General features: G+C 72.2%; 48 protein-coding genes (1 of these 48 running past the window's edge). 24 read left to right on the top strand and 24 right to left on the bottom strand.

Annotated elements, in window-relative coordinates:
* On the top strand, positions 1-12 hold the final stretch of the coding sequence (locus ACGFI7_RS11835) for a DUF6297 family protein (RefSeq protein ID WP_393402514.1). Its footprint begins 1617 nt before the window's first position; only the last 12 of its 1629 coding nucleotides appear in the window; the start codon falls outside the window, past its left edge; its stop codon occupies positions 10-12.
* 46 nt (positions 13-58) lie between these two features.
* On the opposite strand, the gene lepA is transcribed toward ACGFI7_RS11835, so the two are convergent.
* Positions 59-1888: a translation elongation factor 4 gene (gene lepA, locus ACGFI7_RS11830; protein ID WP_393402511.1), complete on the bottom strand. Its 1830-nt coding sequence runs from the start codon at positions 1886-1888 to the stop codon at positions 59-61.
* Positions 1889-1946: 58 nt separating this feature from the next.
* On the opposite strand from lepA, the gene ACGFI7_RS11825 reads away from it, so the two are divergent.
* The 6 genes from ACGFI7_RS11825 (at position 1947) to ACGFI7_RS11800 (ending at position 10824) form a co-directional block, all read left to right on the top strand.
* On the top strand, positions 1947-2933 hold the full coding sequence (locus ACGFI7_RS11825) for a hypothetical protein (RefSeq protein ID WP_393402509.1): 987 nt from the start codon (positions 1947-1949) through the stop codon (positions 2931-2933).
* 122 nt (positions 2934-3055) lie between these two features.
* Complete coding sequence (rpsT, locus tag ACGFI7_RS11820; protein WP_393402506.1) at positions 3056-3328, top strand: 30S ribosomal protein S20; 273 nt, start codon at positions 3056-3058, stop codon at positions 3326-3328.
* 207 nt (positions 3329-3535) lie between these two features.
* Positions 3536-6625, top strand: coding sequence for an ABC transporter permease (locus ACGFI7_RS11815; RefSeq protein WP_393402503.1), 3090 nt, complete (start codon positions 3536-3538; stop codon positions 6623-6625).
* On the top strand, positions 6622-9213 hold the full coding sequence (locus ACGFI7_RS11810; RefSeq protein WP_393402500.1) for an FtsX-like permease family protein: 2592 nt from the start codon (positions 6622-6624) through the stop codon (positions 9211-9213). The genes ACGFI7_RS11815 and ACGFI7_RS11810 overlap by 4 nt, the downstream gene beginning before the upstream one ends.
* The gene (locus ACGFI7_RS11805) at positions 9210-10136 is read left to right on the top strand and encodes an ABC transporter ATP-binding protein (protein ID WP_393402497.1); all 927 of its coding nucleotides are present in this window, start codon (positions 9210-9212) and stop codon (positions 10134-10136) included. Before ACGFI7_RS11810 ends, ACGFI7_RS11805 begins: the two co-directional genes overlap by 4 nt.
* Entirely contained in the window at positions 10126-10824 is a 699-nt protein-coding gene (locus ACGFI7_RS11800; RefSeq protein WP_393402495.1) for an ABC transporter ATP-binding protein, read from the top strand. Before ACGFI7_RS11805 ends, ACGFI7_RS11800 begins: the two co-directional genes overlap by 11 nt.
* A gap of 365 nt (positions 10825-11189) precedes the next feature.
* Here the strand turns inward: ACGFI7_RS11800 and holA are convergent, their stop codons facing one another.
* From holA to ACGFI7_RS11765, 7 genes are all read right to left on the bottom strand, one after another.
* Positions 11190-12173, bottom strand: coding sequence for a DNA polymerase III subunit delta (gene holA / locus ACGFI7_RS11795; protein ID WP_393402494.1), 984 nt, complete (start codon positions 12171-12173; stop codon positions 11190-11192).
* A gap of 671 nt (positions 12174-12844) precedes the next feature.
* On the bottom strand, positions 12845-15532 hold the full coding sequence (locus tag ACGFI7_RS11790) for a ComEC/Rec2 family competence protein (RefSeq protein ID WP_393402491.1): 2688 nt from the start codon (positions 15530-15532) through the stop codon (positions 12845-12847).
* A gap of 437 nt (positions 15533-15969) precedes the next feature.
* Positions 15970-16674 carry a helix-hairpin-helix domain-containing protein gene (locus ACGFI7_RS11785; RefSeq protein WP_393402488.1) on the bottom strand — a complete coding sequence of 235 codons (705 nt, stop codon included), beginning with the start codon at positions 16672-16674 and terminating at the stop codon, positions 15970-15972.
* A gap of 437 nt (positions 16675-17111) precedes the next feature.
* Entirely contained in the window at positions 17112-18062 is a 951-nt protein-coding gene (locus ACGFI7_RS11780; protein WP_393403905.1) for a DegV family protein, read from the bottom strand.
* Between the two features lie 133 nt (positions 18063-18195).
* Positions 18196-19404 (bottom strand): imidazolonepropionase, encoded by a 1209-nt coding sequence (gene hutI / locus ACGFI7_RS11775; protein WP_393402486.1) that lies wholly within the window; start codon positions 19402-19404, stop codon positions 18196-18198.
* Positions 19405-19816: 412 nt separating this feature from the next.
* A complete protein-coding gene (hflX, locus tag ACGFI7_RS11770; RefSeq protein ID WP_393402484.1) occupies positions 19817-21229 on the bottom strand; it encodes a GTPase HflX in 1413 nt (470 codons plus the stop codon).
* A gap of 83 nt (positions 21230-21312) precedes the next feature.
* Positions 21313-22002: a DUF4097 family beta strand repeat-containing protein gene (locus ACGFI7_RS11765; protein WP_393402482.1), complete on the bottom strand. Its 690-nt coding sequence runs from the start codon at positions 22000-22002 to the stop codon at positions 21313-21315.
* Positions 22003-22146: 144 nt separating this feature from the next.
* Here ACGFI7_RS11765 and aceB point away from each other — a divergent pair, with 144 nt between their 5' ends.
* Genes aceB through ACGFI7_RS11740 form a run of 5 tightly spaced genes read left to right on the top strand, consistent with a single transcriptional unit; the run spans position 22147 to position 28402 of the window.
* On the top strand, positions 22147-23724 hold the full coding sequence (gene aceB / locus ACGFI7_RS11760; RefSeq protein ID WP_393402479.1) for a malate synthase A: 1578 nt from the start codon (positions 22147-22149) through the stop codon (positions 23722-23724).
* A gap of 50 nt (positions 23725-23774) precedes the next feature.
* Positions 23775-25214 carry an FAD-linked oxidase C-terminal domain-containing protein gene (locus ACGFI7_RS11755; RefSeq protein ID WP_393402476.1) on the top strand — a complete coding sequence of 480 codons (1440 nt, stop codon included), beginning with the start codon at positions 23775-23777 and terminating at the stop codon, positions 25212-25214.
* Positions 25214-26440: an FAD-binding oxidoreductase gene (locus ACGFI7_RS11750; RefSeq protein WP_393402473.1), complete on the top strand. Its 1227-nt coding sequence runs from the start codon at positions 25214-25216 to the stop codon at positions 26438-26440. Before ACGFI7_RS11755 ends, ACGFI7_RS11750 begins: the two co-directional genes overlap by 1 nt.
* Position 26441: 1 nt before the next feature.
* Positions 26442-27656 (top strand): (Fe-S)-binding protein, encoded by a 1215-nt coding sequence (locus tag ACGFI7_RS11745; protein ID WP_393402471.1) that lies wholly within the window; start codon positions 26442-26444, stop codon positions 27654-27656.
* A 2-nt stretch (positions 27657-27658) separates the two neighbouring features.
* Positions 27659-28402 carry an IclR family transcriptional regulator gene (locus ACGFI7_RS11740; RefSeq protein ID WP_393403902.1) on the top strand — a complete coding sequence of 248 codons (744 nt, stop codon included), beginning with the start codon at positions 27659-27661 and terminating at the stop codon, positions 28400-28402.
* Here the strand turns inward: ACGFI7_RS11740 and ACGFI7_RS11735 are convergent.
* Positions 28380-29114, bottom strand: coding sequence for a VOC family protein (locus tag ACGFI7_RS11735; RefSeq protein ID WP_393402469.1), 735 nt, complete (start codon positions 29112-29114; stop codon positions 28380-28382). The two genes, ACGFI7_RS11740 and ACGFI7_RS11735, sit on opposite strands and share 23 nt — an antisense overlap.
* 45 nt (positions 29115-29159) lie before the next feature.
* Between ACGFI7_RS11735 and ACGFI7_RS11730 the strand changes: the two genes are divergently transcribed.
* Genes ACGFI7_RS11730 through ACGFI7_RS11720 form a run of 3 tightly spaced genes read left to right on the top strand, consistent with a single transcriptional unit; the run spans position 29160 to position 32085 of the window.
* Positions 29160-29897, top strand: coding sequence for an IclR family transcriptional regulator (locus tag ACGFI7_RS11730; protein WP_393402467.1), 738 nt, complete (start codon positions 29160-29162; stop codon positions 29895-29897).
* Positions 29898-29900: 3 nt separating this feature from the next.
* The gene (locus tag ACGFI7_RS11725) at positions 29901-30113 is read left to right on the top strand and encodes a DUF2277 domain-containing protein (protein ID WP_393402464.1); all 213 of its coding nucleotides are present in this window, start codon (positions 29901-29903) and stop codon (positions 30111-30113) included.
* Positions 30114-30171: 58 nt separating this feature from the next.
* Positions 30172-32085: a hypothetical protein gene (locus tag ACGFI7_RS11720; RefSeq protein ID WP_393402461.1), complete on the top strand. Its 1914-nt coding sequence runs from the start codon at positions 30172-30174 to the stop codon at positions 32083-32085.
* On the opposite strand, the gene ACGFI7_RS11715 is transcribed toward ACGFI7_RS11720, so the two are convergent.
* The gene (locus ACGFI7_RS11715; RefSeq protein WP_393402458.1) at positions 32069-32554 is read right to left on the bottom strand and encodes a hypothetical protein; all 486 of its coding nucleotides are present in this window, start codon (positions 32552-32554) and stop codon (positions 32069-32071) included. The genes ACGFI7_RS11720 and ACGFI7_RS11715 overlap by 17 nt on opposite strands.
* Before the next feature lie 94 nt (positions 32555-32648).
* Here ACGFI7_RS11715 and ACGFI7_RS11710 point away from each other — a divergent pair, with 94 nt between their 5' ends.
* Genes ACGFI7_RS11710 through ACGFI7_RS11700 form a run of 3 tightly spaced genes read left to right on the top strand, consistent with a single transcriptional unit; the run spans position 32649 to position 34969 of the window.
* The gene (locus tag ACGFI7_RS11710) at positions 32649-33326 is read left to right on the top strand and encodes a response regulator transcription factor (protein ID WP_393402455.1); all 678 of its coding nucleotides are present in this window, start codon (positions 32649-32651) and stop codon (positions 33324-33326) included.
* On the top strand, positions 33323-34555 hold the full coding sequence (locus ACGFI7_RS11705; RefSeq protein ID WP_393402452.1) for an ATP-binding protein: 1233 nt from the start codon (positions 33323-33325) through the stop codon (positions 34553-34555). Before ACGFI7_RS11710 ends, ACGFI7_RS11705 begins: the two co-directional genes overlap by 4 nt.
* A 36-nt stretch (positions 34556-34591) precedes the next feature.
* The gene (locus ACGFI7_RS11700; RefSeq protein WP_393402449.1) at positions 34592-34969 is read left to right on the top strand and encodes a PepSY domain-containing protein; all 378 of its coding nucleotides are present in this window, start codon (positions 34592-34594) and stop codon (positions 34967-34969) included.
* Positions 34970-34972: 3 nt separating this feature from the next.
* Here ACGFI7_RS11700 and ACGFI7_RS11695 read toward each other — a convergent pair whose 3' ends face one another.
* The 5 genes from ACGFI7_RS11695 to ACGFI7_RS11675 all read right to left on the bottom strand — a co-directional run bounded on the left by ACGFI7_RS11695 (position 34973) and on the right by ACGFI7_RS11675 (position 42707).
* A complete protein-coding gene (locus tag ACGFI7_RS11695; RefSeq protein ID WP_393402446.1) occupies positions 34973-35632 on the bottom strand; it encodes an HNH endonuclease family protein in 660 nt (219 codons plus the stop codon).
* A gap of 88 nt (positions 35633-35720) precedes the next feature.
* Positions 35721-38870 carry a 2Fe-2S iron-sulfur cluster-binding protein gene (locus tag ACGFI7_RS11690; protein WP_393402443.1) on the bottom strand — a complete coding sequence of 1050 codons (3150 nt, stop codon included), beginning with the start codon at positions 38868-38870 and terminating at the stop codon, positions 35721-35723.
* The gene (locus ACGFI7_RS11685) at positions 38867-39115 is read right to left on the bottom strand and encodes a sarcosine oxidase subunit delta (RefSeq protein ID WP_393402440.1); all 249 of its coding nucleotides are present in this window, start codon (positions 39113-39115) and stop codon (positions 38867-38869) included. Before ACGFI7_RS11685 ends, ACGFI7_RS11690 begins: the two co-directional genes overlap by 4 nt.
* Positions 39115-40317 (bottom strand): sarcosine oxidase subunit beta family protein, encoded by a 1203-nt coding sequence (locus ACGFI7_RS11680; protein WP_393402438.1) that lies wholly within the window; start codon positions 40315-40317, stop codon positions 39115-39117. Before ACGFI7_RS11680 ends, ACGFI7_RS11685 begins: the two co-directional genes overlap by 1 nt.
* Positions 40314-42707, bottom strand: coding sequence for an FAD-dependent oxidoreductase (locus ACGFI7_RS11675; RefSeq protein WP_393402435.1), 2394 nt, complete (start codon positions 42705-42707; stop codon positions 40314-40316). Before ACGFI7_RS11675 ends, ACGFI7_RS11680 begins: the two co-directional genes overlap by 4 nt.
* Positions 42708-42837: 130 nt before the next feature.
* Between ACGFI7_RS11675 and ACGFI7_RS11670 the strand changes: the two genes are divergently transcribed.
* Positions 42838-43437 carry a TetR/AcrR family transcriptional regulator gene (locus ACGFI7_RS11670; RefSeq protein ID WP_393402433.1) on the top strand — a complete coding sequence of 200 codons (600 nt, stop codon included), beginning with the start codon at positions 42838-42840 and terminating at the stop codon, positions 43435-43437.
* 192 nt (positions 43438-43629) lie between these two features.
* Here the strand turns inward: ACGFI7_RS11670 and ACGFI7_RS11665 are convergent, their stop codons facing one another.
* From ACGFI7_RS11665 to ACGFI7_RS11640, 6 genes are read right to left on the bottom strand one after another with little or no spacing between them, the layout of a single operon-like run.
* Entirely contained in the window at positions 43630-44388 is a 759-nt protein-coding gene (locus ACGFI7_RS11665; protein WP_393402430.1) for an SDR family NAD(P)-dependent oxidoreductase, read from the bottom strand.
* Between the two features lie 2 nt (positions 44389-44390).
* Complete coding sequence (locus ACGFI7_RS11660) at positions 44391-46667, bottom strand: tetratricopeptide repeat protein (protein ID WP_393402428.1); 2277 nt, start codon at positions 46665-46667, stop codon at positions 44391-44393.
* Positions 46668-46686: 19 nt separating this feature from the next.
* A complete protein-coding gene (locus tag ACGFI7_RS11655; protein ID WP_393402425.1) occupies positions 46687-47442 on the bottom strand; it encodes a hypothetical protein in 756 nt (251 codons plus the stop codon).
* A gap of 50 nt (positions 47443-47492) precedes the next feature.
* The gene (gene dapF / locus ACGFI7_RS11650; RefSeq protein ID WP_393402423.1) at positions 47493-48299 is read right to left on the bottom strand and encodes a diaminopimelate epimerase; all 807 of its coding nucleotides are present in this window, start codon (positions 48297-48299) and stop codon (positions 47493-47495) included.
* 9 nt (positions 48300-48308) lie between these two features.
* Positions 48309-49211 (bottom strand): tRNA (adenosine(37)-N6)-dimethylallyltransferase MiaA, encoded by a 903-nt coding sequence (gene miaA / locus ACGFI7_RS11645; protein WP_393402420.1) that lies wholly within the window; start codon positions 49209-49211, stop codon positions 48309-48311.
* A gap of 15 nt (positions 49212-49226) precedes the next feature.
* Positions 49227-49760, bottom strand: a complete 534-nt coding sequence (locus ACGFI7_RS11640) for a methylated-DNA--[protein]-cysteine S-methyltransferase (RefSeq protein WP_393402418.1) — start codon at positions 49758-49760, stop codon at positions 49227-49229.
* Between ACGFI7_RS11640 and ACGFI7_RS11635 the strand changes: the two genes are divergently transcribed.
* Positions 49738-50637: a ribonuclease Z gene (locus ACGFI7_RS11635; protein ID WP_393402415.1), complete on the top strand. Its 900-nt coding sequence runs from the start codon at positions 49738-49740 to the stop codon at positions 50635-50637. The two genes, ACGFI7_RS11640 and ACGFI7_RS11635, sit on opposite strands and share 23 nt — an antisense overlap.
* Positions 50638-50651: 14 nt before the next feature.
* On the top strand, positions 50652-51488 hold the full coding sequence (locus ACGFI7_RS11630; RefSeq protein ID WP_393402412.1) for a hypothetical protein: 837 nt from the start codon (positions 50652-50654) through the stop codon (positions 51486-51488).
* 10 nt (positions 51489-51498) lie between these two features.
* Here the strand turns inward: ACGFI7_RS11630 and ACGFI7_RS11625 are convergent, their stop codons facing one another.
* Together ACGFI7_RS11625 and ACGFI7_RS11620 are read right to left on the bottom strand one after the other, a co-directional pair.
* Positions 51499-52260, bottom strand: a complete 762-nt coding sequence (locus ACGFI7_RS11625; protein ID WP_393402409.1) for an isocitrate lyase/phosphoenolpyruvate mutase family protein — start codon at positions 52258-52260, stop codon at positions 51499-51501.
* A 184-nt stretch (positions 52261-52444) separates the two neighbouring features.
* A complete protein-coding gene (locus ACGFI7_RS11620) occupies positions 52445-53023 on the bottom strand; it encodes a hypothetical protein (protein ID WP_393402407.1) in 579 nt (192 codons plus the stop codon).
* Between the two features lie 627 nt (positions 53024-53650).
* Between ACGFI7_RS11620 and ACGFI7_RS11615 the strand changes: the two genes are divergently transcribed.
* A complete protein-coding gene (locus ACGFI7_RS11615; protein WP_393402405.1) occupies positions 53651-53833 on the top strand; it encodes a hypothetical protein in 183 nt (60 codons plus the stop codon).
* A 19-nt stretch (positions 53834-53852) separates the two neighbouring features.
* Here the strand turns inward: ACGFI7_RS11615 and miaB are convergent, their stop codons facing one another.
* Positions 53853-55346 carry a tRNA (N6-isopentenyl adenosine(37)-C2)-methylthiotransferase MiaB gene (miaB, locus tag ACGFI7_RS11610; protein WP_393402403.1) on the bottom strand — a complete coding sequence of 498 codons (1494 nt, stop codon included), beginning with the start codon at positions 55344-55346 and terminating at the stop codon, positions 53853-53855.
* A gap of 137 nt (positions 55347-55483) precedes the next feature.
* Between miaB and ACGFI7_RS11605 the strand changes: the two genes are divergently transcribed.
* A complete protein-coding gene (locus tag ACGFI7_RS11605) occupies positions 55484-56239 on the top strand; it encodes an amino acid ABC transporter ATP-binding protein (RefSeq protein ID WP_393402401.1) in 756 nt (251 codons plus the stop codon).
* Positions 56240-56257: 18 nt separating this feature from the next.
* Positions 56258-57145, top strand: coding sequence for a glutamate ABC transporter substrate-binding protein (locus ACGFI7_RS11600; RefSeq protein WP_393402398.1), 888 nt, complete (start codon positions 56258-56260; stop codon positions 57143-57145).
* Positions 57146-57260: the final 115 nt, after the last annotated feature.

The raw sequence follows: 57260 nt of genomic DNA, 5'->3' as shown, positions 1-57260 counted from the left end.
CAGAAGAAGTAGGGCCTCCTTCTTCGCGGTCTACCCGTACCGGCAGAAAGGTAGGAGCCTACTTCTTGGCCTTGTCGGAACCGGAATCGGTCGACAGCGCGGCCACGAACGCCTCCTGCGGCACCTCGACCCGGCCGACCATCTTCATCCGCTTCTTGCCTTCCTTCTGCTTCTCCAGCAGCTTGCGCTTACGGGAGATGTCGCCGCCGTAGCACTTGGCCAGGACGTCCTTGCGGATGGCGCGGATGTTCTCGCGGGCGATGACGCGGGCCCCGATCGCGGCCTGGATCGGCACCTCGAACTGCTGCCTGGGGATCAGCTCACGCAGCTTCTTGGCCATCTCGGTGCCGTACGTGTAGGCCTTGTCGCGGTGCACGATGGCGCTGAAGGCGTCGACCGGCTCGCCCTGCAGCAGGATGTCGACCTTGACCAGGTCGGCCTCCTGCTCGCCGGCCGGCTCGTAGTCGAGCGAGGCGTAGCCGCGGGTGCGCGACTTGAGCTGGTCGAAGAAGTCGAAGATGATCTCGCCGAGCGGCAGCGTGTAGCGGATCTCGACGCGGTCCTCCGACAGGTAGTCCATGCCGAGGAGCTGGCCGCGCCGCCCCTGGCAGATCTCCATGATCGCGCCGATGAACTCGGACGGGGCCAGGATCGTCGACTTGGTCACCGGCTCGAAGACCTGCGCGACCTTGCCCCCGGTGGGGAACTCCGACGGGTTGGTGACGGTCAGCTCGGTGCCGTCTTCCATGACCACGCGGTAGACGACGTTGGGCGCGGTGGAGATCAGCGACAGCCCGAACTCGCGCTCCAGCCGCTCGCGCACGATCTCCATGTGGAGCAGGCCGAGGAACCCGACGCGGAAGCCGAACCCGAGCGCCGCCGACGTCTCCGGCTCGTAGACCAGCGCGGCGTCGTTGAGCTGCAGCTTGTCGAGGGCCTCGCGCAGCTCGGGATACTCGTCGCCGTCGATCGGGTAGAGGCCGGAGAACACCATCGGCTTGGGGTGCTCGTAGCCGGCGAGCATCTCCTGGGCGGACTTGGCGGCGGAGGTGACGGTGTCGCCGACGCGCGACTGGCGGACGTCCTTGACCCCGGTGATCAGGTAGCCCACCTCGCCGACGCCGAGGCCCAGATCGGCCACGCGCGGTTCGGGCGAGATGACGCCGATCTCCAGCGTCTCGTGGGTGGCGGCGGTCGACATCATGAGGATGCGCTCGCGCTTGCCCAGGTGGCCGTCGAACACGCGCACGTAGGTGACCACGCCGCGGTAGGTGTCGTAGACCGAGTCGAAGATGAGCGCGCGGGCGGCCGCGTCGGCCGCGCCGGTCGGCGCCGGCACCTCCTGGACCACGTGGTCGAGCAGCTCGCGCACGCCCTCGCCGGTCTTGCCCGACACCCGCAGCACGTCGGACGGGTCGCAGCCGATCAGGCCGGCCAGCTCCTCGGCGAACTTCTCCGGCTGCGCCGCGGGCAGGTCGATCTTGTTGAGCACCGGGATGATGTGGAGGTCGGCGTTCATGGCCAGGTAGAGGTTGGCCAGCGTCTGCGCCTCGATGCCCTGGGCGGCGTCGACGAGCAGGATCGCGCCCTCGCACGCCTGCAGCGACCGCGACACCTCGTAGGTGAAGTCGACGTGGCCAGGCGTGTCGATCATGTTGAGCACGTGGCCGTCCCACGGCAGCCGGACCGCCTGCGACTTGATCGTGATGCCGCGTTCGCGCTCGATATCCATCCTGTCGAGATATTGAGCGCGCATGGAGCGGTCGTCGACCACGCCCGTGATCTGCAGCATCCGGTCGGCAAGCGTGGACTTGCCATGGTCGATATGCGCGATGATGCAGAAGTTGCGGATCAACGCGGGGTCTGTCTGGCCAGGCTGAGTGCGCACCGAAGTCCGTTCCGACAGGTTTGAGGTCAAGCGTCTTTCATGGTGACATGCCCGGGTGATGTCCCGAACCGTCATCCGCCGCGGCCTGCGCCTGATCGCGCTCGCCTTGGTCGTCGTGGTCGCGCTGATCGGCGTCCTAGCCGCCGCGTTCCGGCTCCAGTTTACCGGGGCTCCGGCGGGCTGGGCGATGAGCACCGGCAACGACGCCCTGTGGCTCGGTCACATGTGGGTCGACGGCCGCCGCGACGAGCAGGACGTGCGTGTCCTCGCCGAGCGCCTGCGGACCACCGGCGTCAAGGATCTGTACGTGCACTCCGGCCCCTTCGCGTTCGACGGGCGTCTCGACCCGGCCAAGCACGCCGAGGCGCCGCGGTTCGTGCAGTGGGTCAAACGGCACCTGCCCGGCGTGCGCGTCTCCGCCTGGCTGGGGCAGTCGGTCAAGAACGGCCTCGACCTGGACGACCCGGCCGCCCGGCGGAACGTCCTCGACGGCGTCGCGTCGGTGATGAAGGCCGGGTTCGACGGGGTGCACTACAACTTCGAGCCGCTGGGCGACGGCGACACGGACTTCCTCGTCCTGCTGCAGGAGACGAGGCGGCACGCGTCGCTGGTGTCCACGTCGGTGCCGCAGATCGAGCCGTACCCGTTGATGCGGACCCCCACGCGGGCCGTGATGGGCCACGACAAGTACTGGTCGCGCGGCTACTTCCAGGAGGTCGTGTCCCGGGTCGACCAGGTCGCGATCATGACGTACGACTCGGGGATGCCGCTGGAGTCGCTCTACGGCGGTTACGTGAGACGGCAGGCGGAGCTCGCGCTGGACCTGGTGCCCGAGTCGAAGACGCTGCTCATCGGCGCGCCCGCCTACCACGACCACGGCATCCCGTGGGGCGACGCGGCGGAGAGCGTCGCCGCGGCGGGGCAGGGCGCCAAGCTGGCGCTGTCGGCGCACGGCGCGCGCGAACGGTTCGGGCTGGCGCTGTACGTCGACTTCGCGGCCACGGAGGAAGACTGGCGGGAGTACGAGGACAATTGGTTATCCTGAAACCGGGCGTTGATTTGAGCGGCTGCCTGAGTTATTGGTAGCCTGACTAACTGCGTGTGGCGCGCCCTCTCTCGAGCCCGCGCGCTTCATCCACCACCTTCAGACTTCACCGAGGCTTCTTCGTGGCGAACATCAAGTCCCAGATCAAGCGCAACAAGCAGAACGAGAAGGCTCGCCTGCGCAACAAGGCGGTCAAGTCGTCTCTCAAGACCGCTGTCCGCAAGTTCCGCGAGGCCGCCGAGCAGGGCAACGTCGAGCAGGCCGTGGCGCTGCAGCAGGCGGCCGCCCGTCAGCTCGACAAGGCCGCGAGCAAGGGCGTCATCCACAAGAACCAGGCCGCCAACCGCAAGTCGGCGATCGCCAAGCAGGCCGCCGCGCTGGCTGCGAGCAAGTAGCTCCTGGTTCGGCTCCGGAAACGCCGCACCTCCTCACGGAGTGCGGCGTTTTCTGCTGTCCGCGTCCGGGCCTAGCCGCAATGTCACAGTTTCGATATCACGTGCACGTCGCCCCGCCGTATCTTCTCCGTCACCGTTGAGATCACGCCCTTGCTCTCGGCGGCGCGCTGCCGAATCCTCCTGGGGAACGAACTTTGGGGGGATCGGATGCGGGGGCCGTTGGTGGTCAAGCGCGCGTTCAGCGAGCCTCTCCTCCTGCTCGCCGCGTTCGGCTCGATCCTGCTGGCCACCACCACGCTCGTCGCGCTGACCATGTACGCCTCCTCCATCGCCGAGGCGGGCGTGCGCCGGACGATGGAGACCGCGCCGCTGCGTCAGGTGGCGCTGACCGTGACCGCCCCGGTGACGGACGAGACGTTCCCCCGGCTGGACGCCGCCGTCCGCGGCCAGGTGGCCGAGGCGCTCGGCGGCACGCCCGCCGCCTTCTCGACGAGCTTCCACTCCGACTCGTACACGATGCCGGGCCAGGAGCGCCGCGAGCGGCCCGAGCTGCTCAGGTTCGGCGCCTATGACGGCCTCGACGGGCACGCCCGGCTGGTCTCCGGCGCCTGGCCGGGCCCCGGGCGGGACGGCGTGGTCGAGGCGGCGATCCCGCTGCCGGCGGCGTCGGCGTCCGGGCTGGAGCAGGGCCGGGAGATCACCGTGCGCAGCCGCCTGGACGACGATCGGCACGTCAGGGTCCGCATCACCGGCGTCTTCCAGCTCGACGACCCGTACGGCGACCGCTGGGCGGGCGAACAGCTGCTCAGCCGCGGCATCGAGAACGGCGAGTTCACCACGTACGGGCCGCTGATGGTGCCGCGTGAGACGTTCCTCGCCCGCTTCGCCACGAACGTCAGCACGACCTGGACCGCCGTCCCCGACCTGCGCGCGCTCACCCCGGAGCGGCTGCGACCGCTGGCGGCCGACGTGGCCGGGCTGGCCGACTCGCTCAAGGAGAACGGCTGCCCGAACTGCACGGCCGGCACCCGCCTGCCCGGGATGCTGACCCAGCTCGACACCGCCTCGCTGGTGGCCCGCTCCACGATGCTGATCCCGGTGCTGCAGCTGCTGCTGCTCGCCGCGTACGCGCTCATGCTGACCGCCCGGCTGCTCGCCGACCACCGGCGGATGGAGGTGGCGCTGCTGCGTTCGCGCGGCGCCGGCACGGTGCGGCTGGCCGCGCTGGCGGGCGGCGAGGCGCTGCTGGTGGCGGTGCCGTGCGCGGTGGCGGCGCCGTTCCTCGGGCCGCCGCTGCTGGCCGGGGTGCACGCCCTGCCGTGGATCCAGGCCGCCGGGGTGCGTCTGGCGCCGTCGGTGGACGCGGGCACGTTCCTGATCTCGTTCGGCGTGGCCCTGGCGGCGGCCGTGCTGCTGACGCTGCCGGCCATGGCGGGCGCGCGCCGTACCTACGTCGAGGAGCAGGCCGCGCGCGGGCGCGGCGCGGGACGCGGCCTGATCGAGCGGGCGGGCGCGGACGTGGCGCTGCTCGCGGTGGCGGCGCTGGCGATCTGGCAGCTCCAGCACTACGGCGCCCCCGTCACCGGCACCGCCGGCGGCGGGCTGGGCATCGACCCGCTCATCGTCTCCGGGCCCGCGCTGGCGCTGCTCACCGGCGGCATGCTCGGCCTGCGGCTGGTGCCGCGCGTGTCCCGCCTGGCGGAGCGCGTCACAGCCGGTCGGCCGGGGCTCGCGCCCGCGCTCGGCGCCTGGCAGGTGAGCCGCCGCCCGCTCCGCTACGCGGGCCCCGCCCTGCTGCTCACGATGGCGATCGCGATCGGCATCATGTCCATGGCCACCGCCGCGACCTGGCGTGGCTCCCAGCTCGACCAGGCTCGCCACCAGGCGGGCGCCGACCTGCGGCTGTCCGGCGCGCCGGACTCGCCCGAGCTGGGGTCGTCCGGGCGCGGCAGCGCGTTCACCGCGCTGCCCGGCGTGACCGCCGCCTCACCCGCCTTCCGCGGCCAGGTCGAGGTGGGCGGCGAGAGCGCCGTCCTGCTCTCCCTCGACGCCGCCGAGCTGGCGGCGCTCTTCCCGCTCCGTCCCGACCTGTCCGAACAGCCCGTCGCCGGCATGAGCCGCGCGCTGGTAGCCGGACGGCCCGCGGACGGGGCTCTCGAACTGCCCGGCCGGCCCGCCGCGCTCGCCGTCGAGGCGCGCCTGGACCGCAGCCTGCCCCTGCGCGTGCGCGTCTCCGACTCTCTCGGCGTGTGGCGTGACCTGCCGCTGACCGCCGCCGGGGACGGACGGCTGAGCGCGGACCTCAAGGTGCTGGCCGGGCGCAGCGGTGAGATCGCCTACCCGCTGTCGGTGCGCGGCTTCGCCGCCGCCCCGCCGGAGCAGGGCGCGGCGAGCGTCACCCTGTCCGGCCTGAGCGCCGACGGCCGGCCGGTCGGCGCGCCCGAGGTGCGGATGGAGGTGACGAGCGAGGGGCCGGCCGTGGCCGCCTTCGCGCCGCTCCCCCAGCCGCGCCCGCTGCCGGTCGTGCTCACCGCCGACCTCGCCGCCGCGAACAAGCTGACGGCGGGCGCGACCGGCCGCATCAACCTGGACCGCCGGGTCATCGACGTCACCGTGGCAGGGATCGTCGAACGGATGCCCACCACCGAACCCGACCAGCCGGCCCTCCTCACCGACTGGGCGACCTTGCAGGCGCACGGCCTGGCCACCGGGCAGCAGCCCAGGCCCGCAACCGAGTGGTGGCTGGCCGTCGAGGACGGCGACACCGGGCCGGCCGCGCGGGAGCTGCGCGGCCACCCCGAATGGGACGTCACCGTGGTCGACCGGAGCGAGCTGGCCACCGGGCTGCGCGACGACCCGCTGGCCAGCGGGCTGCAGGGCGCGCTCATCCTCGGCTTCCTGGCCGCGCTGGTGTTCGCCGCGCTCGGCTTCCTGGTGAACGCGGCCGTGGCCGCCCGCGAGCGGATCTCCGAGTTCACGATCCTGCGCGCGCTCGGGGTCAGCTCCCGGCAGGTGTTCGGGCTGCTGGCGGTCGAGCAGGCGTTCGTCATCGTGCTCTCGCTGGTGGCCGGCACCGCGCTGGCCACGGTGGTGGGCCATCTGGTGGTGCCGCACATCGTGCTGACCGGGCAGGCGTCCGCCGTCACGCCGGAGGTGCTGCTCGACATCCCGTGGGGCGCGACCGCCGCGCTGCTGGCCGGGGTGGCGGCCGTGCTGTTCGCGATCGTGGGCGGTCTGGCGCGCAACCTGCGCCGCCGGGGGCTCGGCCGGGCGCTGCGCATCGGGGAGGACCAGTGAGGGTGCTGCGGCTGGCCGGGGCGCACCGGGGCACGGTGGCCGTCCTGGCGCTGCTCGCGCTGAGCGCGTGCGTGCTCGTCGCGGGGCTGCCGCGTACGCTGCAGGCCGCGTACGACGGGGCGCTGCGCGCGTCGCTGGCCGCCGCGCCCGACTACCAGCGGGACGTGACCACCTCGCTGACCTCGTACGGGGGCGAGGGCGACCTGCGCGAGCGGGCCCAGCTCACCTCGTACGGCGAGCGGTTCACGGAGCTGGTGCCGCAGCCGCTGAAGGGCCTGCTCGGCGGCGCCGGGCACGCCAGCGCCCAGACGTACATCACGCCCGTCCACGGCTCGGGCGGGAGCAGGTACGTCAACCTCGGCTGGCTGTCCGACAGCGAGCGGCGGGTGGAGTGGGTCGAGGGCCGGGCTCCCGCGAGCGTGTCCACCACGCGGTTCGAGGGGCAGCGGCTGACGCTGTACGAGGTGGGCGTGTCGGCCGAGGCAAGCGAGCTGATGGGGCTCGAGATCGGCGACGAGCGGATCATCGGTCAGGGCTACCTCGCCGCCGTGCGGGTGGTGGGCGTCTTCCGCGCCCGCGACGCCGGCGACGGCTACTGGTCGCACCACGGCGAGATCCTGCACGTCACCCGGGTGCGGCCGCCGGGCAGGCTCGACGAGGAGTTCCACACCACCGCGCTGGTCGGCGACGCCGCGCTGGCCGAGATCAGCGGTGCCGACCGCAACCTGTCCTACCGCTGGGTCCTGCCGGTCGATCCGGACCGGCCCGGCGCGGGCCAGGTGGACGAGCTGAGCGAGGCTCTGGCCGAGTACGAGAGGGTGCTGAAGGTCCAGCCCGGCCTGCTGTCCGGCACCGTGGTCTCCACCGGGCTGCCCGGCCTGCTCGGCAGTTTCCGCGCCGCGCTGACCACCGCCCAGACCGTGATGTTCCTGGTGCTCGGCGGGCTGCTGGTGGTGGCGCTCGGGGTGATCCTGCTCGCCGTGCGGCTCCTGACCGACCGGCTGGACCAGGCGCTGTCGCTGATGCGCGCCCGCGGCGGGTCGCTGGGGCAGCTCATGGGGACCGGCGCGGGGCTGGTCGCGGCCGTGGTGGGTCCGGCCGCCATCCTCGGGTACGCGCTCTCGTACCTCTTCCCTGGACCGGTGCTGCCGCTCGTGCACGCCGGGCCCGCGGCCGTGGCGGTGGCCGCGGTGGGGTTCGCCGCCGCCCGGATCGCCGTCACCCACCGGACGCCGCTGCACGAGCGGCGCGACGACGTGACGGCCGCCCGGCCGTCGGCCCGCCGCGTCACGCTGGAACTGCTCGTCGTCGGCCTCGCCCTGGCGGGCGCCTACCTGCTGCGCACCCGGGGCACCGCCACCGCCGGGCTAGACCCGTTCCTGCTGCTGGTACCGCTCGCCCTCACGGTCGCCGCCGCGCTGATCACCATGCGCTGCTACCCGTACCCGCTGCGCCTGCTGGTACGGGCCGCGGGCAGGTCCCGGCCGGCCGTGGCCTTCCTCGGGCTGACCCGGGCGGCCAGGGCGGGCTCGGCCAGCATGTTGCCGGTGCTCATCCTGCTGCCCGCGCTGGGCGTGTCGGTGTTCGCGTCGGTGATCGCCGGCAGCGTTGCGGACACGCAGGGGCTCGCCGCTTGGCAGGCCGTCGGCGCGCCCATCAAGATCACAGCGGATCGGGAGCTCACCGCCGAGGAGGTCGAGCGGGTGCGGCAGGTGCCCGGCGTGACGCGGACGGTGCCCGCGCAGGTCGCCGAGGTGCAGGTCGGCCACACGGCCGAGCGGGCCCGGGTGATCGCCGTCGACCTGGCCGCGTGGCGGGAGCTGATGGCGGGCGCGCCGGTCACCCTGCCCGCGCCGCCGCCCACGGCCGGCCCGGGGCTTCCGGCGCTGGTGTCGCACGAGATGCGCGGGCGCGGCACGTTCGAGGTCGGCTGGCACTCACGGCTTGCGATCACCACCGCGGCCGTGGTGCCCTCCGTGCCGGGGTTCTTCACCGAGGGCAAGTTCATCGTGCTGCCGTACGACGTGGGCCAGCGGCCGGTCGTGAACACGCTGCTCCTGTCCGGCTCGGCGGACCGGGCCGCGCTGGAGCGGGCCGTGCCGGACGCCCGGGTGGAGACGCGGGCCGCGACGCTCGCCGCCATCCAGGACGACCCGATGACGAGCACGGTCAGCAGCACGCTGCTCGTGGTGACAGCCGCGCTCGGCGGCTACGCGCTGGTCGCGGTCCTCATCACGCTGGTCATCGGAGCCGCCGACCGGGCCCGGGCACTGTCGCTGCTGCGCACCCTGGGCCTGCCCGACCGGCAGGCGCGGCGGCTCACCGTGCTGGAGATCCTGCCGATGGTCCTGGTCACCGCGCTGGCCGGTCTCGGCCTCGGGCTGGGCCTGCCCGTCGCGCTCGGCCCCGGCATCGACCTGTCCGCCTACGCCGGCGGGCTGGCCGTCGGCGGCTACGATCTCAACCTGACCACCCCGGCCGCGCTGGCCGCCGGGCTCGCCGCCGTAGCCGTGCTCGGTGCGTACGCGCACGCCGCCATCAGCCGCCGGCGCGATCCGAGCGCCGTCCTGAGAGTGGGGGATCTGTGACGAACCCGACGTTGTCCGAGCTGGAGGCGGAGGCCGGCCGCGAGCGGGCCGCCTTCGGCGGCGACGCGCACATCGTGTGCGACAACCTCGTCCGCATCTACAAGACCGAAGGCGTCGAGGTGGTCGCCCTGCAGGGCCTCGACCTGCTCGTACAGAAAGGCGAACTGCTCGCCATCGTCGGCGCGTCCGGGTCCGGCAAGTCGACGCTGCTGAACGTGCTGTCCGGGCTGGACGTCCCCACCGCCGGCGTGGCCCGGGTGGGCGGCATGGACCTGCTCGCGATGACGGCCAAGGACCGGCTCCGCTACCGGCGCGAGGTGGTCGGGTTCATCTGGCAGCAGACCGCGCGCAACCTGCTGCCGTACCTGTCGGCGCGGGAGAACGTCGAGCTGCCGATGAAACTGGCCGGCAAGGCGCGCCGCGGCCGGGCCGCCGAACTGCTGGACCTTCTCGGCGTCGGCTACTGCGCCGACCGCAAGACGCCCCAGATGTCCGGCGGCGAACAGCAGCGGGTCGCCATCGCGGTCGCCCTGGCCAACGCGCCCCAGCTCATCCTCGCCGACGAACCCACCGGCGAACTCGACAGCGAGACCTCTGAGCAGGTCTTCGAGGCCCTGCGCACCGCCAACAGGGAGCTCGGCGTCACCGTGGTCGTGGTGACCCACGACCCGCTCGTGTCCGAGCAGGTCGACCGTACGATCGGCATCCGCGACGGGCGCACCAGCAGCGAGACGCTGCGCCGCGAGGGCGCCGAAGGGCAGATCGTCGCCGAGGAGTACGCCGTCCTCGACCGGGTCGGCCGGCTGCAACTGCCGCGCGACTTCATGAACGCCCTCGACATGGAACGCCGTGTCCGCCTGGAGCTGGAGACCGACCACATCGGAGTGTGGCCGGCACGGGAGGAGCCCGCCGATGAGCAGTGAACCGTTGGTCGTCGTCGAAGGGCTGCGCAAGGTCTACCGCACCGGGCCCGAAGAGGTCGTGGCACTGCGGGAGGTGTCCTTCGAGGCCCACCCCGGCGAGCTGATCGCCATCCGCGGACGGTCGGGATCCGGCAAGACGACGCTGCTCAACCAGGTGGGCGGGCTCGACCGGCCCGACGCCGGACGGGTGGTGGTCGCCGGCCAGGAGGTCACCGCACTGCGCGAGGACGCGCTCCTGGCGATGCGCCGGGACGTGATCGGGTTCGTGTTCCAGTCGTTCGGGCTCATCCCGGTGCTGTCGGCGGCCGAGAACGTCGGCGTCCCCATGCGCCTCACCCGCACGCCGGTGGAGGAACGGGAGAAGCGCGTGCGCACCCTCCTCGCCCTCGTCGGGCTGGACAAACACGCCAACCAGCGCCCGTACGAGCTCTCAGGCGGTCAACGGCAACGGGTCGCCATCGCCCGGTCCCTGGCCAACCGCCCCCGCCTGCTCGTAGCCGACGAACCCACCGGCCAGCTCGACTCCCAGACCGGACGGCAGATCATGGAACTGCTGCGCGCCCTGGTCCGCAGCGAAGGCGTCACCGCCCTCGTCGCCACCCACGACCCTGGCATCATCACCCTGGCGGACCGCGTCCTGGAGATCAGCGACGGCACCCTCACCGAAGCGACCCTCCAACACTCCTGACCACGGAAGCTCCGCGTTGCGCAGAAGGCGCCCACCCGGAGGCGCCTTCGCCTGGAGAAACCATCCCGTCTCCGGCAGCTCCCGGCGCAGAGAAGCCTTCTCCCCCGACCGCGCCTTACACAGAAGCCGCTCCACCCGGCCGCGCCTTCACCCGGAGAAACCATCCCACCTCCGGCAGCTCCTTGCTCAGGGAGGCTGCCCCAATTTGGCGGCTCCCGTTTGAGGTCGTTTCACCGTCAGCCTCCCACTAGGGAGAAGCCGCTTCACCTCGCGGCGCTTCGCGCCAGGCGTCCTGCCACCGTAAAGGAATCCGTCACCGCGAGGTGTCCGCCACCGCGATCCGGCCCACCGCTCCCCCGACGTGACTACCGTCCCGTACGACTGGCCACGATGACCTGGACGGTGTGCTCCAGCGCGTACGCAGGGTCGGCCCCACCGCCCTTGACCTGCTCGTCGGCGTCGGCCACGGCCTGCATGGCCTGCGCCAGCCCTTCCGGCCCCCACCCCTTGATCTGCTTCCTGACCCGGTCGATCTTCCACGGCGGCATGCCCAGATGACTCGCCAGTTGCCCGCCCCGCAGGTTGCGCGGAGCCCCGGCGACCTTGGCGATGGACCGCAACCCACCCGCCAGCGCGCTCACCAACAGCACGGGCGCGACCCCTGTGCCCAGCGCCCAACGCAACTGCTCCAGCGCCTCACCCAGCCGCCCCTCGACAGCCGAGTCGGCGACGTTGAACCCGGTCACCTCGGCCCGGCCCTTGTGATAGCGCGCCACCGCCGCAGGCGTGATCGTCTTGTCCTGCGTGTCGAACATCAACTGGTTGCACGCTGCGGCCAACTCCCGCAGGTCGTTGCCCACCGCCTCCAGCAGCGCCTGCGCGGCCTCCCCCGAGATGCCCCGCCCGGCCCGCCGGAACTCACCCTTGACGAACTCCAGCCGCTCCCCCGCCTTGGTCACCTTGGTGACGGTGACCACCTCGGCCCCGGCCTTCTTCACCCCGTCGACCAACGCCTTGCCCTTGACCCCACCGGGATGCACCAGCACGAGCACCACGTCATCGGACGGCTGCTTGGCATAGGAGACCACCTCGGCGATCACGTCCTTGCCGAGGTCCTGCGCGGACCGCACCACCACGACGGTCCGATCACCGAACAACGACGGTGACGTCAGCTGCGTCAGCTCTCCGGTGGTCACCTTCGACCCGACGAGATCGTGCACTTCGGCCCCGGCATCCTGAGCCCGCGCCGCCGCGACGACCCCGCTCACGGCCCGCTCCGCCAGCAACTCCTCATCGCCGACGACCAAGGTCACCGGTGCTGGATCGCTTCCCGCCATGCCGAGCAGCATCCCACGCCCACCCGCCAACCCCAAACCGCCCGTCCACCCACCCCTCCACCCTCAAACCGCCCGCGAACCTCTCCAACCCTTCAACCCCTCAGCGCCCGTTCACCCAACCTTCAACCCCAAACCACCCCCGTCCACCCACCCTCTAACCTCAACCGCCCCATCCGCTCACCTCACCGAGCCCTCCCTCCCCACGCCCAGTCTTCAGACCGGCTGCAAGACCGGCACCAGAGCAACCCCCGAGCAGCCCTCGCAACCAGCCCCGGACAGACCCCGACACCGTCCTTTGGAATCAACCCCCGAACCAGACTCCGTGATCAGCCATCAAAACCAGCCCTGGACCAAGACTCTGGCGCTGGCCATTGGAACCAGCGCCAGATCTGACTCCGAGCCCTGTCATGCCAACGCAGAGATCGACCTTCAGGAACCCACACGTGGAATCCACCATCGGGAACCCACACGTGGAATCCACCATTGGGAACCCACACGTGGAATCCACCATCGGGAACCCACACGTGGAATCCACCATCGGGAACCCACACGTGGAATCCACCATCGGGAACCCACACGTGGAATCGGCCATCGGGAGCCCACGCTGGGAAATGCCCGCCGAGAACCGATGCAGGGGATCTTCCTTCAAGACCTGACCTCCGACTCCTCTCTTTGCTTTGCGCTCAGAGGCCACGTGCCACCACCGCCAGGCCGTTTCCTTGGTCGACGATGGCCAAGTCGCCCGACTTGTCCGTGCGGTAGACCCGGGCGCCCGAGTGGTGCAGCAGGCCGAGCGTCGAGGGGGCGGGATGACCGTAGCCGTTGTCAGCCCCCACGCTGACCAGCGCAGCCCGCGCGTGCACCGCCGCGAAGAAGGCGGGCACCTGTCGGGGCGATCCGTGATGGGGGACCTTCAACACGTCGGCCTGCGGAAGACCTCCACGAAGGAGCCGGTCCTGAGCCTCGGACTCGATGTCGCCGCTCAGCAAGGCGGACCCTGACCGCCAGCGGACGTGCAGGACGACGCTCGCGTTGTTCGCCGCGCTGCCCTCCCCCGGCCCTTCTGCCTCAGGGGTGGTGTCAGGAGCGATGACGGTCAGCTCGGACGGACCGAGCCGCCATCGCGTGCCCGCTTGCGCCACCTGCTGGGGGATCCGGCGGCGTGCCAGGTCGGCGCTGAGCCGGGCACTCTGCGGCGCGGACGGCCGATGCGGACTGGTGACGACAGCTCCCACCCTCCGGTCTCGGTGTACGCCTGCCAGGCCGTCGATGTGGTCGGCATGCGGATGCGTGAGGACCACCAGAGGCACCTCCCGAACGCCGAGCCTGCGCAGGCAACGGTCCATGACGACCGGATCCGGCCCGGCGTCGACGACCACGCCTTGGCCAGGACCGGCCGCGAGGACCAGCCCGTCACCTTGGCCGACGTCGCACATCACCATCAGCCAACCTCGGGGCGGCCAGGGCGCGGCCAGGGGCCTGATCCCGAGCACCGCGACCAGGACGCCACCCACGACGGCCAGCGTGACCACCCGCCACGCCCGCCGCCGCAGCACCACGACGGCTACGGCGACGACGACCGCCAGCAGCCCGATCCCCACGAATCCCTGCGGCCAGGCGACATTGGCCAGCGGAACTCCGGCCGCCCAACGGGCAACCAGGATGATCCACCCGACCGCGTACCCTGCCGGAACCACCAACGCCTGCGCCGCCTCGGGCCAGACCGGCGCGACCAGCGCCGCCACGAACCCCAGCAGCGTCGCAGGCGCCACGGCCGGCCCCGCCATCAGGTTGGCCGGCACCGCCACGAGGCTGATCTCGCCCGACATGAGCACCAGCACGGGAGTCACAGCCGCCTGCGCCGCAGCAGGCACCGCCACCGCCTCCGCCATCCACCGAGGCCACCCACCCCGCCGCCCTCGCCGTCCCTTCACCCCCTCCGCCCCCGCCAACCGCCCCCGGTGCGCGCCCCTCGTCCGCGCCCCCGCCGCCTCCTCTGCGTTCGTGGCATCTCCCGCCGCCACCCGCACACCCGTCGTCCCTGTTTCCGCAGCTTGCGGATCCGCCGAGCCGCCCGCCGCCACCCGCACACCAGTCGTCCACGTCCCCGCCGCCTCCTCTGCGTTCGTGGCATCTCCCACCGCCACCCGCACACCCGTCGTCCGCGTTTCCGCAGCTTGCGGATCCGCCAAGCTGCCCAGCGTTCCGGGGTGGGGCGGTGGGTTTGCTCTGTCGCGTGCTGGTCTTGCTGTCGCGGCCGGTCGCTCATGGGCCGGTCGGTGGTCTGGGTGGGTGGCGGTGTCGCCGGTGAGGCGGGTGCGCCAGCGGGGGGCTAGGAGGAGGATGCCTCCCGTGGCCGTCACCGAGAGGGCGAAGCCGTACGAGCGGGCCAGGTCGGGGGCGAACAGGATGAGGAGGAGGACTGTTGCCGACAGGGCGGCGACGCCGTCCTTGGCTCGGCCGGTGCCCAGGGCGAGGGCTGCCACCAGGCCCATCAGGAGGGCGCGCAGGACGCTGGGCGAAGGCCGGGCGACGATGGCGAAGGCGATCATGGCAAGGGCGGCGAAGGCGGCTCTCGGGACGAGGGGCAGGCCTGCCAGGCGGCAGAGAGCGAGGGCGGCGCCCGCGACAATCGCGAGGTTGGCACCACTGACGGCGTTGAGGTGGCTCAGGCCCGCTTCCTTGAGGTCCGCGTCGACCTGGCGATCCAGCCCCGAGACGTCGCCGACCACCAGTGCGGGGAGGAGTCCCCGCTGGTCCGGTGGGAGGATGCCCGCCGCTTCGCGCAGCCCGGCGCGGAAGGCACCCGCGACCGTGTGAACGGAGGAGGGCGGGGTCACAACCTTGGGCGGATCTCGTACCAGGAGGATCGCGGCGACGAGACCGGGTGAGGTGGGTTCGGCGAGGCGGCCTCTGACCTGGAGCCGCTGGCTCGGCAGGAGCGGGCGCCACTGCGAGCCGTTGGCGAAGACGACGACCGGGGCGTGGACGGCCAGGCGCTTGGCGCCGACCTGGATCAGCTCCATGGTGGCCTCGGCGACGACGCTGTCCTGATGGAACCGGCCGGGCTTGGGGTGTCGGACCTTGGGGTCGCCGGTGAGGGTGATCTCGGCGGTGATCGACGCGCCCTCGGCGGCCAGTTCGGCGACCGGTCCTGTGGTGACGGCGTGCAGGCGGAGCGCGATCGAACCCCCGACGGCTGCGACGCAGATCAGTACGGCGGCCACGGTGTTGCGGTGTGCCGGGTCTCGGATCAGCCGCCAGGCTGCGAGCGTGCTTGCCACGGACGCGAGGCAGACCAGGGTGACGACGGGCACGGGGCAGCCGAGAAGCACGATGGCGGCGCCCCAGGCAGCCAGGGCCGGAAGCATGAGCGGCCAGAGGTGCCCGCGTCTTCCGTCTTCGTCAACGTCATGACGGGCTGTGCTGTCCCCGCCGGTACAGCGCCCCTCACTACGGGCCCTGCCAAGGCCATGGGGCTCGTTGCCGTTGCGCCTGCTCTCCTCCCGTTCCCCGTCGTCTCGAGGGCCGTCGTTCCGCCCACCTCCGGAGCGCCCATCGTCGTTGCGCCGCCCGCCGTTGGGGTTTTGATGGCTGGGGTTGGGGAGGGTTCCGGGTCGAGGGGGGTGACCGATGGTGGCGCTGCTTCGGGACTCGCCGCTTCGGGACTCGTCGCTTCGGGGTGCGCTGGTACAGGGCGCGCTGGGACGGAGGTCGTCGCTGGGACGAGGGTCGCCGGGACGAGGGTCGCCGGGATGGAGGTTGTGGGGGAGGTGGGAGGGGGTTGGTGGTTCGAGGGGCTTGGGCATCAGACTCGGACCTTTGGCTTGATCTCCTCGAAGCGGCGGGTGCCGATGCCGCTGACCTCGCGGAGTTGGTCGACGCTGGTGAAGCCGCCGTGGGTGGTGCGGAAGTCGACGATGCGGGCGGCCAGGACCTCGCCTACGCCTGGGAGTTGCTCGAACTGGTCGAGGGTGGCGGCGTTGAGGTCGAGGACGGTGGCTTCGGGAGCTCCGGCGGGGGCCGCTGCCGTGGCTGCGGGAGCGCCGACCAAGATTTGTTCACCGTCGATCAGGCGTCTGGCCAGGTTGAGGGTGTCGAGTGAGGCGCCACGGCGGATGCCGCCTGCGGCGGTGATCGCGTCTTGTACGCGGGAGCCGGTGGGAAGCGGGTAGACGCCTGGGTCGCGGACTTTGCCTGCGACGTGGACGGTCACCTGGGTTGTCGGGGTGGTGGCGGGTGCGGGGCTGGACAGTGGGGTGGGGGCGGGCAGGGGTTCTGGGACTGGTTGGGAGCGCCAGAGGAGGAAGCCCGCTACGAGGACGGCTGCGGCTCCGAGGGCTAGCAGGACGCGAAGGCCGGGCCGTCCTGGGTCGAGGGAGGCGGTGGAGGCGCGGAGAGCCTGGAAGGACTCGGGCACTCCGGCCAGGAACGGGGCACGGTCAGGACCGGTGAGCGAACGTAGCCGGGACTCGGCGATGGTCCGCTCGGATGTCGGGTCGGAGGCGCGCACGGGAGGAAGCTACGGCGGGATCGATCGGCGCCGTCCCGCCGAATGGGACTCTGTGGATTGGTGGCCCAGCGACGGTCGTGCTGTGGATAAGGGGCGCGCCGACGGTGCGGGTAAGCGGCCAACCAAAGGTCCGGGTGCGGCTGGACGGTCAACCGGCGGGTCCTGTTGCAGACAGGCATACGAACGGTCCTGCTGCGGTAGACGACCCACCGTCCGTTCTGGCGCGCGTAGGCGGCACACATACGGTCCTGCTGTGGAGGGCCGGGGTACCGGCCGCCGTGGCGAGGGCGTACCGGCCGCCGTGGCGATGGCGTACCGGCCGCCGTGGCAGCTAGGACGAGGGAAAATCATGACCCAGCGCAACACGGGAGATCGCTGACGACGGCTGGAACGTGGGCAAGGCCAGGTCTCCGCCGCACCAGGGCTCCCCAAATGGGTCAGGGTGACGGGGAGAGGGTGATGCCGAGGGTGCCGGGGCCGACGTGGACGCCGATGACCGCGCCCACCTCCACCACCCGGACCCCTGCCGCGCCGGGTATCCGTTTGGCCAGGTTATCGGCCAGGACCTCGGCGCGGTCCGGGGCGGCCAGGTGTTGGACGGCGATCTCCACCGGGTCGTCACCCGCTTCCCGCACCGCCAAGTCTTCCAGGCGGGCGAGGGCGCGGGAGGCGGTGCGGACCTTTTCCAGCAGGGCGATGTGGCCGTCCGTGAGATGCAGCAGAGGCTTGATCATGAGAGCCGTGCCCACCAGCGACGCGGCGGTGCCGATCCGGCCGCCGCGGCGGAGGTGGTCGAGCGTGTCGACGTAGAAGAACGTGCGGGTACGGGCGGCGCATCGGACGGCCGCCTCGGCCACCTGTTCAGGGGTGCCGCCTGCCTCGGCGGCGTGGGCCGCCGCCAGGACGGGGAAGCCGAGGCCCATGCCGATCGAGCGGCTGTCGACGACGGTGACGGGGATCGGGGCCTCGCGGGCCGCTGCTCGGGCCGCTTCGACGGTGCCGGACAGTTCTCCTGAGAGGTGGATGGAGACCACGCCGGCCACGCCGCGTTCGGCGAGCGCCGCGTAGTAGGACGCGAAGCGTTCGGGCGAGGGTCGCGACGTGGTCGCCTTCGCGAGATCAGCCCAGGTCGCGGGCTCGGTCTCTCCTCTGGGCGCGGGCGTGGAAGAGCGATCGGCTGCCGTCCCCTCCGGTCTCGCGGAGGAAGAGCGATCGGCTGCCGTCCCCTCCAGTCTCGCGGAGGAAGAGCGATCAGCTGCCGTCCCCTCCTGTCTCGCGGGGGCAGAGCGATCAGCTGCGGTCCCGTCATGGCCCGCGATCTCAGCCGTGGAAGAGCGATCGGTCGCCGTCCCATCGCGTCCCGCGGAACCGGTCGCAACACCCCTCATGAGATCCGGCTCGTCCCACGACCGATCCCCCACGATCACCTGGACGGGGACGACGCTGACGCCCGGTACGTCAGGCAGGTAGGCGGTGGAATCCGTGACTACGGCGACAGCGGGCGACATATCCCGACTTTAGCTACTGAACCGGCGTCCCACCCCGCCAGACCCGGCGCGGCTTGAGGCCGAAGGACCAGGCGAAGGCGCCTTCGTGGTCGGCGTCCCACTGGACGATGTCGGCGAGCCGGCCCGGCTGCAGCACCCCGCGGTCGGGGGCGCCGAGGACGGTCGCGCCGCCCAAGGTCGCCGCGCGCAGCGCGTCGTTGACGCTCATGCCGAACGCGGACACCGCCATCGCGATGACCAGCGACATGGAGGTGATGCCGCAGTAGCCGGGGTTGTGGTCGCTGCCGAGCGCGATCTGCACGCCGTGCTTGATCATCTGGCGGACCGGCGGCAGGTGGCCGCGCTGGAGTGCGGTGGCGGGGCAGACCACGGCGGGCACACCGTAGCGGGCCATGATCGCGATGTCCTCTTCGGACATGTGGTGCAGCCCGTCGGCGGAGGCGCAGCCGAGTTCGGCGGCGAGCTGGACGGCGCCGCGGCGGCTGAAGATGCCAGAATGGATGCGCGGCAGCAGGCCGACGTTGCGGCCCGAGGCGAGCACCCAGCGGGACTCCTCGGTGGTGAAGTGGCCCTCGTCGCAGTAGACGTCGACGCTGTCGGCGCCGGCCGCCGCCGCGTCGGCGCACCAGGCGCCCACGGCCTCGACGTACTCGCGCTGCCGGCCGAAGTACTCCGGAGGCACGACGTGCGCCGCGAGGAAGGTGACGTGCACCCGCGGCATCATCGGCTCCTTCTCCAGCTCGCGCAGGAGCCGCACGTCGGCCAGCTCGCCGTCGCGGGTGAGGTGGTAGCCGGTCTTGGCCTCGACGGTGGTGGTGCCGTTGAGCAGCCAGCCGCGCAGCCGCTCGCGCACGCCGTTGCAGAGGGTCCACGGGTCGGTGCCGCGGGTCACGGTGACGGTGGAGCCCACTCCGCCGCCCGCGGCGGTGATCGACGCGGAGGTCGACCCGCCGGTGCGGATGGCCAGCTCGGCGTAGCGGTTGCCGGCGTAGACCGGGTGGGTGTGGGCGTCGATGAGGCCGGGGGTGACGAGCGCGCCGCTCAGGTTTTCGACGTGGTCGACGTCGACGATGTCGTCGACGACTCCGGGGACGCTCTGCGGCAGGTCAGGCGCCCGCCCGACCCACGCGATGCGGTCGTTGTGCACGAGGATCGCCGCGTTGCTGAGGACCTCGTTGCCGGTCCACAGGCGGCCGATGTTGGTCAGCAGTCGAACGGTCACCGCATCACCGCCCCACGCGCGAGCAGCACGCAGCGCACGGCCTGTGCCGCGCCCACTGAGTCCGCTCCGGGTCCGGACGACATGGGGGGTCTCCTGCTCTCATCCGCAAGCTGTGCGGTGACCGTATCGCCGAACTCATGATCCGGCGATTTCAGTTCAGTTACGTTATTTCACATGCGGGCGCGCTGTACAGGGTTATTCGGAAGAAAGCCCACTCATCCCAACCGTCGCCCTGGCACACCCACAACCTCTGGCCCCCACGTGCTCCATCGAGCGCGGCAGCCGTCATGCGTTAACCCGTGTCATTCAGTCGAAAGGCTTGGCTAATCCTAGCAATCCCAGCGTTGCTGGACCACTGCCGCGTTTGGGCAGCCCTGTACCACTTTGTGGCCAGAGCTGCCCTGACGAGCCGTCAAGCGACGCGTTCGACCGGCTTGCCCACCCGCACGAGCTCCTGGTAGAGGCTGGGCAGCACGCGGGCGTGCAGGACGGTGCCGTCCTCGACGTGGTCGACCGCGAGCACCTCGCCCTCCTTGTGGGCCCGCGAGATCAGGTCGCCCCGGTCGTACGGGACGAGGAGGGTGACCTCGTGGTCGAGGCGCGGCAGCCGCTGCTCGACGAGGGCGAGCAGCTCGGGGATGCCGGCGCCGGTGCGGGCCGAGACCACGACGCTGTCACGCTCGCGCCGCGTCAGACGGTCGAGCACCTCCTGGTCGGCCGCGTCGGCCTTGTTGATCACCACGATCTCGGGCACGTCGGCCGCCCCCTCGATGGTCCTGAAGACCTCGCGCACCGCGGCGAGCTGGCCTTCGGGGTCGGGGTGCGAGCCGTCGACCACGTGCAAGATCAGGTCGGCGTCGGCGACCTCCTCCAGCGTGGACCGGAACGCCTCGACGAGCTGCGTCGGCAGGTGGCGCACGAAGCCGACGGTGTCGGCGATCGTGAACACCCTGCCCTCCGGCGTGCGCGAGCGGCGCACGGTCGGGTCGAGGGTGGCGAAGAGCGCGTCCTCGACCAGCACGCCCGCCCCGGTGACCCGGTTGAGCAGCGACGACTTGCCGGCGTTGGTGTAACCGGCGATGGCCACCGCGGGCACCTCGCGCCGCTGACGGCTCTGCCGCATGGTCTCGCGCGAGGTCGACATGCCCCTGATCTGGCGGCGCAGCTTGGCCATCCGCTCGCGGATGCGGCGCCGGTCCAGCTCGATCTTGGTCTCACCGGGACCGCGGCCGCCGATGCCGACGCCGCCGGCCGCCCGGCCGCCGACCTGGCGGGACAGGTTGCCGCCCCAGCCGCGCAGGCGCGGCAGGAGGTACTGCAGCTGGGCGAGCTCGACCTGGGCCTTGCCCTCCCTGCTCTTGGCGTGCTGGGCGAAGATGTCGAGGATCAGGGCCGTACGGTCGATGACCTTGACCTTGACGATCTCCTCGAGCTGGCGGAGCTGGCCGGGGCTCAGCTCGCCGTCGCAGATCACGGTGTCGGCGCCGGACGACTCGACCACGTCGCGCAGCTCCAGCGCCTTGCCGGAGCCGATGTAGGTGGCGGGGTCGGGGAACTTGCGGCGCTGGATCAGGCCTTCGAGCACCTCGGAACCCGCGGTCTCGGCCAGGAGCTTGAGCTCCTGCAGCGAGTTCTCGGCATCTTCGACCGTGCCCGAGGTCCAGACCCCGACCAGGACGACCCGCTCGAGTCGCAGCTGCCGGTACTCGACCTCGGAGATGTCTTGAAGTTCGGTGGAGAGGCCCGCCACGCGGCGCAGCGCCTGGCGCTCCTCGAGGTCCATGTCGCCGGTCTCGTACTCTTCGAACGCGGGGTTTTCGTGCATATGTGTCATCTCTTATAGGGAACGTCTGGGCACCTCGGTGTCTTCCCCGATCGTGGCACGACATCCCCACCGTCAACACCTGATTATCGCGGCTGCACGCTGACGTCGCCCGATCCGGCGCTGACCTTGACCTTGCGCGGCGCGTTCTGGTCGTCACGCACGGACACCGTAGCCTCCCCGCTGCCGACCTCGGCGTCCACGTCGTAGCCCTCGTCGGGGAGGCGCAGGACGACGCTGCCCGAGCCCGTCTCCAGCTGGGCGTCGTCGGGCGCGGCGGCGTACTCGAGCTTCAGGTCGCCCGAGCCCATCTCGGCGGTGACCGTCTTGCCCGTCAGGCCGGTGGCGTCCACCGTGCCGGAGCCGGAGGTCACGACGAGCGGACCCGACAGCGACCTGAGCGTGACGTCGCCGGAGCCGGCCTTGGCCACGACCTCCAGGCCCTTCGGGATCTCGATCTTGTAGTTGACGCCGCAGTCGCCCCACGCCCGCGCGCACTCATACGTGATCAGGAGCGTGTCGCCGTTCACCGTGTGCTCGGTCTTCGGCTTGTCGCCGCGCCAGTGGAGGGTCTCGTCGACCTTCACCGCGCCGCCCCAGGTCTCGGTGATCAGGGTGTCGCCGGAGCCGTTGCGCACCTCCAGCTTGGTGACCTTCTCCGTCACCTCGTACGAGACCTTGTCCTGCTCGCCCGGGCCGGTGAGACCGCCCAGCCCGCACCCCGTCAGCAAAGCGGCCGAGGCCAGCAGGCCCCCCGCCAGCGCAATCCTCTTCATGACCCGATCGTCGCGCGCTTGGCGGCGCCAGACATCGGGGATGCCCCCGAAGGCACCCCGGCTTTGACCCCCTGAACCCGGATAGCGTACCTTCCCTTCCATCATTCAGAATCAATTTTCCACGAAGCGGAAAGAGATCGCACCATGGAGATCACCGGCCCGATGCTCGACCGGTTCGACGAGGTCCTGACGCCCGAGGCGCTCGCGTTCGTCACGACGCTGCACCGGGAGTTCGACGGCAGGCGGCTGGAGCTGCTGGAGGCCCGCGAGGCCAGGCAGCGCGAGCTGGCGGCGGGCGGCACGCTCGACTTCCTGCCGGAGACCAAGGAGATCAGGGAGGGCGACTGGACGGTCGCGCCACCCGCCCCCGGTCTGGAGGACCGGCGGGTCGAGATCACCGGGCCGGTGGACCGGAAGATGACCATCAACGCGCTCAACTCCGGCGCCAAGGTCTGGCTGGCCGACTTCGAGGACGCCAACTCCCCGCTCTGGGAGAACTGCGTGCTCGGCCAGCTCAACCTGCGCCTCGCGCTCGACCGTACGATCGACTTCGAGTCCGGCGGCAAGTCCTACGCGCTCCGCCCCGACGAGGAGCTGGCCACGGTCGTGGTCCGGCCGCGCGGCTGGCACCTGGACGAGAAGCACGCGCAGGTCGACGGCGCGCCGGTGTCGGCGTCGCTGTTCGACTTCGGCCTCTACTTCTTCCACTGCGCCCAGCGGCAGCTCGACAAGGGCAAGGGCCCGTACTTCTACCTGCCGAAGCTGGAGTCCCACCTGGAGGCGCGGCTGTGGAACGACGTGTTCACCCGCGCCCAGGAGCTGCTGGGCATCCCGCACGGCACGATCAGGGCGACCGTGCTCATCGAGACCTACCCGGCCGCGTTCGAGATGGAGGAGATCCTGTACGAGCTGCGCGACCACTCGGCGGGGCTCAACGCGGGCCGCTGGGACTACCTGTTCAGCGTGATCAAGAAGTTCCGCACCCGGGGCCGCGAGTTCCTGCTGCCGGAGCGCAACGCGGTGACGATGACGGCCCCGTTCATGCGCGCCTACACCGAGCTGCTGGTCCGCACCTGCCACAAGCGGGGCGCGCACGCGATCGGCGGCATGGCGGCGTTCATCCCGTCGCGGCGTGACCCGGAGGTCAACGCGGTCGCGCTGGAGAAGGTCCGCGGCGACAAGACCCGCGAGTCGGGCGACGGCTTCGACGGCTCCTGGGTGGCGCACCCCGACCTGGTGCCGATCTGCCGCGAGGTCTTCGACAGCGTGCTCGGCGACCGGCCCAACCAGCTCGACCGGCTGCGCGAGGACGTCACGGTCACGGCCGCCGACCTGCTGGCCGTCTCCGAGACGCCGGGCGACATCACCGAGGCGGGGCTGCGCAACAACGTCGACGTGGCGCTGCGTTACCTGGCCGCGTGGATGGGCGGGCTGGGCGCGGTGGCGATCCACAACCTGATGGAGGACGCCGCCACCGCCGAGATCTCCCGTTCCCAGATCTGGCAGTGGATCCACAACGACATCACCCTCGCCGACACCGGCGCGCAGGTCACCAAGGAGCTGGTCGAGCGGATCATCGGCGAGGAGCTGGAGAAGATCGCGGCGGAGCCGGGCTACGACGAGCAGCTGTTCGCGCAGGCGACGGCACTGTTCAAGGAGGTCGCGCTGGACGACGACTTCGCCGAGTTCCTGACGCTTCCGGCATACGCCCGCATGCCGTAAATGCCGTCCTATATTTGCACTGACAGCAGGCCGACTGCGCTGGAGGCGCCATGCTCCCCACGCTGACGGCGGCGCTGCGCGAGGCGCTGCCCGCCGACGCCGTGATCACCGATCCCGTGCGGCTGCGTACCTACGAGTGTGACGGTCTCACCTATCACCGGGCCACGCCCGGCGTGGTCGTGCTTCCCGACACCGCCGAGCAGGTGGCGGCCGTGGTCAGGCTGTGCAACGAGTTCGCGGTGCCGTTCGTGGCCCGCGGCTCGGGCACGGGCCTGTCGGGCGGCGCGCTGCCCCGCGAGGACGGCGTGCTCATCGTCACCTCCAGGATGCGCCGCATCCTGGAGGTCGACCTGCCCAACCGGCGGGCCGTGGTGGAGCCGGGGGTCACCAACCTGGCGATCACCGAGGCGGTGCGCGACCAGGGCTACTACTACGCGCCCGACCCGTCCAGCCAGCAGATCTGCTCGATCGGCGGCAACGTGGCGGAGAACTCGGGCGGCGCCCACTGCCTCAAGTACGGCTTCACCGTCAACCACGTCGAAGCCTGCGAGATCGTCACCCCGGACGGTGACCTGGTGACGCTCGACCTGCGCGACCCGGGCTACGACCTGCTGGGCGCCTTCATCGGCTCGGAGGGCACGCTCGGCATCGCCACGAAGATCACGGTACGGCTGAGCCGGGCGCCCGAGTCGGTCACCACCGTGCTGGCCGCCTTCGAGAACATCGAGCAGGGCGGCCGGGCGGTGTCGGCCATCATCGGCGCGGGCATCGTGCCGGCGGCGATCGAGATGATGGACGCGCTGGCCATCGAGGCCGCCGAGGCGGCGGTGGCCTGCGACTACCCGCGGGGCGCCGGGGCCGTGCTGATCGTCGAGCTGGACGGCCCGTCGGCCGAGGTCGAGCTCCAGTTCGCGCGGCTGAAGGAGATCTGCTCGGGCGCGTTCGAGCTGCGCGTGGCGGCGGGCCAGGAGGAGCGGGCGGCGATCTGGAAGGGCCGCAAGTCGGCGTTCGCCGCCGTCGGCCGCATCAGCCCGGCCTACATCGTGCAGGACGGCGTCGTGCCGCGCACCGCGCTGCCGCGCGTGCTGGCCGCGATCGACCGGCTGTCGGCCGAGCACCGCATCAGGGTGGCCAACGTGTTCCACGCCGGAGACGGCAACCTGCACCCGCTGGTGCTGTTCGACGACGGCGAGCCGGGCGCGGGCGAGCGCGCGGAGACGGTGTCCGGCGCGATCCTCGACCTGTGCATCGAGCACGGCGGCTCGATCACCGGCGAGCACGGCGTCGGCGTGGACAAGGCGAAGTACATGCCGCGCATGTTCTCCGACGACGATCTCGACACCATGCAGCTCGTACGGTGCGCGTTCGACCCCAGGGGCCTGTCGAACCCCGGCAAGGTGTTCCCCACGCCGCGGCTGTGCGGCGAGGTGCCGGGCGTGCGCAAGGGCGTGCACCCACTGGTGGAGTCCGGGAAGGCGGAGCAGTTCTGATGCTCTCAGAGGATCTGGCGGCGACCGGGGTGACGGTCAGGGAGGCCGGGCCCGGCGACGCCGTGGGCGGGGTCACGCCGCGCTGGGTGGCGCTGCCCGAGACGGTCGAGGAGGTGTCGGCCGTGCTGCGCGCCTGCGCGGCCCGCGACCTCGCGGTGGTGCCCGCAGGCGGCGGCACCAAGCTGCACTGGGGGCCGCCGCCTGAGCGGTTCGACGTGCTGCTCGACCTGTGCTGCATGAACGAGATCGTCGAGCACGCGGCCGGCGATCTGGTGGTGCGCGCGCAGGCCGGGGTGACCATGGAAGCGCTGGCCGCGGCGCTCGCGGAGAGCGGCCAGGAGCTGGCTCTCGACGTTCCGTTCACCGAAGGCACCACGATTGGTGGTACGCTCGCCGCCGCGGTCGCGGGGCCGCGCGCCTTCCGCTACGGCACGGCCCGCGACCTGCTCATCGGCATCACCGTCGTGCTGCCCGACGGCACTGTCGCGCGCTCCGGCGGCAAGGTCGTCAAGAACGTCGCCGGTTATGACCTGGGCAAACTCTTCACCGGTTCGTTCGGCACGCTCGGCGTGATCGCCGAGGCCACGTTCCGGCTCCACCCGCTGCCCGCCGACCGGCGCTGGGTGGTCGCGGTGGTCGAGCCGCCCCAGGTGTCGGAGCGGGAGCCGTGCCAGGTGCGGGAGCTGGCCGCGATGCTGGCCGCCGCCCAGGAGGAGCCGAGCGCCGTCGAGCTCGACTGGCCGCACGGGCAGGGGCCGATCTGGATGACCGCGCTGGTCGAGGGCGCCGCCGCCGAGGATCGCGCGCGGACGCTGGCCGCGCGGATGGGCGACGTGGTCACCGGGGTGCGCGAGGAGCCGCCGCCGCAGTGGGGGCTGATCGTGGACGACGGCCTGCTGGCCGAGGTGCGCTTCGACCCGGCGGCGCTGACCGGGGTGCTCGACGCGGTCCACTACAGCGGGTTCTCGCTGCGCGGCTCGGCGGTGGGCGGCCGGCTCTGGCTGGAGCTGTGGGGCGAGGAGGACGAGGAGAAGGTCACCGGCGCGGTGGCCGCACTCCGCGACCGGCTCGACGGCTGCGGCGCCCGGCTCGTCGTGCACGCGACCCCGTACGAGAGCGTGCAGCGCTGGGGGCCCGTCAGCGCGCTGCCGCTGATGCGGCGGGTCAAGGAACGGTTCGATCCGGGACGCATGATGTCTCCCGGCCGGTTCGTGGGAGGGATCTGAGATGGCGGCCGAGCCCGATCCGAAGCTGATCGGCGACTGCGTGCACTGCGGGTTCTGCCTGCCGACCTGCCCCACGTACGTGTTGTGGGGCGAGGAGATGGACTCCCCGCGCGGCCGCATCCACCTGATGAAGCAGCACGTGGAGGGCACGCCGGTCACGCCGGAGATGGCCGGGCACTTCGACGCCTGCCTGGGCTGCATGGCCTGCGTGACGGCCTGCCCCTCCGGGGTCCAGTACGACCGGCTGATCGAGCAGACCAGGGCCGTCGTGGAGCGGGAGCACGAGCGCGACCCGCAGGAGCGGGCGGTGCGCGGCCTGGTGTTCGGGCTGTTCCCGTACCCGCGCAGGCTGCGGCTGATGCGGCCGGGCACCGGGCTGGTCCGGCGGCTGGCGCCGTTCCTGGAGCGGGCGCACCCGAGCCTGGGCGCGATGGCCGCGCTGGCGCCCACGGTGCGCCGCCGGCAGCGGCTGCCCCGGCTGGTCCGGGCCAGGGGGCCGCGCCGCGCGGTGGTGGGCATGCTCACCGGGTGCGTGCAGGGCGAGTTCTTCCCGCAGGTGAACGCGGCGACCGCACGGGTGCTCGCGCTGGAGGGCTGCGACGTGCTGATCCCTGCGGGGCAGGGCTGCTGCGGGGCGCTGAGCGTGCACGCGGGACGGCCCGACCAGGCCCGGCGGCTGGCCCGCCGCACCGTCCGCCTCTTCCGCAAGGCGGGCGTGGACACGGTGGTGGTCAACGCGGCCGGCTGCGGCTCGTCCATGAAGGAGTACGAGGAGCTGCTCGGCGAGGAGCCGGGCTTCCGGGTGCTGGATCTGTCGGAGTTCCTGGCCGAGCTGGGACCGGTCGCCGAGCGGCACCCGCTGCCGGTGACCGTGGCCTACCACGACGCGTGTCACCTGGCGCACGCCCAGGGCGTCCGGTCGCAGCCGCGCGAGCTGCTGCGCGGCATCCCCGGGCTGGAGCTGCGCGAGGTGCCCGACGCGGCGATCTGCTGCGGCTCGGCCGGCACCTACAACATCTTCCAGCCGGAGGCGGCCCGCGAACTCGGCGACCGCAAGGCCAAGGCGGTCGGCTCCACCGGGGCCACCCTGCTGGTGTCGGCCAACCCGGGCTGCACCATGCAGATCGCCGCGGCGATGCGCCGCCAGGGAGCCGAGATCAAGGTGGCGCACACCGCCGAGGTGCTGGACGCGTCGCTGCGCGGGGTCGCCCTGTGAGCGTGCAGTCGGTCGAGCGGGCGCTCGACGTGCTGGAGGCGCTGGCCGAGCGGGGCGGCGAGGCCGGCCTCTCGGAGATCGCCGCCCGCACCGGACTGCCGTACGGGACCATCCACCGGCTGCTGCAGACCCTCCTGGCGCGCGGGTACGTGCGCCAGGAGTCGGACCGGCGCTACGCCCTGGGCGGCGGGCTGGTGCGGCTCGGCGGCGTGGCCGAGGGCATGGTCGGGGTGTGGGCGCAGCCTCACCTGACGAGGATGGTGGAGCTGTCGGGCGAGACGGCCAACCTGGCGGTGCTCGAAGGCGACTTCATCGTCTACGTCGCGCAGGTGCCCTCGCCCCGCAGGCTGCGGATGTTCGCCGAGGTCGGCAGGAGGGTGCTGCCGCACAGCACGGCCGTCGGCAAGGTGCTGCTGGCCTGGCGGGCCGCCGAGGAGGCGGTGACGCTGCTGGAGCGCACCGGCATGCCGCGGCGCACGCCCAACACGATCACCACCACCGACGCCATGCTCACCGAGTTCGGGGTGGTGCGCGACCGCGGCTACGCGCTCGACCTGGGCGAGGAGGAGCTGGGCGTGCACTGCCTGGCCGTGCCGGTGCGCGACGGCGAGCGGGTGGTGGCCGCCATGTCGGTGTCGGGCCCGGCCGAGCGGATCGACGCCCTGGACCGCGACGAGCTGGCCCGCGGCATGCTGAAGATCGCCGACGCGTTCGGCGCCGAGCTCAGCCCGGCTCCCGGAGGCTGAAGAACCCGCCGGCCGGATGGCTGACCACGGCGACCCGGCCGTAGGGCGAGCCGAACGGCTCCACGGGCACCTGACCGCCGAGCCTGGTCACGGTCGCGCAGGCGGCGTCGAGGTCGCCGGTGTCGAAGTAGACCATCCAGTGCGAGGGCACGCCCTCCCAGTGCTCGTCCATCCGCAGCCGCCCGCAGACGGGCTCGCCGCCGGACCGGTAGACCATGTAGTCGACGCCGCCGGTCGGCACCGGCTCCCGCTCGTAGCCGAGGACCGCGTGGTAGAAGGCGTCGGCCACCTCGCCGTCAGGGGAGTTGACCTCCGCCCAGCTCATCGCGCCCGGCTCGGCCGTCACCCCCGCCCCGGCGAACTCGCCCGGCTGGAACAGCGCGAACGTGGCCCCGGCCGGGTCGGACGCCAGCACGTAGCCCGCGACCGGCCCCTCGATCAGCTTGCCCCCGGCCGCCTCCAGCCGGGCGGTCGCGGCCGCCAGGTCGGCGACGGCGAGGTAGACCGTCCACGCCGGCGGGTCGGCGGCCTGCTCGAACGGGGTGATCGCCGCCACCGGCCGCCCGCCCAGCCGGGCCGTCGACCAGCCACCCTGGTCGTGGCACTCCCAGCCGAAGAGCGCGGCGTAGAACCGCTCGGCCGCGGCCGCGTCACGGGTGAGGAGCTGCGCCCAGCAGGGCGCGCCTTCCGCGTACGTTTTGTTTTCGACCATGTGACGACCGTCTCATAAGGCTCCGACAGATTAAGCTGTTGCGCTATGAGCAACAGCTCGGTGCAGTCCGTCGACAGAGCCATCGCCATCCTGGAGATCCTCGCCCGTGAGGGGGCGACCCGCGTGACGGATCTCGCCTCGGAGCTCGACGTGCACAAATCCACCGCGTCCCGGCTGCTCGGCGCGCTGGAGCAGGGCGGCCTGGTGGAGCAGACCGGCGACCGCGGCCGCTACCGGCTCGGCGTCGGCGTGGTCCGGCTCGCCGGGGCCGCCACCGCCCAGCTCGACCTGGCCAAGGAGAGCAGGCCGGTGTGCCGGAGGCTGGCCGGGGAGCTCGGCGAGACGGTCAACATCGCGGTGGCCCGCGACGGCGACGTGGTCAACATCAGCCAGGTGCGCGGCCCCTCCGCGATCAGCGGGCAGTCCTGGACCGGCGCCCGCACTCCCCCGCACGCCACCTCCAGCGGCAAGGTGCTGCTCGCCTTCGGCGCCCTCGACGTGCCCGCCGAGCTGCACCGGTTCACCCCGCTGACCATCACCGACGAGCGGCAGCTCGGGCTGGAGGAGATCGTCCGGCGCGGCTGGGCGGCGGCGGTGGAGGAGCTGGAGCCGGGGCTGAACGCGGTCGCGGCCCCGATCAGGAACATCGACGGCACGGTGGTGGCCGCCGTGAGCGCGTCCGGGCCGTCCTTCCGGCTGACCCCGCAGCGGCTGCCGGAGATGGGCGCGTGCGTGGCCGAGGGCGCGCAGGAGATAAGCCAGCGGCTCGGCTATTACGGTTGAGACATGTGCCGAAGCATCAAGACCCTGCGCCCCCCGTACACCGAGGACGTCACCGAGGACGACGTGCGGGCGGCGGCGCTGCAGTACGTGCGGAAGATCTCCGGCTTCCGCACCCCCGCCCCGCACAACGCCGAGGCGTTCGACCGCGCGGTGGAGACGATCACCCGGGCCTCCGAGGAGCTGCTGAGCTCGCTGCGAGTTCGCGGATCCCGTTGACACGCCCGCCCGTCCGGAGAAGTGTCCGGGTGTAACCCACCGACTCCAGGGGGCGATCATGATCAGCGGGCTGTACGAGGGCCGTGACGGCGACATGACGCTGGCGCTCCGCGTCGACGTCGACGGGCCCAGGCCGACGGGCCGGGTGAGCGGCGACCTGTTCTCCACCGTGGGCGCGACCGTCACCTACGAAGGGTCCTTCGTCGCGCACGCGCCCGCCGTCCTGGCGGAGGGTGACGAGGTGCGGGTCGAGGGGCGGGGCGCGTTCACGTTCGCCACGCCCGACCGGGACGTGCGGGTCACGATCACCGACGGCGGCGGCACCGCGCACGTCGCCGGGCGGGCCTTCCCGGTCGCGTTCGCCTCGCGTCACTTCCGCAAGGTCGTGCTGGAGCAGGACTCGGTGGCCGGGGCCGTGCCGTTCGTCTCCTACCACACCGGCCGGTTGCGCGGGCCCGCCGGATCGCCGGCGCGCGAGCTGGACGTGGCGGGGGCCTGGGCGGAGGCGGGCGTCGAGCTGGCCGTGACCGAGCCGGGCGTGATCCCGGTGGACGGGTCCGGCCCCGACCTGGCCTGGGACGACGCCGAGCTGCATCACGCGATGACGCAGCAGTTCGGGCAGTTCGGCGACGCGCCGACCTGGCGGGTGTGGCTGCTCGTGGCCAGCCGGCACGTGGGCGGCTACCGGGGCATCATGTTCGACTACGACGACGCCCACCAGCGGCAGGGCGCCGCCGTCTTCCACGAGGCGATCAAGGGCGACTCGCCGGACGCGCAGCGGGCCCAGTTACGCACGTACGTGCACGAGCTCGGGCACGCGTTCAACCTGCTCCACTCCTGGCAGAAGAACCTCGCCTCGCCGCCTCAGCCGCTCGGCCCGCACGGCGGCTTCGGCGACCTGTCCTGGATGAACTACGTGCAGAACTACCGGCCCGGCGGCGAGGAGGGCTACTGGGCGGCGTTCCCGTTCCAGTTCACCGACGCGGAGCTGGTGCACGTGCGGCACGGCTTCTTCCGCGACGTCGCCATGGGCGCCAACGCCTTCGGCACCGGCGCCGCCGAGGCGGCCCCGTTCGAGCAGCCGCTCGAGGACCACTCGGGGCTGCGGCTGGAGGTGCGGGCCAAGGAGTGGTTCGGGTTCGGCGAGCCGGTGGTGGTCGAGCTCAAGCTCTCCTGTACGGGCGAGCCGCGCGTCACCCACGGCCACCTGCACCCCGACACGGAGTTCACCCAGGTCACGATCACCCAGCCGAGCGGCAGGACCGTGCTCTACCGGCCGATGATGCGCCACTGCGTCGACCGCTCCCCCGAGATCAGGCTCGACTCCGGCAACCCGGCCATGTACCGCAGCGCCTACATCGGCCACGGCCGCGACGGCCACTACTTCCAGCAGCCCGGCGAGTACCGCGTGCGCGCCCAGTACATCGCGGCCGACGGCTCGCACGTGGTCTCCCCGCCCTGCCTGGTCCGGGTCCGCTATCCGGCCTCGGGCGACGACCACCGGGTGGCCGAGCTGATGCTGGGCGAGGACCAGGGCAAGCTGTTCTCACTGCTCGGCTCCGACTCGCCGGCGCTGAGCTCGGGCAACCGGGCGCTGGAGGAGCTGATCGACCGGTACGGCGGCCACCCGCTGGCGGTCTACGCCCGGCTGGTCAAGGGGCTCGGCGCCGAGCGGGAGTTCAAGGCCATCGGGGCCGACAAGCGGCTGCGGATCCGGCCGCCCGACCCGAAGCAGGGCATCGAGCAGCTGGCCCAGGTGGCGAAGGCGGGCACGATCGACAACATCACGCTCAACATGGTCATGCGCCGCTGGGCCAGGGCGGAGGCGCGGCAGGGCGACCTGCCGAAGGCCAGGGCGGTCCTGGACAAGATGGTCGCGACCTTCCAGGCCAAGGGGGTCAACCCGATCATCATGGGGCAGATCAGAAGGCAGGCCGAGCTGACCTCGCAGGCGCTCAGTCTCGAAGCATGACCGGGCGGCCGCTCACGCACCGGACCTTGATCTCCACGTCCTCGGCGCCGTCGGCGTCGGCCTCGAACTCCACCCCGGCCTCGTGGTCGGGGCCGGGGTCGACGCCGTCGACGGAGTAGCCCTGCGCGGGGCTCCACGAGCGCAGCGTCACCTGGTCGCCGGCGCAGGTGGCGATGACGGTGCCGCCGGCGGTGCGGATGACCTCGCTGACCGGCGACGCCTGGGTGACCGTCGGTGAGGGGCTCCCCGTCGGGCCGGCTGAGGGGCTCGCTGTCGGGCCCGCCGACGGGCCCGCCGACGGGCTGCGGGGCACCGCGGTCGCCGTGGTCAGCGCGGCGCGGGCCTCCTCCTGCGTCATCACCCGGCCGGAGGCTCCGGTCAGCCCGCCGCCGAGCAGGCCGAGCACGGCCACGGCCGCCACGGTCGCGGCGACCGCGGTCAGCACCCAGGCCAGGACGAGTCGCTTCACACCCGCCACCTTCCCCCTCGTACGGCTAAGGCGGGGTTAAGACAGCCCTAAGAGGGTGCCTCGTACTCCGGTCCACCGTCTACGGTTTCACCATATGGCTGACATCCTGCTGATTGAGGACGACGTGACGATCCGCACCGCGCTGAGCCGTGGGCTGCGGGATCTCGGCCATGCCGTCTCATCCTCCCCCACCGCGCTCGACGGACTGCGGATGGCGGTCCAGGACCGCCCCGACCTGATCGTGCTCGACCTGGGGCTGCCCGACCTGGACGGCGCCGAGCTGCTGCGGATGCTGCGGGCGGTGAGCAAGATCCCGGTGATCGTGGCGACCGCCCGCGACGGCGACGCCGAGATGGTGCCGGTGCTCGACGCGGGCGCCGACGACTACGTGGTCAAGCCGTACAGCGCCGCCCAGCTCGACGCCCGCATCCGGGCGGTGCTGCGCCGGGCCGGCGAGTCCGCGCCGGACCCGCTCCAGGTGGGCGCGCTGCGCGTGGACCCGCGCGCCCGGCTGGCCGAACTGGACGGCGCGGCGCTCGACCTGACCCCGCGCGAGTTCGACGTGCTGCACTACCTGGCCGCGCGGGCGGGCGAGGTGGTCACCAAGCGGGAGCTGCTGACCGAGGTGTGGCAGCTCCCGTACGGCGGCGCGGACAAGACCGTCGACGTCCACCTGTCGTGGCTGCGCAGGAAGCTCGGCGAGACGGCGGCCGAGCCCCGCTACCTGCACACCGTGCGCGGCGTCGGGGTGAAGCTGGTCGAGCCCTCATGAGGCGCTGGCTGGCGCTGCTGGTCGCGGCCACCACGTCGCTGGTGCTGATCGCGCTGCTGGTGCCGATGGCGCTGCTGATCCGCACGGTGGCGGAGAACGGCGCGATGAGCCGCGCCACCGCCGCCGCCGAGTCGGTGGCCGTCTCGGTCGGCACCGCGGACCTGCCGCTGGCGGTCGAGCGCGTCGAGGAGCCGGTCACGGTGTTCCTGCCCGACGGGCGGGTGATCGGCGAGGAGGCCGAGCGCACCGACGCCGTCCGGCTAGCGGCGACCGGCCGCAGCGTCACCGCCGACTGGAAGGACGGCAGGGAGGTGCTGGTCGCGGTGCAGTCGCCGGAGGGCACCGTGGTCATCAGGGCGTACGTGAGCGGCGAGGAGCTGCTGCGCGGCGTCCGCGAGGCGTGGGCGGGCCTGCTCGTGCTCGGGCTGGCGCTGGTCGTGCTGGGCATCGTGCTCGCCGACCGGCTGGCCAGGGCCATGACGGCGCCGATCGACGGGCTGGCCAGGGTGTCGCACCGGCTGGCGGGCGGCGACCTGGACGCGCGGGCGGAGCCGGGCGGCCCGCCGGAGGTGCGGGCGGTCGCGCTGGCGCTGAACCACCTCGCCGGCCGCATCGGCGACCTGCTGGCGGCCGAACGCGAGTCGGTGGCCGACCTCTCGCACCGTCTCCGCACGCCCCTGACGGGTCTCAGGCTGGACGCGGAGTCGCTGCGGGACCCGGAGGAGGCCGCGCGCATGGGAGCGCGCGTGGACGCGCTCGAACGCGCCGTCAGCGCGGTCATCAACGACGCCCGCCGCCGCTCGGCGGGACGCGAGTCGTGCGACGCCACCGCGGTGGTGCGGGACCGGGTCCGGTTCTGGTCGGTGCTCGCCGAGGACCAGGGCCGCGAGGTCGACGTCGACCTGCCCGGCGGCGAGCTGCCGGTCGCGGCCGGCGCCGAGTCGCTGGCGGCGTGCGTGGACGCGCTGCTGGGCAACGTGTTCGCGCACACCCCGGAAGGCGCGGCCTTCTCGGTACGGCTCGCGCCGCACCCGGCGGGCGCCGTGCTCGTGGTCGGCGACACCGGCCCCGGCTTCGACCCTGCTCTGCTCGCCCGGGGCACCAGCGGCGGCGGCTCGACCGGTCTCGGCCTGGACATCGCCCGCCGCACCGCCGAGTCCACCGGCGGCGGCCTGACGGTCTCGTCCGACGGCGGGGCGAAGGTGGAAGTGACGTTAGGGAGGCCTTAACGCGGCGTTACCGGCGCCCGGGGTTTCCTTGAAGGCATGCAGACCACGACGAAAATCATCGTTGCCAGCGCCGCCGCCATGACCCTCGTGGCCGGTGGCTCCGCCGCCTTCGCCGCTTCCAAGAGCGCCGCCCCGCAGAGCTCCGTGTCGCAGGACTCCGCCGTCGCCCAGAAGGCCCCCCAGGTGACCGCTCAGCAGGCCATCGAGCTGGCCCTGAAGCAGGTGCCGGGCTCGTGGGTCTCCGAGGTCGACTTCGACGCCCGCGGCACCAAGACGGACGTGTGGGAAGTCAAGGCGATCAAGGGCGATGTGGAGCACGAGCTCGACTTCGACGCCGCCTCGGGCAAGCTCCTCAAGGAGGAGACCGAGCGGGCCGACGACGACGACCGTGACGACGACAACGACGACGACTGACGCTCAGCAGGAGTCGAGGATGCCCTCCATCGCGGCCTTCTCCGCCTGCGTCACCCAGAGCTCGTACTTCGCCTTCACATCGATCTGACGGGCGATGTACGCGCACCGGTAGGCCCGGCGCGGCGGCAACCACGTCGCCGCGTCGGAATCGCTCTTCTGCCCGTTGAGCGGGCCGTCGACGGCCAGCAGGTTGAGCGGGTCGTTGGCGAACTCCTTGCGCTTGGTCGCCGACCACTGCTGCGCGCCCTTCTGCCAGGCGTCGGAGAGCGGGATCAGGTGGTCGATCTGCACCTTGCTGCTGGTGTCCTGGCCGCGCTCGAACTTGATCGTCTTGCCGCTGTACGGGTCGTCCAGGACGCCGGTGAGAACGATGCAGTCATGGGTGCCCGGCTTGAAGGTCTCGTCGGACATGTCGCGCTTGAGTATGTCGTTGCGGGTGTCGCAGCCGTTGCGGTCGACGTCCGCCCAGGCGGGGCCGAACTCGTCCCGGTCGAACCCGGTCTTCGGCGCCCGGCCCTTGACGTCCAGCTCCTTCAGCTTGGCGCGCGCCTCCTTGACGTCGACCTTGGAGGAGGACGAGGAGGAACCGCTGTCCTTCTCCGCCTGCCGCTCCAGCTGCGCTTCCAGCTCTCCGCATCCGGTGAGCACTACCGCGGCGGTCAAACCCGCCAAGACCGCCCGAACACGCACTGCGACTCCCAGACTCGACTATCGATCGTCTAGGTATATCAATTTCCTCTTTGCCAGCGCTTTATCCCTCCATGGCATCAATCAACCACTCAGCGAGATAACTCGTGTACGAGGAGCGAACGAACACCCGGTAGCCGTCGCCGCGCCGTTCCAAGATCACCGGCGCCTTGCCGAGGACCGTCTGGGCGTGGCCGGTGAACACCGAGGGGTGCAGGTCGACGGGGCACCCGGTGATCAGCACGTCCCGCGCCCCAGGGCCGGTGAGCTCGATGACGGTCCGCTGACCTGAGACGTCGACCCAGCCGGGACCCGGCTCGGCCTCCCCGGCCACCAGCCACCAGTCCGGACCCAGCCGCATCCCCGTCCCGGGGTCGCCGCCTCGTACCTCCCACATGGGCACGAACGGCACCTCGCGCACCCGTACCCGGTCGTTCCCCGCGGCCGCGAACCGCGCCGCGAAGGCGGCGGCGGGGCTCTCCGCCCGCGGCGGCGGGAGATTCGCGCCACCGCGCGCGGCCACCGGCTCCCCGTCGCGGCGCGTGTTGTCCGGGTCGTGGAAGACCGGTGAGACGACCCGCACCGCAACCGTCGCGTCGCCCGAGACCGCCGTCAGGAGGTCGCCGTCCCGCACGTCGCGGGCGAGTGCCAGGCTGATGGAACGCCCGAGCGCGACGCTGGGATAGCTGGAGGTGACGTGGCCCAGCATCGGCCCGCGCCCGCCGTCGGCGACGAGCTGCGCGCCCTCCTCGACGAACGCCGACGGGTCCTCCGTCAGCAGGCCCACCAGCCGCTTGCGGTCGTCGCGCGCGGTGTCGGGCCGCGCGTGCGAGCGCTTGCCGACGAAGTCCGGCTTGCGCGCGGACACGATCCAGGACATGCCGAGGTCCTGCGGGGTGACCGTGCCGTCGGTGTCCTGGCCGACGATCGCGAACCCCTTCTCGGCCCGGAGCACGTGCATGGTCTCGGTCCCGTACGGCACGGCGCCGAGCTCCAGCACCGCGTCCCAGAGCGCCCGCCCGTAGGCCCAGGGCACGTTCACCTCGTACGCCAGCTCGCCCGAGAAGCTGATCCTGAAGACCCGGCCGGGCACGCCGAGCACGGACGCCCCGGTGTACCGCATGAACGCCAGGTCAAGCGACTCCGGGGCGACGGCGGCCATGACCCGGCGGGCCAGCGGCCCGGCCACCACGACGGTGGCCCAGTGGTCGGTGACCGAGGTGAGGCGGACGTCCAGGGACGGCCACTCGGTCTGGTTCCACTCCTCCAGCCAGTCGAGCACGGCGGCGGCGTTGCCGGTGGTGGTGGTCATCAGGTAGTGGTGCTCGCCCAGCCGGGTGGTGGTGCCGTCGTCGAAGACCATGCCGTCGGCGGTGCACATCAGCCCGTAGCGGCAGGCGCCGACGGCGAGCGTGGAGTACATGTTGGTGTAGATCCGGTCCAGGAACGCGCCCGCGTCCGCGCCCCGGATGTCGATCTTGCCGAGGGTGGAGGCGTCCATCGCGGCCACGGCCGTGCGGGCGGCCTCGCACTCGCGCCGCACCGCCTCGCGCAGCCCCTCGCCGTCGAGCGGGAAGTACCAGGGCCGCTTCCACTGGCCGACGTCCTCGAACACCGCCCCCCGGGCGACGTGCGAGGCGTGCATGGCGGTGGTCCTGGCCGGGTCGGACAGCGCGCCCCGGTCGCGGCCGGCCAGAGTGGCGAACGACACGGGCGTGTACGGCGGCCGGGACGTGGTGACGCCGACCTGGCCGGGGGCGGCGCCGAGCAGCTCCGACAGCACGCCGACGACCAGGGCCCCGGAAGTCTTGCCCTGGTCGGCGCCGGTGCTCGCGGTGGTGAACCGTTTGACGTGCTCCACCGAGCGCATCCCGGCCCCGGTGGCTCTCGCCACGTCGGCCACGGTGACGTCGCGCTGGAGGTCGACGAAGGCGGTGGGGTCGGGGTCCAGTTCGCCCCAGTACGCGGCGGGCGGGCGCGGCGCGGGCTCGTCCACCTCGGGCACCCGGAAGCCGGAGGAACCGGCCAGGTCGCCGACGGCCTCGGCGCCCGCCCGGTAACCGTCCTCGATCGCCTGCGCGGTCCCGAACAGCCCCCGGCAGGCCCCGGCCGAACGCTCGGCCTGCGCCGACTCGCCGGGCACGAACGCCCGCAGGGTCTCGTCGTACCGCAGCCTGCCCTGCGACTGGCTGAACAGGTGGACCGCCGGGTTCCAGCCGCCCGCCACCGCCAGCAGGTCCGCCTCCACCCGCTCGTCGCCGATCAGGACGGCCGCGAGCGTGCCGTCGGCTCCGGCCACGGTGCCGGTGACGCGCCGGCCGCCCATCGGCCCCCCGAGGCGCGGGTCCACGACGGCGGCGATCTCCACCCCGGCCGCCTCCAGGTCGCGGGCGGCCTCGTAGCCGGAGTCGGCGCACGCGTACACGACCGCCCGGCTGCCCGGCCGCACCCCGTACCGGTTGGCGTAGCTGCGCGCGGCGGCGGCGAGCATGACGCCGGGCAGGTCGTTGCCGGGGAACGGCAGCGACCGCTCGTGCGCGCCGGTGGCGAGCACGACGCGGCGCGTGCGGACGTGCCACAGCCGCTCGCCGCGCGGCCCGCGCTCGACGGCGACCAGGTAGTTGTGGTCGTAATAGCCGATCGCGGTGGTCCTGGTGAGCACCAGCACCTCGGGCAGCGCCGCCAGGCGGGACGCGACCGCGTCCGCCCAGTCCGCCGCCGGTGCGCCGTCGAGCGGGACACGGCTGCTCAGCAGGTCGCCGCCGAGCCGGGGCTGGTCGTCCATCAGGATCACCCGCGCGCCCGACTCGCCGGCCGCGAGCGCGGCGGCCAGCCCGGCGGGGCCGCCGCCCACCACGAGCACCTCGCCGTGCAGGTAGCCCTTGTCGTGGCGGCGCTCGTCCGTCGCGTCGGGATCGAGCCGGCCCTTGCCGCGCAGGCTCCACGCCTCCAGGCCCGCCCGCAGCTCGACGGTGGTGGCCGCCAGCATCGGGTCGGCGCCCACCCGGACCAGCGCGTTCGGCTCCTCGGGCCCGGCGGAGAAGATCCCGCGCGGGCGGCCCAGGTTCACGCTGTGCCCGACCACGCGTACGCCGGAGGCCAGCAGCGCGGAGGCGAGCGTGTCGCCCGGGTGGCCGTGCAGCGGCCGCCCGTCGAAGCGGAAGGGCAGCGTGACGGAGCGGTCGATCAGACCGCCGGACGGCAGACGGCTCATGGGGCCTTCCGGATCTCGTGGGTGACCGTGTGCCGCTCGACGGTGAACCAGGTGCGGCAGCCGAGGCCGTGGAACCACCGCTCGTGGAACCAGCCCCTGGGGTTGTCGCGCATGAACACGTACTCCGCCCACTCGCTGTCGGACAGCTCGCCGGGCGTCTCGGGGTAGGCGATGCCGGCCTGTCCGCCGTAGTGGAACTCGTTCTCGTCGCGGGGCCCGCAGAACGGGCAGTCGATGAGCATCATCAGTGCGCCACCGCCGCCGCGCCGTGCTCGTCGATGAGCGCCCCGCTGGTGAACCGGTCGAGCGCGAACGGCTCGGCCAGCGGATGGGGGGCGCCCTCGGCGATCGTGTGCGCGTAGACCCAGCCGGACCCCGGGGTGGCCTTGAAGCCGCCGGTGCCCCAGCCCGCGTTGACGTAGAGGCCGTCGACCGGGGTGCGGCCGATGATCGGGGAGGCGTCCGGCGAGACGTCCACGATGCCCGCCCAGGTGCGCAGCACCCGAGCCCTGCTGAAGATGGGGAACAGCTCCAGCGCCGCCGCCATCTGCGCCTCGATGACGTGGAAGGCGCCGCGCTGCCCGTAGGAGTTGTACGCGTCGATCCCGGCGCCCATCACCAGCTCCCCCTTGTGCGCCTGGCTGACGTACACGTGCACCGCGTTCGACATGACCACGCAGTCGAGCACCGGCTCCAGCAGCTCCGACACCAGCGCCTGCAGCGGGTGCGACTGCAGCGGCAGCCGGATCCCGGCCTTGGCGGCGAGCACGGAGGTGTGCCCGGCGGCGGCGAGCGCGACCTTGCCCGCGGCGATCCGGCCCCGGCTGGTCTCGACGGCCAGCACCCGGCCCTGGCTGATCTCGAAGCCGGTCACCTCGCAGCCCTGGATCAGGTCGACGCCGTACGCGTCGGCCTTGCGGGCCAGCGCCCAGGCCACGTGGTCGTGCTTGGCGATGCCGCCGCGCCGCTGGAGCGTGCCGCCCAGGACGGGGTAGCGGGCCCGGTCGGACACGTTGACGATCGGGCAGAACTTCTTGACCTCGTCGGCGTCGAGCCACTCGGCGTCCACGCCGCTCCGCCGGTTGGCGTTCACCCGCCGCTTGCCCTCGCGCACGTCGCCGAGGTTGTGCGCGAGGTTGAGCACGCCGCGCTGGCTGAACTGCAGGTCGTAGTCGAGCTCGTCGCTCAGCCCCTCCCACAGCTTCAGCGCGTGCTCGTAGATGGCGGCGCTCTCGTCCCACAGGTAGTTGGAGCGGATGATCGTGGTGTTGCGCGCCATGTTGCCGCCCGCGAGCCAGCCCTTCTCCAGGACGGCCACGTTCGTGATGCCGTGGTTGCGCGCCAGGTAGTAGGCGGTGGCCAGGCCGTGCCCGCCGCCGCCGACCACGACCACGTCGTAGGCGGGCTTCGGATCGGGGTCGCGCCAGAGGAAGTCGGGATGGGTCACCGTCGGATCTTCTCCATCTTCGGATCGAACAGCGGCTCGGCGGCGACCTCGGCCGGCACCCGCCGCCCGAAGTACGCGACCTCCACGGAGGTCCCCGGCTCGGCCAGCTCGGCGGGCAGCCAGGCGTAGGCGATGGGCCGCCTGATGGTGTGGCCGTAGGCGGCGCTGGTGACGTACCCGACGGCGCGGCCGTCGTGCCGGACCGGCTCCTTGCCCATGACCACCTCGGCGGTCAGCAGCGGCACGAGCCTGCGGGTGACCTCCGAGGAGAGCGCGTCGCGGCCCACGAAGTCCTTGCCCATCTTGACGGCGAACCCCAGCCCCGCCTCGTACGGGTCGTGCTCGGGCGTCATGTCGACGCCCCACAGCCGGTAGCCCTTCTCCAGCCGGAGACTGTTGAACGCGGCCCGGCCGCCCGCGACCGGCAGGCCGGTCGCCCAGAGCGTGTCCCACAGCTTGAGCCCGAGGTCGGCGGTGGTGTAGAGCTCCCAGCCCAGCTCGCCCACGTACGAGACGCGCATCGCGGTCACCGGCACGTGGCCGACGTAGCCGGTCTTGCAGCTGAAATAGCGGAAGCCGGTGTGGGACATGTCCAGGTCGGTGAGCGGCTGCACCAGCTCCCTGGCGTGCGGCCCCCACACGCCGACGCAGCAGGTGCCGGGCGTGAGGTCGCGCACGTACACGCCGCCCGGCGCGTGGCGGGTGATCCAGTCGAGGTCCAGGTTGCCGTTGGCGCCGATCTGGAACCGGTCCTCCTCGATCCTGGCCACGGTCAGGTCGGAGCGGACGCCGCCCTTGCCGTCCAGCAGGAGCGTGTAGGTGACGGAGCCCGGCTTCTTGTCCACGTCGTTGGTGGTCAGCCACTGCAGGAACGCCGCCGCCTTCGGGCCGCCGACCTCGATCCGCTTGAGCGGGGTCATGTCGTAGAGCGCCACGCCCTCGCGGGTGGCGCGCGACTCGGCCGCGGCGATCGGCGACCAGTAGCGACCGGCCCACGCGTCGCGCCGCTCGGCGCCGATCTCGTCCTGGGCCAGGTCCTCCAGCAGCGGCCGGTTGGCCTCGAACCAGTGCGGCCGCTCCCAGCCCGCGCCTTCCAGGAAGAAGCCGCCCAGCTCGCGCTGCCGCGGGTGGAACGGGCTGGTCCGCATCGGCCGCGGCGACTCCATCGGCTGCAGCGGGTGGATGACGTCGTACACCTCGACGAAGTTCTGCGCGCCGCGCTCGGCGATGAAGGCCGGGGAGAGCTGGACGGGCTCGAACCGGCTCAGCTCGCACTCGTGCAGGTCGGTCGCGGTCACCCCGTCCACCAGCAGCTCGGCCACCGCCTTGGCGACCCCGGCCGAGTGCGTCACCCAGACGGCCTCGGCCAGCCAGAACCCCTCCAGGTGCGGCGCCTCCCCGATCAGCGGGAAGCCGTCGGGGGTGAAGGAGAAGATCCCGTTGATGCCGTCCTCGTACTTGGTCTCGGCCAGCGGCGGCAGCAGCTCGCACGCGTCGCGCCAGGCGGGGTCGAAGTCCTCCTCGGTGAACGCCTGCACCGACGGCATCGTGGTGCCCCTGGGGCCGATCTCGTGCTGGGCGACGGGCATCGGGCGGTGCGCGTACGAGCCGACGCCGACGCGGTCGCCGTGGTGCCGGAAGTACAGGTCGCGGTCCTGGTGGCGCAGGATGGGGCCGGTGCCGGGGCTGCCCGGCAGCGGGCCCGACTTGGCGTACTGATGGGCCAGCGGCAGGAGCGGCACGGTCAGCCCGGCCAGCTCGCCGATCGACGGCCCCCAGAAGCCGGCCGCGCACACCACCACGTCCGCCTGGATGACCCGGTGGCCGTCGGCGGACTCGACGGCCACGCCGGTGACCCGGCCGCCGTGCTGCTCGACGCCGACGACGGTGTGCCCGCCGAGGAACCGCGCGCCGCGCTCGGTCGCCCGCCGCGCCTGCGTCTCACAGCAGCGCACGGCGGTGGCCAGCCCATCGGACGGCACGTGGAAGCCGCCGAGCACCTTGCCGGGATCGAGCAGCGGCCACAGCTCGCCGCAGGCGGCGGGGTCGATCAGGCGGCTCTCGACGCCCCACGCCTCGGCCCAGCCGTGCTTGCGGTGCAGGTCCTGCCAGCGTTCGGCGGTGGTCGCCACCTCCAGGCCGCCGACCTGCTCGAAACAGCCCAGCTCGGTGTACTTCCGCACGGTGTACGAGGCGAACTCGGTCATGGTCTTGGACGGGTTCGTCTGGAAGACCAGGCCCGGGGCGTGGGAGCTGGAGCCGCCGGTGGCGTGGAGCGGTCCCCGGTCGACGACCGTGACGTCCGTCCATCCGCGTGCGGTCAGCTCGTCGGCCAGGGCACAGCCCACGATGCCGGCTCCTATGATCACCAAACGAGGCCGGCTCGTCATGGGCCCTCCGGTTGTTCCTTAATACGCAACACGGACCGGACTACGCAACGAACATAAGGCCCAGCGATCCACTGGACAAGAGCCTCCCCGCATGGAGACGGACCGTCTCGTCTCTTGCTAGGATCGGGGCGTGCAACGACGAACCACACCCGACGCGGGCCGCCGCAGCGAAGCCTCCCGCCGCGCCATCCTCACCGCCGCCTTCGAGCTGGCCGGAGAGGTGGGCTACGCCAAACTCAGCGTCGAGGGCATCGCCGCCAGGGCGGGCGTCGGCAAGCAGACGATCTACCGATGGTGGCCGTCCAAGGGCGCGGTGCTCTTCGACGCGTTCCTGAGCCTGTCGCAGGGCCAGGACGGGCAGGAGGGCCTGCCCGACACCGGCGACCTGGAGGCCGACCTCAAGGTGGTGCTGCGCGCCACCGTCGACGAATTCGCCGACCCGCGCTACGACCGGCCGCTGCGCGCGCTCACCATCGAGATCATGAACGACCCGGAGCTGGCCGCTCTCTACGCCGAGCGGCTGGACGGGCCGATGAAGGAGCTGAAGAAGGCCCGGCTGCGCGCCGCCCAGCAGGCCGGCCACCTACCCGAGGACCTCGACCTGGACGTGGCGGTCGACCTGATCTGGGGGCCGCTGCTCAGCCGCTGGCTGCACCGCTCGGGCCCCCTCACCCACGCCTACGCCGACACCCTCGTCGAAACAGCCCTCCACGGCCTCCTCCCCCGCTGAGAGCCGACCCTCCCCCTCGCGCGTGATCAGGTGAGCCGCCGTCGACCGGGAGGATGACCCACGGCCCTCCCCCACCGACACCAAACCCATCCCCCTCGCGCGTGATCAGGTGATGAGGAGGCCGCCGTCGACCGGGAGGATGACCCACGGCCCCTCCCCCACCGACACGAAACCCATCCCCCTGGCGCGTGATCAGGTGATGAGGAGGCCGCCGTCGACCGGGAGGGTGACGCCGGTGATGTAGGAGGCGGCGTCACTGGCCAGGAACACCGCGGCCGCCACCAGCTCGGCCGGGTCGCCAGGACGAGCCATCGGCACCCGCTGCTCCACGACCCGCTCCAGGTAGCCGGGCTGGTACTGCTCGGTCATCTCAGAGGCGAAGAACCCCGGCACCAGGCAGTTGACCCGGATCCCCCGCCGCCCGGTCCACTGCTGAGCGAGATCCCGGGTGAGGCCCTCGACGCCCGCCTTGGACGCGCTGTAGGCGGCCTGCGGAAGCCCGGCGGTGGTGCCGCCGAGCACGCTGCCGATGTTGACCACGGACGAGCCGGGCCGCATCACCCGCGCGCAAGCCTGCGCCATCCAGTAGGTGCCGAGCAGGTTGACGTCGATCACCTGCCGGAACTCCTCCGGCGTCTCACGCAGCGCGGGCACGGCGGTGCCGACCCCGGCGTTGTTGATCAGCACGTCGACCGCGCCGAACTCGGCGACGGCCGCCTCCACCAGCGCCGTGCAGTCTTCCGGCCGGGCCACGTCGGTGGCCACGGCCAGGCACCGGCGGCCGGTCTCCTCGACCAGCCGCCGCGTCTCACCGAGCCGCTCGACCCGGCGCGCGCCGATGACGACGTCGGCCCCGGCCTCGGCGAGCCCTCTGGCGAAGGCCACCCCCAGCCCCGAGGACGCGCCGGTGACGACGGCGACCTTCCCGTCGAGCGCGAAACGCCCCAGCATGGTCAGAGACCGTACTCCTTGACGATGCGCTCGTGCCGCTCGACCTCGACGTCGACCTCACGGGCGAGGTCGAGCCAGGCCAGCGGGTGGGACCAGCGCTCGGTGGCGTCGTCGAGCAAGGCGTCGACCTCGACCGGCGAGACGCCCGGAGGCACCGCCACCCAGCCGAACACGCCGGGGATCTGCTCGCCGCTGGTCGGGTGGTTGACCTGGTAGTTCTCGTCGCTGTAGACCCACATCGGCCAGCCGCGCTCGGCCATGACCTCGGTGAACTCGGCCCAGTCGGACTCGCTCGGCGCGGCCCCGTCGAAGAAGTAGCTCGTGTAGCCGCCGGGCCGCAGGATGCTCACCGCGGCGAACGGCGGCACGAAGTTCTTCTGCTCCTCGGGGTCCTCGGGCAGCGGCTCCAGCAGCTGCGGGTCGAACACCACGAGGTCGCCCGCGTTGTATTCCATGCCGCGCGGCTGCGGCAGCGCCAGCCGGGCGGTGGCGGGGCCGGTGCGGATCGAGAGCACCTGGCGGCGGCCGCCGTCGGGGGCGGGGAGGATGACCCGGATCAGGCCCATCTCCTCCTCGATCGGCCCTTCGGTCGACTTGATCGGCATGCCGATCTTGGCGGCGCCCTTGCGGACGGTGTCCCAGTCCTCGGCGGCGGTGGCCATGACGATCATGCGCCAGATGTCTTCGTCGCCGAGGTCGCCGAGGACCTCCAGCAGCGCCTGGGCGCCCTTGGCGTTCTGGTCGAGCTGCTGGGCGGCGGTGGCGACGATGCGGCGGCCGTCGACCCCGGCGCCCGCGGCCACGGCGTGCTCGGCGTTGTCGAGGGCCTCGGCCCAGCGCTCGCGGGCGACGTGGAGGCGGGCGAGCGTGAGGTGCTTGGCGGCGTGCGGCAGCATGCCGGCCATCTGCTCCAGCCGCTCGTCCTGCCGGGCCTCGACGAGGAGCGTGGTCAGGTAGGCCACGTCGTCGGGGTCGGCGGAGGCGATGTCGCCGGAGTCGACGAGCATCTTCCAGTAGATGTCGGCGCCGGTCGCGGGGTAGCCCAGGAAGCCGAGCGTGGTGGTGTGGCGGCGGGTGGCCTCGATGTCGCTGCCGGACAGCGGGGCGAGCCAGCCGATCCAGCGCTCGGGGTCGGCGTTGTAGCCGTCGGCGGCGTCGAAGTAGGCGACGCGCTCGGCCTCGGGGCCGGGAGCCTCGGGCTCGGCGGTGGCCTCGGCGGCGGCCCGCAGCGCGGCGACGCGCTCGGCCACGCCGGAGTCGTCGCGCAGCTCGGCGGCGGCGGACTCGACCAGGTCGGCCAGGGCCTTGGCCTGCCAGACGCCCTGCCTGCCGACGGCCAGGTCGCCCGCCACCAGGGCGAGCTCGACGCGGGAGCGGTAGCCGCCCATCATGCCGAAGTAGTCGATCCACTGGCGCAGCACGCGGCCGAGCTGCCAGGTGTTGGTGATCTGGGAGGAGCCGGACAGTTTGTAGACGGCCTGCGCCCACTCCACGAACACCCGCGGGTGCTCGCCGACCACGTCGAGGTCGGGCAGCGCGTCGACGGCCTCGGTGATGCGGTCGAGGGTGGCCAGGATGAGCGCGCGGCGCACGCCGTCGCGGTGCTCCTTGGCGACCGGGTCGTCGGCCTGGAACCCGGCGGCGGCCTGCAGGGCGTCGAGCGCGGCCTCGGCGCGGCCGTCGGCGAGCAGCGCGCGGGCGCTCTCGGCGCCGAGCTCCCAGCTCGCCTCGCGACCGGCGGCGCGCAGCCGCTCGACGGCGGACTCGGCGTAGGCCACGGCCTCCCCGGCCCGGCCGGCGTCGACGAGCGCGGAGACGTACTGGGTCACGAGGCCCGAGAACGCGGGCCCCGCGGGCTCGGCCTGCTCGATGGCCGGGCCCAGCAGCTCCAGCCGCTGGGCGGCGTAGCCGGGGCCGTCGGTGTTGGCCCACACGACGGCGAGCGCCTCGACCGCGGCCGGACCGGCCGGGCAGCCGCGGACGTCTTCGCGCTGGGCGAACTCGAGCAGGTGCTCGGCGTCCTCGATCGCGACCGCGCCCTGGACGCGGTCGCCGATGCGGCCGACGAGGTGCCAGTAGCGGGCGTAGAACTCCAGCCAGGGCAGCTCCAGGGCCTCCGCCTGCTGGGCGATGGCCGGGGCCATCACGTCGAGCTGCGGGTATCGCCCTTCGTAGGCCTGCGCGGGCAGGTCTCCCAGAGCCATGGCGAGGCCTACGTTGCCCGCCTCGGAAAGCTGCTGCTGGGTTTCGCCGACCCACGCCCAGATGTCCACGTCCATGGGCAGTCAGTCTGCCAGGTCAATGAGCGTGCCCCAAACGCAGAAGCCCGATGAGCTCGTCCGATTCGTCGCTATTTAGCACGGAAAATACCTGTGCCATCAGATCGTCGGTGGCGTTCTCGACGGCGGCCCGGCGCGCGATGAGCTCCGGTCCCGGCGTCGGGTAAGGCTCGGGCCACTGCAGGAACTGGGCGACCATCTGACCGCTCCGGTCGCCCAGCGGGGTCCCGTCGTGCGCGGCGGTCAGCGTCGCGTCCAGAGGATCCATCCCGGCGGCGAGCACCGTGTTGGCGTGCAGCCCGCCCCGCAGCTCACGCAGCACGTGCAGGAGCTGGGCGGCCCGCGCGGGCGGGTCTCCGGCCAGCGGGACGGTGCGCCACCCGGCGAACAGCGGGGCCCCGATCGGCGAGGCCGCCTCGGCGACTTTCTCCAGCAGCTCGGCGATCCTGGCGCAGCCGTCGTACCCGCCGAGCTTGCGCCGGCCCCACTCCTGACAGGCTCCCGCGTACAGCTCGACGGCCTGCTCCACGGGCATCTTGCGGCCGCCCTCCCAGCTCTCCCTGACATGCTCGACCGGGAAGAACACGGCCACCGCCGCGACCACGTCGGCCTCGCACTCGCCGAGCACGCCGCACCGGCCGCGGAAGTAGAACTCGCGGGGGCCCATGGCGTACTCCTCGCACGCCGCCTTGGCCTCGCGGGAGATCATGAAGCCGCCGCCGTACTGCCCGATGGGCCCCTTCACCTGGACGGCGGTGGTGCGCGGGTCTGCCATCGAAACCCCTCTCGGTTCGAGAAACAGACCCAGCATCCCTTAGGAGAACATCATTCTGCAAGCATCAGTTCGCCCGAGGCCACGATGACCGCCGGGCCGCGCAGATAGCTCGTCTCCTCGTCGAGCACCACGGTGAGGGTGCCGCCCAGCACCTCGATCGTCCACGTGCCGGTGGTCTCTCCGGACAGCGCGGCGGCCGCGACCGCGGTGGCGACCGCGCCGGTGCCGCAGGACCGGGTCTCGCCGGAACCGCGCTCGTGCACCCGCATCACCGCCCGGCTGGTGCCGACCGCGTTGAACAGCTCGATGTTGACCCCGGCGGGGAACACCCCGGGGTCGAAGGTCGGCTGGTGGGTGAGGTCGAGCTGGGCCACCGGGTCGCCGATCGAGCAGGCGAGGTGCGGGTTGCCCAGGGTGACGTGCACGCCCTCGTACGTGACGCCGCCCACGATGGCGGCGCTGGCGCCCAGCACCTCGGGCTTGCCCATGTCGACGGACACCTCGCCGTCGGGCTCCATCCGGATCCGCCGGACGCCGCCCCGGGTGGCGACGTCGAACTCGTCGCCGTGCACCAGCCCGGCGTCGACCAGGTAGCGGGCGAAGACGCGGGTGCCGTTGCCGCACATCTCGGCCACGCTGCCGTCGGCGTTGCGGTAGTCCATGAACCACTCGGCCGGCTCGTCGGCCACCTCGGGCACCTGCTTGGTGCGCACGACGCGGAGCACGCCGTCGGCCCCCAGGCCGGCCCGCCTGTCGCAGACGCGGGCGACGAGGGAGGCGGCCAGGTCGAGCTCGCCATCGGGATCGGGAAGGATGACGAAGTCGTTCTCGGTGCCGTGCCCCTTGAGAAAGCGCATTGGCCGATTTTATCCGGACGCCTGCCCGGCTATCAGCGCCAGGGACCTGTCGAGCAGATCAGGGTCGTCGTACGGGAGCCAGCGCACCCGCGGATCGCGGCGGAACCACGACTCCTGCCGCCGGGCGAAGCGCCGGGTCGCCCGCACCGTCTCCGCGAACGCCTCCTGCTCGCTGCACTCCCCCTCCAGCCAGCGGATCACCTGGGCGTAGCCGAGCGCCCGGCCGGCCGTGCGGCCCTCGGCCAGGCCCTGCCCGAGCAGCCCGCGCACCTCGTCGACCAGGCCCGCCGCCCACATCCGCTCGACCCGGGTCTCGATCCGCTCGTCGAGCACCGGGCGGGGCACCTCAAGGCCGAGCTGCACGCTCGGGTAGACCGCCTCGTAGGACGGCATGGTGGCCGAGAACGGCCGGCCGGAGTGCTCGATCACCTCCAGCGCGCGCACGATGCGCCGGCCGTTGCTCGGCAGGATCGCCGCGGCCGCCGCCGGGTCGAGCTCGCTCAGCCGCGCGTACAGCGGCGCGGTGCCGCGCTCGGCCAGCTCCGCCTCCAGCCGGGCCCGGATCTCCGGGTCGGTGCCGGGGAACTCCAGGTCGTCGATGGCCGCCCGCACGTACAGGCCGCTCCCGCCCACGAGCACCGGCACGCCGATCGCCTCGATCAGCGGCCTGACCAGCTTCTGGTACTCCGCCACGCTGGCCGTCACCGTCACGTCCCAGACGTCGAGCAGGTGGTGGGGAACCCCCCGCCGCTCGGCCTCGGTGAGCTTGGCGGTGCCGATGTCCATGCCGCGGTAGAGCTGCATGGAGTCGGCGTTGACGCACTCCCCGCCGAGCCGCAGCGCGAGATCGACGGCGAGATCGGACTTACCGGCCGCGGTGGGCCCCACGACGGCGATGACTGGGTGACGCACGCCTACCAGTGTCCGCTACAGATCGAGCAGTGTGGGCTGCAGGTAGCCCTCGTGGGTCAGCAGCCAGCGCTTGGTCTCGACGCCGACGCCGCCGCTGAACCCGCCCAGCCCGTTGCCCGCGACCACCCGGTGACACGGCACCACGATCGGCAGCGGGTTGGAGCCCATGATCGAGCCGATCCCGCGCGCGGGCACGCCGGTGCCGCTGCGCGCCGCCAGCTCACCGTAGGTCACGGCGGTGCCGTACGGGACCGCGTGCAGCGTCCGCAGCACCTCGCGCCGCACGCCCGACGTCAGCCGCCAGTCGATCGGCGTCTCGAACCGCCGCGCGTCGCCGGCGAAATAGGCGAGCAGCTCGCCGACCACGGAAGCCGTACGATCCGGGTCATGGACCTCAGGCAGGCCGAGGCGGTCGCGCAGCCGCTCGCGAGAGCCCCAGCCCGACGCGACCAGGCCGTCATCGGTGACGGCCAGCACGAACGGCCCGACGGGCGTCGGCACCTCGGCGAACGCGACGGTGGTCATCATGTCTTCCCGTGAACTCGTCATCCTCGGCACCTCCAGCGCGGTCCCCACCCGACACCGTAACCACAACGGCTACCTGTTGCGCTGGGACGGGCAAGGCTACCTGTTCGACCCGGGCGAGGGCACCCAGCGGCAGATGCTGCACGCCGGGGTGAGCGCCGGCGACGTGCACTGGATCTGCGTGACGCATTTCCACGGCGACCACTGCCTGGGCGTGCCCGGCGTCGTCCAGCGCGTCGCCCGTGACAGGGTGCGCCATCCCGTGCGGGCCGTCTTCCCCGCCTCCGGGCTCGAATACTGGCGCAGGCTGCGGCACGCCGCCGTCTTCGCCGACACCGGGGTCATCGAGGAGCACCCCGTCTCCGGCGACCTGGCCGCCGTGCCGCCGCTGATCGCCCGCCGCCTGTCGCACCCGGTCGAGTCGTACGGGTACCGCGTCCAGGAGCCGCCGGGCGTCCGGATGCTGCCGGAGCGGCTGGCCACGCACGGCATCCGCGGTCCCGAGGTGGGCGAGCTGCAGCGCACCGGCTCGGTGCGCGGCGTGACGCTGGCCCAGTGCAGCGTGCCGAGGCCCGGCCAGAGCGCGGCGTTCGTCATGGACACGCGGTTGTGCGACGCGGTGTTCGAGCTGGCCGACGGGGCCGACCTGCTGGCCGTCGAGGCCACGTTCCTGTCGGGCGAGCAGGCGCTGGCCAAGGAGTACGGGCACCTGACCGCGTTCGAGGCCGGGCTGGTGGCGGCCCAGGCGGGGGTGCGGCGGCTGGTGCTCACGCACTTCTCCGAGCGCTACACGTTCGCGCAGGAGCCTGCTTTCCTGGAAGAGGTGCGGCGCAGCTTCGACGGGGAGGTGTTCCTGGCGCGCGACCTCATGCGCGTTCCCGTGCCGCGCCGCCGCCGCTGAGCCCGGAGGTTCCCATGGCCCATCCCGGCGCCGCCATGTATGTGGGCATGCTGACCGCGCCCGAGGCCCGGACACGCCTGGAGGGGATCGCGCGCTGGACGGAGTACGGCGCGGGACCGTACGAGATCGTGGCGTTGCTGGACGATCCGGCGCCGGTGCCGCAACCGCACGCCGGTCGGGTGTTCCTCGTCGAGGTCCGGGCGCGGGCCCTCGTCGCGCTCCAGGACCACTACCGGCGCGGGCGCAGGCCGTGGGACCTCGGCCCGGTGCGGGTCCGCGCGGGGATGCCGGCGGACGAGGCCGGGGAACGCGCCGCCGCCCTCGCCCCGGAGCGCCGTCGATCGGTGCTGGCGACGGCCGAGCGGTTCCTGGCCGAGCGGGTGCGCCCCTTCGACCGTGACCGGGCGGCCTGCCTGGCCTACGCGGTGCTGCTGCAGCTGGGTGAGGTCGCGTACGAGACGCAGGAGGTCGGCGGCCGGACCTGGCTGACCCCGCTGCAGGAGGCGGTCCACGCCTCCCAGATGAGAAGCCCGCGGCCCGTCCCGCACCTGCGGTTCGACGGCGCGCGCGGGCCGGTGGGCTACGTCTACCGTGCGGGGTCCGGATGGGTGCTGGACTTCGACGAGAGCCCGGAGGCCGCCGAGATCGCCGCGGCCGTGCGCCTGTGGCGGGGCGTCGAGCGCGGCGGCGTGCCCCGCGTCCTGCACGACGAGGCGGGCCGCCCGCTCAGGAACGGCCGGGCGCTCGTCCTCGACGGTGTGGTCCCCGATGGCACCCCGGACCCGGTCGCGTGGCTGCGCAGCCTGGCCGCGGCCGTGGAAGGCCGCCACCCGGCCCGTCTGGTCCTGTGATCCTGGCCGGTCAGTACGGGTCGCGGCCCTCGCTCACGGCGCGGATCAGGCCGACGGCGTACGCGTGCGTGGCCTGGTGCAGGCCGTGGCCGTAGCTGACGCGGGCCACGCCCAGCTCCGCCAGCCTGGCCAGGCTCGGCGCGCCCGGCCTGAACAGGATGTTGACCGGGCCGCCCGTCTCGTCCACCAGCGCGCCGATCTCGGCCTCGTCCGCCAGGGCGATCGGGTAGACGCAGTCGGCGCCCGCCTCCAGGTAGCGCCGGGCGCGCGCGACCGCGTCGGCGCGCTCACGGCTGCCGTCGCGGGCGATGTAGGTGTCGATCCTGGCGTTGACGACGAGCGCCGGTCCGGCCGCGGCCCGCACGGCGGCCAGGAACGCCGCCTGCTCGTCCGGGTCGATCAGCTCGTCCGTACGAGGGTCGGAGTCTTCGAGATTGCAGCCCGCCGCGCCGGTGGCGATCAGCCGTTCGGCCAGCTCCGCCGGGTCCAGCCCGTAGCCGCGCTCCATGTCGGCCGTCACGGGCACGTCCACGACCCGCACGACGCGGGACACGGCCGCCAGCATCTCCGTCACCGGCGTCAGCTCGCCGTCCTCGTACCCCAGCACCCGCGCCACCGCAGCGCTCCCGGTCGCCACCGCCGGGAAACCGGCCTCCCGCACGGCCCGCGCGGACGCGGCGTCCCAGGCGTTCGGCAGGATCAGCGGCTTTCCCGGCACGTGCAGGGCGCGCAGCGCAGCCGCCTTGTCAGAGGTCATGGCGTCGATCGTCATGGCCGCACCTTAGAAAGGCGCGGCCGGTGACTGTAGGTCCAATGCTCGCGATAACCGGCGAGCCACTTCGGCGGCGCCGGGGTGCGTCCGGAGGGTGAACGTCCGCACCCCGCGCCACCGGGCTCGTCTCGTACGAGGGATCACCCGGAGGGTGTACGGGCGATCCCCGGGGGTGGTCCGCCGGTCAGCAGCCGTCCTTGGCGCACTGGCCGTTGACCGCGCCGGCCGGGCCGTCGGCCGGGTCGTCGCCGTCGGACTGCGGCGGCTTGGCCGCGGACGTGGGCTTCTTGCCGCCGTCGTCCTTCTTGGTGCCGGAGTCCTTGGTCGCGGTGCTCTTCTTGGCGGTGTCGTCGCCTCGGCCGCTGTCACGCTTGGCGGCGGTGTCACCGGACGTGTCCGGCACGGAGGCGTCGCCCATCTCGGCGGCCTCCTCCTCGGGCAGGCCGGTGTCGGCGTCGCCCATGGTGGCCTCGTCGGCTTCGGCGTCGTCCTGCAACGGCTCGCCCTCGCCCTGGGCGGCGTCGTCGCCGGTGCCGCTCTGCTCCGGGCCCGCCTGCTGACTCTGCTGGGCGGGGGTGCCCGCGTCGCCGGACCCGGCGGTCAGCGCGTATCCGGCGCCGCCCACGGCCAGCGCCGCCACGAGGACGGAAGCCGCGATGACGGTGATCTTTTTCTTGGTGCTCGGCCTGTTCTTGGCGGCCCGGCGGCGTTCGCCCGGCCCGTTGAGGATCTCTTGGCGATCCGGCTCGGTCGGATCTTGCATGGTCGCATTTCTCCCTGCGGTCGTATCGGGAAAGCTCTCCGGCTTCCGCGGGCGATGGACCACACTAGCCGCAACAGCGGAATGCTCGCGCAACAATCACAAAGGAATCACGACTTGTCCCCCCATGGCCCTGTTCGCCCAGGTCGTCGCCGTCTCTTCGCTCCCGCCGCGGCCGCCACCACCGTCCTGGCCATCGCCGGCGCGGGAATTCTCCTGGCGTTCACCGGCCCGCGAATGCACCCGCGGGAAACGGCGCCGGAAATCGATCAGGAAACCCCGCTTTCCGATCATTCTCGACCGGCGGCGAAAACGCCCAGGTGGGCGTCCATTCCAACGATCCATTCCGGCACCCCGGCCGCGCCCCGCGACAGCCCCTGGTTCCAGCCGCTTCCCCCTCCGTCCTCCTCTCCGGACGAGATGTCGGGGACCGGCGCGTACGATGCCGACCGAGATCACGAGGGCCTGTACGACGCCACCGCGCCAAGCACGCCGGACGGACGAGCGGGCGACGACGGGCCGGACGCTTCGGAAGGGCGCCGCGACGGGCCGGGTCACTTGGCGCGGCGGGGACGGCATGACCAGCCGGGCTCCTCCGAGCCGCGCGCACGCCAGGACGAACCGGAATCCGTGGAACGTTCCACCCCCCGATCGACCGACCGCCGCGCAAGCACTCCTTCACCCACCCCGGCTCCCCAGCCGCAGGCCGAGCCGACGCTGCCCGCCGGGCTCCCCGGGCCCGACCCGTGCGCGACCTTCCACGACTTCCGCCGGGACGCCTGCTATCAGGTGCTCAACGGCTCCGGCCGCTGAGCACCCGGGAGCGTACCGGTCAGTGGGCGGCGCAGCCGGACACCGGAGCGGCGGCCTGGGCGGGACGGCCGATGGCGGGCATGCCGAGCATGACGCCCGGCGACGGCGGCGGGCCCTCGCGCCGGGCCTGCCAGGCGTCGCCCGCGCGGGTGCGCCGCAGCTCACGGACCGGGCCGTCGGCGACCAGGTGGTGCGGGGCGGCGTAGGTGACCTCGACCGTGACCATGTCACCGGGGCGGGGCGTCTCGGCGCCCGCCGTGAAGTGGACCAGGCGGTTGTCGGGGGCGCGGCCGGACAGACGGCGGGTGGCGTCGTCCTTGCGGCCCTCGCCCTCGGCGACCAGGACCTCGAGCGTCCGGCCGACCTGCTTCTTGTTCTCCGCCCAGGAGATCTCCTCCTGCAGCGCGACCAGCCGCTCGTAGCGCTCCTGGACGACCTCCTTGGGGATCTGGTCGTCCATGGTGGCGGCGGGGGTGCCCGGCCTGATCGAGTACTGGAAGGTGAAGGCGTTGGCGAAGCGGCTCTCCCGTACGACGTCGAGGGTCGCCTGGAAGTCCTCCTCGGTCTCGCCGGGGAAGCCGACGATGATGTCGGTGGAGATGGCCGCGTCGGGCATGGCCGCGCGGACGCGCTCGATGATGCCGAGGTAGCGCTCGGCGCGGTAGGAGCGGCGCATGGCCTTGAGCACCCGGTCGGAGCCCGACTGGAGCGGCATGTGGAGCTGGTGCATGACGTTGGGCGTCTCGGCCATGGCGGCGATCACGTCGTCGGTGAAGGCGGCGGGGTGCGGCGAGGTGAACCGGACCCGCTCCAGGCCTCCGACGTCGCCGCAGGCGCGCAGCAGCTTGCCGAAGGCCAGCCGGTCGCCGAACTCGACACCGTAGGTGTTGACGTTCTGGCCCAGCAGGGTGATCTCGAGGACGCCCTGGTCGACGAGGGTGCGCACCTCGGCGAGCACGTCGCCGGGGCGGCGGTCCTTCTCCTTGCCGCGCAGCGAAGGGACGATGCAGAACGTGCAGGTGTTGTTGCAGCCGACGGAGACGGCGACCCACGCGGCGTAGGCGGACTCGCGCCGGGTCGGGAGCGTGGAGGGGAAGACCTCCAGCGACTCCTTCAGCTCGACCTGCGCCTCGCCCTCGATGCGGGCGCGCTCCAGCAGCACCGGCAGCGAGCCGATGTTGTGGGTGCCGAACACCACGTCGACCCATGGCGCCTTGCGAACGATCTCGCCCTGGTCCTTCTGCGCGAGGCAGCCGCCGACGGCGATCTGCATGCGCGGGTTGCGGACCTTGGCCGGTCGCAGGTGGCCGAGGTTGCCGTAAAGGCGGTTGTCGGCGTTCTCCCGGACGGCGCAGGTGTTGAAGACCACCACGTCGGCGGCCTCGCCGTCGGCCGCGGGCACGTAGCCGGCGCCTTCCAGCAGGCCGGACAGCCGCTCGGAGTCGTGCACGTTCATCTGGCACCCGTACGTGCGGACCTCGTACGTGCGGGGGCTCTCCTGGGTCACAGTCATGGCACGTTCAAGGGTAGTCGGTGCCCGCCCCACAGCGGCCGCACAGCGCCAAAAGGCCAGCTTGACTGCTTGATGTGATCGGATCGGTACCGCTCGGTTAGTGACCAGCGCCCTTGCGCCCTTTACCGTTTTGGTCCATGACGGAGAACGGGGACGCCACTCCACTCGTGCAGATGGAGCACGTCAACAAGCACTTCGGGGCGCTGCACGTCCTGAAGGACATCAACTTGACCGTCTCACGTGGCGAGGTCCTGGTCGTCATCGGACCGTCGGGAGGCGGCAAGTCGACCCTCTGCCGGACGATCAACCGGCTGGAGACGATCGACGACGGCAAGATCGTCTTTGACGGCCAGGTGCTGCCGGAGGAGGGCAAGGGCCTCGCGAGGCTGCGCTCCGACGTCGGGATGGTGTTCCAGCAGTTCAACCTGTTCGCACACAAGACGATCAGGGAGAACGTCACCCTGGGCCCGGTCAAGGTCCGCCGCAAGGCCAAGGACGCCGCCGACAAGCGCGCCATGGAGTTGCTGGAGCGGGTCGGCATCGCGGCGCAGGCGGACAAGTATCCCGCCCAGCTCTCGGGCGGCCAGCAGCAGCGCGTCGCCATCGCCAGGGCTCTCGCCATGGATCCGAAGATGATCCTGTTCGACGAGCCGACCTCCGCGCTCGACCCCGAGATGGTGCAGGAGGTGCTCGACGTCATGATCGGGCTGGCACGCGACGGGATGACGATGATGGTCGTGACACACGAGATGGGATTCGCCCGCAGGGCGGCCAACCGGGTCGTGTTCATGGCCGACGGGCAGATCGTCGAAGAGAACACCCCCGACGAGTTCTTCACCAACGCGCGGACCGACAGGGCGCGTGACTTCCTTTCGAAGATTCTCACGCACTGACTGATGAGGCAGGTACACATGCACATGCGTCGAATGGGAGCGGTGCTCGCCGCGTTCGCCATGGCGGGCGCGCTGACCGCTTGCGGTGGCGATGACGCCGGTGGCGGCGGTGACGCCGGCGGCGGTTCCTTCGCCACGGTGATCGACAAGATCAAGGGCGGCGGCACTGTCGTCGTCGGCACCAAGTGGGACCAGCCGAGCCTGGGTCTGAAGACCGGGCCCGAGCCCGAGGGCTTCGACGTCGACGTGGCCAAGGCCGTTCTCAAGGAGATGAACGGCGGCACGGACGTCAAGGTCGAGTGGAAGGAGTCGGCCTCCTCCAACCGCGAGCCGTTCCTGCAGAACGGCACGGTCGACATCGTCTTCGCCACCTACTCGATCACCGAGGAGCGCAAGCAGAAGGTCACCTTCGGCGGCCCCTACGTGATCGCCCACCAGGACGTGATGGTCCGCAAGGACGACACCTCCATCACCACTCCTCAGAACTTGGAAGGCAAGCGGATCTGCAAGGCCGCGGGCTCCAACTCCTACAAGCGCATCACCGACCCGCCCCCGGACGGCGAGCTCGACCTCGACGCCACCACCGTCGACGCGGCCAACTACTCCGAGTGCGTGCAGAAGCTCAACGGCAGCAACCTCGACGCCGTGACCACCGACGACCTGATCCTGGCGGGCTTCGCCAAGCAGGCCGGCGGCAACTTCAAGGTCCTGGGCCAGGGCTTCACGGACGAGAAGTACGGGGTCGGCCTGAAGAAGGGCGACACCAAGACCTGTGAGGCCGTCAACACCGCGGTGAAGAAGCTGTGGGACGACGGCACGATCAAGAGCCTGCTGGACAAGTGGTTCGGCGGCATCGAAGGTCTCCAGCTCTCGACCGAGGCGCCGCCTGCCGAGGGTTGCGCCTGATCACGCCTGAGGCGGCGGCCGGGGTCCCCGCCCCCGCCCAAGTAAGTGGGGGTGCACGAAGGTAGAACATAATAAGTAAGACGCCCACCAAGCCGCAAGCTTCCTGGAGAACCAA

The sequence above is a fragment of the Nonomuraea sp. NPDC048826 genome (assembly GCF_043198225.1).
Classification (GTDB): domain Bacteria; phylum Actinomycetota; class Actinomycetes; order Streptosporangiales; family Streptosporangiaceae; genus Nonomuraea.
The sequence above is the reverse complement of the archived record's forward strand: the minus strand, read 5'-3'. Positions and strand labels throughout refer to the sequence as shown.

Excerpts from the sequence above, each read along its gene's own strand:
- ACGFI7_RS11685 (WP_393402440.1), bottom strand. The coding sequence starts at position 39,115 with ATGATGCTCATCGACTGCCCGTTCTGCGGGCCCCGCGACGAGAACGAG.
- ACGFI7_RS11665 (WP_393402430.1), bottom strand. The coding sequence starts at position 44,388 with ATGCTGGGGCGTTTCGCGCTCGACGGGAAGGTCGCCGTCGTCACCGGC.
- hflX (WP_393402484.1), bottom strand. The coding sequence starts at position 21,229 with ATGCACGAAAACCCCGCGTTCGAAGAGTACGAGACCGGCGACATGGAC.
- ACGFI7_RS11720 (WP_393402461.1), top strand. The coding sequence starts at position 30,172 with ATGATCAGCGGGCTGTACGAGGGCCGTGACGGCGACATGACGCTGGCG.
- ACGFI7_RS11765 (WP_393402482.1), bottom strand. The coding sequence starts at position 22,002 with ATGAAGAGGATTGCGCTGGCGGGGGGCCTGCTGGCCTCGGCCGCTTTG.
- holA (WP_393402494.1), bottom strand. The coding sequence starts at position 12,173 with ATGCTGCTCGGCATGGCGGGAAGCGATCCAGCACCGGTGACCTTGGTC.
- ACGFI7_RS11790 (WP_393402491.1), bottom strand. The coding sequence starts at position 15,532 with ATGCTTCCGGCCCTGGCTGCCTGGGGCGCCGCCATCGTGCTTCTCGGC.
- ACGFI7_RS11780 (WP_393403905.1), bottom strand. The coding sequence starts at position 18,062 with ATGAGGGGTGTTGCGACCGGTTCCGCGGGACGCGATGGGACGGCGACC.
- ACGFI7_RS11825 (WP_393402509.1), top strand. The coding sequence starts at position 1,947 with ATGTCCCGAACCGTCATCCGCCGCGGCCTGCGCCTGATCGCGCTCGCC.
- ACGFI7_RS11750 (WP_393402473.1), top strand. The coding sequence starts at position 25,214 with ATGCTCTCAGAGGATCTGGCGGCGACCGGGGTGACGGTCAGGGAGGCC.
- ACGFI7_RS11605 (WP_393402401.1), top strand. The coding sequence starts at position 55,484 with ATGACGGAGAACGGGGACGCCACTCCACTCGTGCAGATGGAGCACGTC.
- ACGFI7_RS11635 (WP_393402415.1), top strand. The coding sequence starts at position 49,738 with ATGTCTTCCCGTGAACTCGTCATCCTCGGCACCTCCAGCGCGGTCCCC.
- ACGFI7_RS11755 (WP_393402476.1), top strand. The coding sequence starts at position 23,775 with ATGCTCCCCACGCTGACGGCGGCGCTGCGCGAGGCGCTGCCCGCCGAC.
- ACGFI7_RS11655 (WP_393402425.1), bottom strand. The coding sequence starts at position 47,442 with ATGGCAGACCCGCGCACCACCGCCGTCCAGGTGAAGGGGCCCATCGGG.
- ACGFI7_RS11620 (WP_393402407.1), bottom strand. The coding sequence starts at position 53,023 with ATGCAAGATCCGACCGAGCCGGATCGCCAAGAGATCCTCAACGGGCCG.
- aceB (WP_393402479.1), top strand. The coding sequence starts at position 22,147 with ATGGAGATCACCGGCCCGATGCTCGACCGGTTCGACGAGGTCCTGACG.
- ACGFI7_RS11730 (WP_393402467.1), top strand. The coding sequence starts at position 29,160 with ATGAGCAACAGCTCGGTGCAGTCCGTCGACAGAGCCATCGCCATCCTG.
- ACGFI7_RS11815 (WP_393402503.1), top strand. The coding sequence starts at position 3,536 with ATGCGGGGGCCGTTGGTGGTCAAGCGCGCGTTCAGCGAGCCTCTCCTC.
- ACGFI7_RS11640 (WP_393402418.1), bottom strand. The coding sequence starts at position 49,760 with ATGACGAGTTCACGGGAAGACATGATGACCACCGTCGCGTTCGCCGAG.
- ACGFI7_RS11630 (WP_393402412.1), top strand. The coding sequence starts at position 50,652 with ATGGCCCATCCCGGCGCCGCCATGTATGTGGGCATGCTGACCGCGCCC.
- dapF (WP_393402423.1), bottom strand. The coding sequence starts at position 48,299 with ATGCGCTTTCTCAAGGGGCACGGCACCGAGAACGACTTCGTCATCCTT.
- ACGFI7_RS11705 (WP_393402452.1), top strand. The coding sequence starts at position 33,323 with ATGAGGCGCTGGCTGGCGCTGCTGGTCGCGGCCACCACGTCGCTGGTG.
- ACGFI7_RS11725 (WP_393402464.1), top strand. The coding sequence starts at position 29,901 with ATGTGCCGAAGCATCAAGACCCTGCGCCCCCCGTACACCGAGGACGTC.
- ACGFI7_RS11660 (WP_393402428.1), bottom strand. The coding sequence starts at position 46,667 with ATGGACGTGGACATCTGGGCGTGGGTCGGCGAAACCCAGCAGCAGCTT.
- ACGFI7_RS11625 (WP_393402409.1), bottom strand. The coding sequence starts at position 52,260 with ATGACGATCGACGCCATGACCTCTGACAAGGCGGCTGCGCTGCGCGCC.
- ACGFI7_RS11690 (WP_393402443.1), bottom strand. The coding sequence starts at position 38,870 with ATGAGCCGTCTGCCGTCCGGCGGTCTGATCGACCGCTCCGTCACGCTG.
- ACGFI7_RS11745 (WP_393402471.1), top strand. The coding sequence starts at position 26,442 with ATGGCGGCCGAGCCCGATCCGAAGCTGATCGGCGACTGCGTGCACTGC.
- miaB (WP_393402403.1), bottom strand. The coding sequence starts at position 55,346 with ATGACTGTGACCCAGGAGAGCCCCCGCACGTACGAGGTCCGCACGTAC.
- ACGFI7_RS11600 (WP_393402398.1), top strand. The coding sequence starts at position 56,258 with ATGCACATGCGTCGAATGGGAGCGGTGCTCGCCGCGTTCGCCATGGCG.
- ACGFI7_RS11700 (WP_393402449.1), top strand. The coding sequence starts at position 34,592 with ATGCAGACCACGACGAAAATCATCGTTGCCAGCGCCGCCGCCATGACC.
- ACGFI7_RS11800 (WP_393402495.1), top strand. The coding sequence starts at position 10,126 with ATGAGCAGTGAACCGTTGGTCGTCGTCGAAGGGCTGCGCAAGGTCTAC.
- ACGFI7_RS11735 (WP_393402469.1), bottom strand. The coding sequence starts at position 29,114 with ATGGTCGAAAACAAAACGTACGCGGAAGGCGCGCCCTGCTGGGCGCAG.
- ACGFI7_RS11675 (WP_393402435.1), bottom strand. The coding sequence starts at position 42,707 with ATGACGAGCCGGCCTCGTTTGGTGATCATAGGAGCCGGCATCGTGGGC.
- ACGFI7_RS11710 (WP_393402455.1), top strand. The coding sequence starts at position 32,649 with ATGGCTGACATCCTGCTGATTGAGGACGACGTGACGATCCGCACCGCG.